53 protein-coding genes and 5 pseudogenes (1 of these 58 cut by a window edge) are annotated in these 56,239 nt (G+C 69.4%); 24 read left to right on the forward strand and 34 right to left on the reverse strand.

The features are described from left to right. A partial coding sequence (locus EFK10_RS48035; RefSeq protein ID WP_164836283.1) for a hypothetical protein occupies positions 1-537 on the forward strand: 537 nt, incomplete at its 5' end. 180 nt (positions 538-717) lie between these two features. Beyond that, positions 718-1,719: an NADP-dependent oxidoreductase gene (locus EFK10_RS35570; protein ID WP_127359776.1), complete on the forward strand. Its 1,002-nt coding sequence runs from the start codon at positions 718-720 to the stop codon at positions 1,717-1,719. A 78-nt stretch (positions 1,720-1,797) separates the two neighbouring features. Here the strand turns inward: EFK10_RS35570 and EFK10_RS35575 are convergent, their stop codons facing one another. Then, entirely contained in the window at positions 1,798-2,409 is a 612-nt protein-coding gene (locus tag EFK10_RS35575; RefSeq protein ID WP_127359777.1) for a TetR/AcrR family transcriptional regulator, read from the reverse strand. A 360-nt stretch (positions 2,410-2,769) separates the two neighbouring features. On the opposite strand from EFK10_RS35575, the gene EFK10_RS35580 reads away from it, so the two are divergent. Together EFK10_RS35580 and EFK10_RS35585 are read left to right on the forward strand one after the other, a co-directional pair. Beyond that, positions 2,770-5,226: a glycoside hydrolase family 3 protein gene (locus EFK10_RS35580; RefSeq protein WP_127359778.1), complete on the forward strand. Its 2,457-nt coding sequence runs from the start codon at positions 2,770-2,772 to the stop codon at positions 5,224-5,226. Between the two features lie 524 nt (positions 5,227-5,750). Further along, entirely contained in the window at positions 5,751-6,545 is a 795-nt protein-coding gene (locus tag EFK10_RS35585; RefSeq protein ID WP_127359779.1) for an EI24 domain-containing protein, read from the forward strand. Here EFK10_RS35585 and EFK10_RS52890 read toward each other — a convergent pair whose 3' ends face one another. After that, the gene (locus tag EFK10_RS52890; RefSeq protein ID WP_322973448.1) at positions 6,546-6,830 is read right to left on the reverse strand and encodes a VOC family protein; all 285 of its coding nucleotides are present in this window, start codon (positions 6,828-6,830) and stop codon (positions 6,546-6,548) included. 94 nt (positions 6,831-6,924) lie between these two features. Continuing rightward, entirely contained in the window at positions 6,925-8,205 is a 1,281-nt protein-coding gene (locus EFK10_RS35595) for an RNA-guided endonuclease InsQ/TnpB family protein (protein ID WP_127359780.1), read from the reverse strand. Positions 8,206-8,229: 24 nt separating this feature from the next. Between EFK10_RS35595 and tnpA the strand changes: the two are divergent. Beyond that, positions 8,230-8,687: pseudogene (gene tnpA / locus EFK10_RS35600) on the forward strand (IS200/IS605 family transposase). Between the two features lie 96 nt (positions 8,688-8,783). On the opposite strand, the gene EFK10_RS35605 reads toward tnpA, so the two are convergent. From EFK10_RS35605 to EFK10_RS35620, 4 genes are all read right to left on the reverse strand, one after another. Continuing rightward, positions 8,784-10,562 carry a pyridoxal phosphate-dependent aminotransferase gene (locus EFK10_RS35605; protein ID WP_240677671.1) on the reverse strand — a complete coding sequence of 593 codons (1,779 nt, stop codon included), beginning with the start codon at positions 10,560-10,562 and terminating at the stop codon, positions 8,784-8,786. 461 nt (positions 10,563-11,023) lie between these two features. Next, positions 11,024-11,404, reverse strand: a complete 381-nt coding sequence (locus EFK10_RS35610) for a hypothetical protein (RefSeq protein WP_127359781.1) — start codon at positions 11,402-11,404, stop codon at positions 11,024-11,026. 285 nt (positions 11,405-11,689) lie between these two features. After that, entirely contained in the window at positions 11,690-12,433 is a 744-nt protein-coding gene (locus EFK10_RS35615; RefSeq protein ID WP_164836284.1) for an MFS transporter, read from the reverse strand. Beyond that, positions 12,400-13,266 (reverse strand): MFS transporter, encoded by an 867-nt coding sequence (locus tag EFK10_RS35620; protein ID WP_127359783.1) that lies wholly within the window; start codon positions 13,264-13,266, stop codon positions 12,400-12,402. Before EFK10_RS35620 ends, EFK10_RS35615 begins: the two co-directional genes overlap by 34 nt. Before the next feature lie 30 nt (positions 13,267-13,296). On the opposite strand from EFK10_RS35620, the pseudogene EFK10_RS51255 reads away from it, so the two are divergent. Continuing rightward, positions 13,297-13,449, forward strand: a pseudogene (locus EFK10_RS51255) (NADPH:quinone oxidoreductase family protein); the annotation flags it as partial. A gap of 34 nt (positions 13,450-13,483) precedes the next feature. Here EFK10_RS51255 and hemC read toward each other — a convergent pair. The 10 genes and pseudogenes from hemC to EFK10_RS35675 all read right to left on the reverse strand — a co-directional run bounded on the left by hemC (position 13,484) and on the right by EFK10_RS35675 (position 24,053). Further along, positions 13,484-14,419, reverse strand: a complete 936-nt coding sequence (gene hemC / locus EFK10_RS35630) for a hydroxymethylbilane synthase (protein WP_127359784.1) — start codon at positions 14,417-14,419, stop codon at positions 13,484-13,486. A 53-nt stretch (positions 14,420-14,472) separates the two neighbouring features. After that, positions 14,473-15,065: pseudogene (locus tag EFK10_RS35635) on the reverse strand (dihydrofolate reductase family protein). Positions 15,066-15,234: 169 nt separating this feature from the next. Then, entirely contained in the window at positions 15,235-15,891 is a 657-nt protein-coding gene (locus tag EFK10_RS49015) for a hypothetical protein (RefSeq protein WP_240677673.1), read from the reverse strand. A 227-nt stretch (positions 15,892-16,118) separates the two neighbouring features. Beyond that, positions 16,119-16,708: pseudogene (locus EFK10_RS35645) on the reverse strand (aldose epimerase family protein). Continuing rightward, positions 16,627-17,865, reverse strand: a complete 1,239-nt coding sequence (gene mmsB / locus EFK10_RS35650; RefSeq protein ID WP_127359785.1) for a multiple monosaccharide ABC transporter permease — start codon at positions 17,863-17,865, stop codon at positions 16,627-16,629. The pseudogene EFK10_RS35645 and the gene mmsB overlap by 82 nt, the downstream one beginning before the upstream one ends. After that, positions 17,862-19,442: a multiple monosaccharide ABC transporter ATP-binding protein gene (gene mmsA, locus EFK10_RS35655; protein ID WP_127359786.1), complete on the reverse strand. Its 1,581-nt coding sequence runs from the start codon at positions 19,440-19,442 to the stop codon at positions 17,862-17,864. The genes mmsB and mmsA overlap by 4 nt, the downstream gene beginning before the upstream one ends. Before the next feature lie 88 nt (positions 19,443-19,530). Further along, entirely contained in the window at positions 19,531-20,637 is a 1,107-nt protein-coding gene (gene chvE / locus EFK10_RS35660; RefSeq protein WP_127359787.1) for a multiple monosaccharide ABC transporter substrate-binding protein, read from the reverse strand. 3 nt (positions 20,638-20,640) lie between these two features. After that, positions 20,641-21,699 (reverse strand): hypothetical protein, encoded by a 1,059-nt coding sequence (locus EFK10_RS35665; RefSeq protein ID WP_127359788.1) that lies wholly within the window; start codon positions 21,697-21,699, stop codon positions 20,641-20,643. 73 nt (positions 21,700-21,772) lie between these two features. Then, on the reverse strand, positions 21,773-22,795 hold the full coding sequence (locus EFK10_RS35670; RefSeq protein WP_127359789.1) for a zinc-dependent alcohol dehydrogenase: 1,023 nt from the start codon (positions 22,793-22,795) through the stop codon (positions 21,773-21,775). A gap of 100 nt (positions 22,796-22,895) precedes the next feature. Next, on the reverse strand, positions 22,896-24,053 hold the full coding sequence (locus tag EFK10_RS35675) for a mandelate racemase/muconate lactonizing enzyme family protein (protein ID WP_127359790.1): 1,158 nt from the start codon (positions 24,051-24,053) through the stop codon (positions 22,896-22,898). Between the two features lie 246 nt (positions 24,054-24,299). On the opposite strand from EFK10_RS35675, the gene EFK10_RS35680 reads away from it, so the two are divergent. Continuing rightward, entirely contained in the window at positions 24,300-24,656 is a 357-nt protein-coding gene (locus EFK10_RS35680; RefSeq protein WP_127359791.1) for an alpha-L-arabinofuranosidase C-terminal domain-containing protein, read from the forward strand. Here the strand turns inward: EFK10_RS35680 and EFK10_RS35685 are convergent. Next, the gene (locus EFK10_RS35685; RefSeq protein ID WP_127359792.1) at positions 24,620-25,483 is read right to left on the reverse strand and encodes an SGNH/GDSL hydrolase family protein; all 864 of its coding nucleotides are present in this window, start codon (positions 25,481-25,483) and stop codon (positions 24,620-24,622) included. The two genes, EFK10_RS35680 and EFK10_RS35685, sit on opposite strands and share 37 nt — an antisense overlap. 245 nt (positions 25,484-25,728) lie before the next feature. Here EFK10_RS35685 and EFK10_RS35690 point away from each other — a divergent pair, with 245 nt between their 5' ends. Further along, positions 25,729-26,223: a DUF3145 domain-containing protein gene (locus EFK10_RS35690; RefSeq protein ID WP_127359793.1), complete on the forward strand. Its 495-nt coding sequence runs from the start codon at positions 25,729-25,731 to the stop codon at positions 26,221-26,223. A gap of 25 nt (positions 26,224-26,248) precedes the next feature. Beyond that, the gene (locus EFK10_RS35695) at positions 26,249-27,121 is read left to right on the forward strand and encodes an NAD(P)-dependent oxidoreductase (protein ID WP_127359794.1); all 873 of its coding nucleotides are present in this window, start codon (positions 26,249-26,251) and stop codon (positions 27,119-27,121) included. Here the strand turns inward: EFK10_RS35695 and EFK10_RS35700 are convergent. Beyond that, positions 27,114-27,875, reverse strand: a complete 762-nt coding sequence (locus EFK10_RS35700; RefSeq protein ID WP_127359795.1) for a bestrophin-like domain — start codon at positions 27,873-27,875, stop codon at positions 27,114-27,116. The two genes, EFK10_RS35695 and EFK10_RS35700, sit on opposite strands and share 8 nt — an antisense overlap. A 14-nt stretch (positions 27,876-27,889) precedes the next feature. Here EFK10_RS35700 and EFK10_RS35705 point away from each other — a divergent pair, with 14 nt between their 5' ends. Continuing rightward, entirely contained in the window at positions 27,890-28,252 is a 363-nt protein-coding gene (locus EFK10_RS35705) for a hypothetical protein (protein ID WP_127359796.1), read from the forward strand. A 413-nt stretch (positions 28,253-28,665) separates the two neighbouring features. Here EFK10_RS35705 and EFK10_RS35710 read toward each other — a convergent pair whose 3' ends face one another. The 10 genes from EFK10_RS35710 to EFK10_RS35755 form a co-directional block, all read right to left on the reverse strand. Then, entirely contained in the window at positions 28,666-29,928 is a 1,263-nt protein-coding gene (locus tag EFK10_RS35710) for a beta-ketoacyl-[acyl-carrier-protein] synthase family protein (protein WP_127359797.1), read from the reverse strand. 75 nt (positions 29,929-30,003) lie between these two features. Further along, on the reverse strand, positions 30,004-30,249 hold the full coding sequence (locus EFK10_RS35715; RefSeq protein WP_127359798.1) for an acyl carrier protein: 246 nt from the start codon (positions 30,247-30,249) through the stop codon (positions 30,004-30,006). A 48-nt stretch (positions 30,250-30,297) separates the two neighbouring features. Continuing rightward, the gene (locus EFK10_RS35720; protein WP_127359799.1) at positions 30,298-31,347 is read right to left on the reverse strand and encodes a ketoacyl-ACP synthase III; all 1,050 of its coding nucleotides are present in this window, start codon (positions 31,345-31,347) and stop codon (positions 30,298-30,300) included. A gap of 14 nt (positions 31,348-31,361) precedes the next feature. Then, positions 31,362-32,297, reverse strand: coding sequence for an ACP S-malonyltransferase (locus EFK10_RS35725; protein WP_127359800.1), 936 nt, complete (start codon positions 32,295-32,297; stop codon positions 31,362-31,364). 99 nt (positions 32,298-32,396) lie between these two features. Then, the gene (locus EFK10_RS35730; protein WP_127359801.1) at positions 32,397-33,620 is read right to left on the reverse strand and encodes a PucR family transcriptional regulator; all 1,224 of its coding nucleotides are present in this window, start codon (positions 33,618-33,620) and stop codon (positions 32,397-32,399) included. A gap of 37 nt (positions 33,621-33,657) precedes the next feature. Further along, entirely contained in the window at positions 33,658-34,077 is a 420-nt protein-coding gene (locus EFK10_RS35735) for a hypothetical protein (protein WP_127359802.1), read from the reverse strand. A 136-nt stretch (positions 34,078-34,213) separates the two neighbouring features. Further along, a complete protein-coding gene (locus tag EFK10_RS35740) occupies positions 34,214-35,029 on the reverse strand; it encodes an ABC transporter permease (RefSeq protein ID WP_127359803.1) in 816 nt (271 codons plus the stop codon). Between the two features lie 13 nt (positions 35,030-35,042). After that, complete coding sequence (locus tag EFK10_RS35745) at positions 35,043-35,912, reverse strand: ABC transporter permease (protein ID WP_127359804.1); 870 nt, start codon at positions 35,910-35,912, stop codon at positions 35,043-35,045. 8 nt (positions 35,913-35,920) lie between these two features. Next, entirely contained in the window at positions 35,921-37,111 is a 1,191-nt protein-coding gene (locus EFK10_RS35750; protein ID WP_127359805.1) for an ABC transporter substrate-binding protein, read from the reverse strand. Further along, positions 37,102-38,154, reverse strand: coding sequence for an ABC transporter ATP-binding protein (locus EFK10_RS35755; protein ID WP_127359806.1), 1,053 nt, complete (start codon positions 38,152-38,154; stop codon positions 37,102-37,104). The genes EFK10_RS35750 and EFK10_RS35755 overlap by 10 nt, the downstream gene beginning before the upstream one ends. A gap of 118 nt (positions 38,155-38,272) precedes the next feature. Here EFK10_RS35755 and EFK10_RS35760 point away from each other — a divergent pair, with 118 nt between their 5' ends. Both EFK10_RS35760 and EFK10_RS35765 read left to right on the forward strand, forming a co-directional pair. After that, complete coding sequence (locus tag EFK10_RS35760) at positions 38,273-39,049, forward strand: FadR/GntR family transcriptional regulator (protein WP_407647221.1); 777 nt, start codon at positions 38,273-38,275, stop codon at positions 39,047-39,049. 34 nt (positions 39,050-39,083) lie between these two features. Next, positions 39,084-39,803: a cache domain-containing protein gene (locus tag EFK10_RS35765; RefSeq protein ID WP_127359808.1), complete on the forward strand. Its 720-nt coding sequence runs from the start codon at positions 39,084-39,086 to the stop codon at positions 39,801-39,803. 321 nt (positions 39,804-40,124) lie between these two features. Here the strand turns inward: EFK10_RS35765 and EFK10_RS35770 are convergent, their stop codons facing one another. Next, entirely contained in the window at positions 40,125-40,940 is an 816-nt protein-coding gene (locus EFK10_RS35770; protein WP_127359809.1) for a serine hydrolase domain-containing protein, read from the reverse strand. 271 nt (positions 40,941-41,211) lie between these two features. Between EFK10_RS35770 and EFK10_RS35775 the strand changes: the two genes are divergently transcribed. Together EFK10_RS35775 and EFK10_RS35780 are read left to right on the forward strand one after the other, a co-directional pair. Then, the gene (locus EFK10_RS35775; protein WP_127359810.1) at positions 41,212-41,655 is read left to right on the forward strand and encodes a MerR family transcriptional regulator; all 444 of its coding nucleotides are present in this window, start codon (positions 41,212-41,214) and stop codon (positions 41,653-41,655) included. A 5-nt stretch (positions 41,656-41,660) separates the two neighbouring features. Continuing rightward, entirely contained in the window at positions 41,661-42,677 is a 1,017-nt protein-coding gene (locus EFK10_RS35780; RefSeq protein WP_127359811.1) for an aldo/keto reductase, read from the forward strand. A gap of 19 nt (positions 42,678-42,696) precedes the next feature. Here EFK10_RS35780 and EFK10_RS35785 read toward each other — a convergent pair whose 3' ends face one another. Next, on the reverse strand, positions 42,697-43,905 hold the full coding sequence (locus EFK10_RS35785) for an alpha/beta hydrolase (protein ID WP_240677674.1): 1,209 nt from the start codon (positions 43,903-43,905) through the stop codon (positions 42,697-42,699). Positions 43,906-44,014: 109 nt separating this feature from the next. Further along, positions 44,015-44,692, reverse strand: coding sequence for a TetR family transcriptional regulator (locus tag EFK10_RS35790; protein WP_240677675.1), 678 nt, complete (start codon positions 44,690-44,692; stop codon positions 44,015-44,017). 174 nt (positions 44,693-44,866) lie between these two features. On the opposite strand from EFK10_RS35790, the gene EFK10_RS35795 reads away from it, so the two are divergent. Beyond that, on the forward strand, positions 44,867-45,229 hold the full coding sequence (locus tag EFK10_RS35795) for a peptidase inhibitor family I36 protein (RefSeq protein WP_127359814.1): 363 nt from the start codon (positions 44,867-44,869) through the stop codon (positions 45,227-45,229). A 65-nt stretch (positions 45,230-45,294) separates the two neighbouring features. Beyond that, positions 45,295-45,483 (forward strand): annotated as a pseudogene (locus tag EFK10_RS51260) (small hydrophobic protein); the annotation flags it as partial. A 421-nt stretch (positions 45,484-45,904) separates the two neighbouring features. Here EFK10_RS51260 and aceE read toward each other — a convergent pair. Further along, positions 45,905-48,637 (reverse strand): pyruvate dehydrogenase (acetyl-transferring), homodimeric type, encoded by a 2,733-nt coding sequence (gene aceE, locus EFK10_RS35805; protein ID WP_127359815.1) that lies wholly within the window; start codon positions 48,635-48,637, stop codon positions 45,905-45,907. A 401-nt stretch (positions 48,638-49,038) separates the two neighbouring features. Here aceE and EFK10_RS35810 point away from each other — a divergent pair, with 401 nt between their 5' ends. The 6 genes from EFK10_RS35810 (at position 49,039) to EFK10_RS35835 (ending at position 53,437) form a co-directional block, all read left to right on the forward strand. Further along, complete coding sequence (locus EFK10_RS35810) at positions 49,039-49,479, forward strand: DUF3052 domain-containing protein (protein WP_127359816.1); 441 nt, start codon at positions 49,039-49,041, stop codon at positions 49,477-49,479. 215 nt (positions 49,480-49,694) lie between these two features. Next, a complete protein-coding gene (locus tag EFK10_RS35815; RefSeq protein WP_127359817.1) occupies positions 49,695-50,153 on the forward strand; it encodes a peroxiredoxin in 459 nt (152 codons plus the stop codon). 70 nt (positions 50,154-50,223) lie between these two features. Next, positions 50,224-50,799, forward strand: coding sequence for a TerD family protein (locus tag EFK10_RS35820; protein ID WP_127359818.1), 576 nt, complete (start codon positions 50,224-50,226; stop codon positions 50,797-50,799). Between the two features lie 67 nt (positions 50,800-50,866). After that, positions 50,867-51,442: a TerD family protein gene (locus EFK10_RS35825; RefSeq protein ID WP_127359819.1), complete on the forward strand. Its 576-nt coding sequence runs from the start codon at positions 50,867-50,869 to the stop codon at positions 51,440-51,442. Positions 51,443-51,470: 28 nt separating this feature from the next. Continuing rightward, positions 51,471-52,616 (forward strand): DUF475 domain-containing protein, encoded by a 1,146-nt coding sequence (locus tag EFK10_RS35830; protein ID WP_127359820.1) that lies wholly within the window; start codon positions 51,471-51,473, stop codon positions 52,614-52,616. 77 nt (positions 52,617-52,693) lie between these two features. Next, a complete protein-coding gene (locus EFK10_RS35835) occupies positions 52,694-53,437 on the forward strand; it encodes a TerD family protein (RefSeq protein ID WP_127359821.1) in 744 nt (247 codons plus the stop codon). Between the two features lie 17 nt (positions 53,438-53,454). Here the strand turns inward: EFK10_RS35835 and EFK10_RS35840 are convergent, their stop codons facing one another. Beyond that, complete coding sequence (locus tag EFK10_RS35840; protein WP_206305725.1) at positions 53,455-54,369, reverse strand: TerD family protein; 915 nt, start codon at positions 54,367-54,369, stop codon at positions 53,455-53,457. Between the two features lie 207 nt (positions 54,370-54,576). Between EFK10_RS35840 and EFK10_RS35845 the strand changes: the two genes are divergently transcribed. Both EFK10_RS35845 and EFK10_RS35850 read left to right on the forward strand, forming a co-directional pair. Continuing rightward, positions 54,577-55,743, forward strand: coding sequence for an HpcH/HpaI aldolase/citrate lyase family protein (locus EFK10_RS35845; protein WP_127359823.1), 1,167 nt, complete (start codon positions 54,577-54,579; stop codon positions 55,741-55,743). Positions 55,744-55,778: 35 nt separating this feature from the next. After that, a protein-coding gene (locus EFK10_RS35850) for a phosphoribosyltransferase (RefSeq protein WP_127359832.1) crosses the window boundary here: on the forward strand, positions 55,779-56,239 show its 5' portion. The gene runs 2,002 nt beyond the window's last position; only the first 461 of its 2,463 coding nucleotides appear in the window; it begins with the start codon at positions 55,779-55,781; the stop codon falls past the right edge of the window.

A 56,239-nucleotide genomic window follows, 5' to 3' on the forward strand; every position in this document is an offset into this window, starting at 1 on the left:
CGCGCCGCACGGCGCCGTGCCGAGCAGCGCGGCGGCGGCAGACCGTCGCGCGGTTCCCGCCGGGCGCGGGGGCGCAGCAGGTCGCGGCTGGTCGTCGGCTCGGTGGTCGGCGCCGGGATCGCGCTCCTCGTCGGCGTGAGCGTCACCGAACTGCCCATCGTCAGCTACGTCAGCGGTGCCACCGGCACGAACTCCTCGGCGGACACCGGTGCCGCCAAGGGCAAGGACAGCGCCAGCGCTTCGCCGGGGGCCTCCGGCAGCGCGGGCAGCAAGACGTCGGCCGATCCCCTGTCCGACGTGTCGGCCTCCGCCTCCGCCAGTGCCAAGAAGAAGGCCAAGGCATCTGCCAGCGCCTCCGCGTCCGCCACCGGCACGGCCACCGCCTCCGGCGACATCACCACCGCCCCCGCGACGACCTCCTCCGCCACGTCCGGCCCCTCTGCCACGTCCGACCCCACTTCGGCGGATCCGTCGCCCACCACGGAGTCCCCGTCGCCCTCGGCGACGTGCAAGCGTGTGCTGTGGTGGTGCGGCTGAGGGGTGTCCCCTCAGCTGGGGGGCGTCCCCATCGATAGGTCCCGCAGGGCCGCTCCATCGTCCGCGCTCGACGCGCGATCCCGGGGCATGCACCGGTGGGTTCCGATTTATTTGACATCATGAAACATCAAGGGCACCGTTTGTTAAGAACCTCAACCTTTCGAAAGGCGTCATCCCCTCATGCCGAAGAGCCGTGAATGGCACCTGGTCTCCCGCCCCCACGGGTGGCCCAAGCCGGAGGACTTCGCCCTGCGCGAGACCGAGGTCGGCGAGCCCGGCCCGGGTCAGCTCCTGGTGCGCAACGAGTACGTCTCCGTTGACCCGTACATGCGCGGCCGGATGAATGCCGGCAAGTCCTACGCGGCGCCGTTCGAGCTGGACCGGCCCATGCAGGGCGGCGCGGTCGGCGAGATCGTCGCCTCGAACGCGGAGGGCTTCGCGCCCGGCGACCATGTGCTGCACTTCGACGGGTGGCGCGAGTACGCCCTCGTCAACGCGAAGTCCGCGGTCAAGGTCGACCCGTCGGTGGCGCCGCTCAGCACGTACCTCGGCGTACTCGGCATGACCGGCCTGACGGCGTACGCGGGTCTGCTGCGGGTCGCGGCCTTCAAGGAGGGCGACGCGGTCTTCGTCTCCGGCGCGGCCGGCGCGGTGGGCAGTCAGGTGGGCCAGATCGCCAAGCTCGAGGGCGCGTCGCGGGTCATCGGCAGCGCGGGCTCCGACGAGAAGGTCAAGCTGCTCGTCGAGGAGTACGGCTTCGACGCGGCCTTCAACTACAAGAACGGCCCCGTCGCCGAGCAGCTCGCGGCGGCCGCGCCCGACGGCATCGACGTCTACTTCGACAATGTCGGCGGCGAGCACCTCGAAGCGGCCATCGGCGCGCTCAACATGCGCGGCCGCATCGCCATCTGCGGCCTGATCGCCCAGTACAACGACACCGAGCCCAGCTGCGGCCCGCGCAACATGGCCAAGGTCCTCCAGAACCGGCTGCGCATCGAGGGCTTCCTGGTCGGCGACCACTACGACCTCCAGCCGCAGTTCGTCCAGGAGGTCGGCGGCTGGCTCGCCGAGGGCAAGCTGCACTACCGCGAGACGGTGGTCGAGGGCATCGAGAACAACCTGGAGGCCTTCTTCGGCCTGCTGCGTGGCGAGAACACCGGCAAGATGATCGTCAAGCTTTGACGTCCGTCTGACCAAGAGGTAAGGACCGCCCTCCCAAGAGGGCGGTCCTTACCTCCTTTTACGCCTTGTTACGCCTTGTTACGTCTTCGGCAGGTCATCCGGCGTCAGCAGCTTGACGAAGTCGCGGAAGGACGCCGGCATGTCCACCGCTTCCGGGTCGTGCAGCCACTGGACCTGGAGGCCGTCCATGATAGCGATCAGCAGGGGCGCGGCCTGCTCGGGGGTGAGGCCGCCGGGGAGTTCGTCGCCGTATTCGTTGCGGAGGGACTCGACCGCGTTGTGGCGGACCCAGCGGTAGCGGTCCTTGAAGTACTCGCGGGCTGGGTGGTCCTCGGTGACGCTGTCGCCGGCGAGGACGGTGAAGACCTGGACGATGCCGGGGCGGGTGGCGTTGTACTCGACGAGGCTGGCCATCATCTCCATCGGCCAGGCACTGCCGGCCAGGGCAGCGGAGGCCATGTCCCACTGGTCCCGGATCTCCAGCACGGCGATGAGCAGCGCTTCCTTGGTGGGGAAGTAGTGCAGCAGACCCTGCTGGGTGAGGCCCACGCGTTCGGCGACCGCCGCGAGGGAGGCCCCCCGGTAGCCGCGCTCGGCGATGACCTCCAGGGCGGCCTGGATGATCTCCGCCTTGCGGTCCTCGTTGCGCGTCGCGCGCCCGAGTCTGCGGCCGCTGTCGTGTGCTGTCACGTTCGTGAGCCTAGCTTGCGCGTTCGGGCTGCGGAGATTTAATTATAACGAAATTATAACAACCCCTACCGATCAATAGGTCGCCCGGTTCAGGATGTCCACCAAGTAAGAGGCCGCGCGAATAGGTGGGGCGGGTGAAGGAGCGGGGCGAGGGGCAAGTCTGGCAAGGCGGAGGAGGGAGGCGACGCGGTGGGGGCACCTCCCAGCCGCCAGGCTGGGGGACGTCATCGACCGACGACAACGCCGCCAGGCGCCGCTCATCGGCACGCGACGCCGCCCCACCTATTCGCGCGGCCTCTAACACGGGCGTTTCTCCGCTCGGCCCTGCTTTCGCCCACCCTCATATAGGGAGTTGGCTCCATGACCACCAGTCCTGACATCGAGCGCGCGAACGCCGTAGAGGCCGCGCTCGGCAAGCTCGACCTCGACACCAAGGCAGGACTGCTGGCCGGGCAGGACATGTGGTCGCTGCCCGCGGTGCCCGAGATCGGACTGGGCTCGCTGGTGATGTCGGACGGTCCGATCGGCGTGCGCGGTGTGCGCTGGACGGCGGACGACCCCTCGGTTGCGCTGCCCAGCCCCACCGCCCTCGCCGCCACCTGGGACCCCGAGCTGGCCCGCCGGGCCGGCCACCTGCTCGCCCAGGAGGCCCGCCGCAAGGGGGTCCACGTCCTGCTCGCGCCGACCGTCAACCTGCACCGGTCGCCGCTGGGCGGACGGCACTTCGAGGCGTACTCCGAGGACCCGTATCTCACCGGCGAGATCGGCGGCGGATATGTCGCCGGCGTCCAGGACGGCGGAGTCGGCACCACCGTCAAGCACTTCGTCGCCAACGACGCCGAGACCGACCGCTTCACGGTCGACAATGTCGTCGGCGCGCGGGCTCTGCGCGAGCTCTACCTCGCCCCCTTCGAGGCCATCGTCAAGAACGCCCACCCCTGGGGCATCATGGCCGCCTACAACTCGGTCAACGGCTACACCATGACCGAGCACCGCTACCTCCAGAACGAGGTCCTGCGCGGCGAATGGGGCTTCGACGGCTACATCGTCTCCGACTGGATGGCCGCGCGGGACACCGTCGGTGCCATCGTGGGTGGGCTCGACGTCGCCATGCCGGGCCCGATGACCGTCTATGGCGAGGCGCTCGCCGCGGCCGTACGGGACGGGCTGGTCGAGGAGGCGGTCGTCGACGACGCCGTGCGGAATGTGCTGCGGCTGGCGGCGAGGGTCGGGATCCTCGACAGCGCCCCTGCCGCCGTCGCCGAGGCCGACCGCCCCGCGGGCATCGACGGCGACGCCCTCGCCCGGGAGATCGCCCGCCGCTCCTTCGTCCTCGTACGCAACGAGGACGCGGCTCTGCCGCTGGACGCCGCCCGGACCCGCAAGGTCGCCCTCATCGGCGCGGCCGCGCGCGACGCCCGTGTGCTCGGCGGCGGCTCCGCGCAGGTCTTCCCCGATCACGTCGTGTCGCCGCTCGACGGCCTCACCGCGGCGCTGCCCGAGGGCGCGCTGACGTACGCCGTCGGCGCCGACCCCAGCGAGGAACTCGGCACGGCCGGGCAGGGCTTCGAGCTGCGGGCCGTCTGCCGGGACGCCGACGGCCAGGTCCTCGGCACGTCGAGCCTGCCGGGCGGCCAGGTGCAGTGGATGGGCAACGACCTGCCGGCTGGTGTGACGTACGAAGCGCTGTACAGCGTCGAGATCAGCGGCACCTTCACCCCGCGCGAGTCCGGCGCCCACCACTTCGGGACCCGGGGGCTGGGTGGGTTCAAGCTCGTTGTCGATGGTCAAGTCGTCTTTGACGGCGTCCAGGAACTCGGCCCTGAGACGGATCCTTTCGAGGCGTTCTTCGGTGCCCCGCTGGACCGGGGTGAGGTCACGCTCGAAGCCGGAAAGACGGTCGAGGTGTCGCTTCACTACGTCGTCTTCAAGATCGAGGACATGCCGATCCGCGCCGTCGCCTTCTCCCTCGTCCACGGCAATCCGCCGCGGGACGGGGACGAGCTGATCGCCGAGGCCGTGGAGGCCGCGCGCGCCGCGGACACCGCGATCGTCGTGGTCGCCACCACCGAGCGGGTCGAGTCCGAGGGGTTCGACCGCAAGGACCTGCGGCTGCCGGGCCGTCAGGACGAGCTGGTCGCGGCGGTCGCCGCGGTCAACCCGCGGACGGTGGTGATCGTCAACTCCGGCTCGCCGGTGGAGCTTCCGTGGCGGGAGGAGGTGGCGGCGGTGCTGCTCAGCTGGTTCGCCGGGCAGGAGGCGGGTGCGGCGCTGGCGGATGTGCTGCTGGGGGAGGAGGAGCCCGGGGGACGGCTGCCCAGTACGTGGCCGGTGCGGTTCGAGGACGTGCCGGTGAGTGAGGTCGTCCCGACGAAGGGTGAGCTGTCGTACGACGAGGGCGTCTTCATCGGCTACCGCGCGTGGGAGCGGGCCGGTGTCGTTCCTGCGTACGCCTTCGGGCATGGGCTCGGGTACACGGACTGGGCCTACGAGTCCATCGAGCTCACCGGGACCACGGTGCGGGTGCGGGTGCGCAACGCGGGGGCGCGGGCCGGTCGTGAGGTCGTCCAGATCTACGTCGCGCCGGCGGGTGCGTCTGCTGAAGCGGTGGAGCGGCCGGCCCGCTGGCTCGCCGGTTTCGCCTCCGTCCAGGCCGCGCCCGGCGAGACCGTCGAGGCGGAGGTCGTCCTCCCCGAGCGCGCCTTCCAGGTCTGGGACGAGGCCGCCTCCGCCTGGGCCACCGTCCTGGGTACGTACGCCGTCGAGGCCGGGCGCAGCGTCGCCGACCGGCGCGTCGGCGTTCCGCTGACCATCTGACACCCCGGGGTTCCGCCGGTCCGGGGCCTGCGGGGCTGGGGGTCCTGGACCGACATATTTACGTGCGTGACGGGCCGTCCGTTGCCTTGCCCGGCACGCCGCACACAAATATGCGGAGCGTCCAGAACCCCCACCCCTCCGACCCCGGACCTCCCAACGTCGTTGCCTGCCTGACTGCCTGACTGCCTGACTGCCTGACTGCCTGACTGCCTCCTGGAGTTGGGGTGGGGCAGGGGCGGTGCGGGTGCGGGTGCGGCATTGTCAGCCGTGATGACCTTGGTTTGATGTGTGCGCGACAACAAGACCTGAAGGGGAAAGCAAACCGCTGCTTAGCCGCGTCAAGACCCTTGCGAGGGGCTTCGATTGCCCCTCCGTGGCGCAACTCACAGAAATGTCAGAGGCCTTTGGATTCCCTTTGGGTGCCAATGCGACGCCCTGCGGCTGCCGCTGCGGCCGTCCTGCGGGTGCGACCAGTCCTGCCGGCTCGACGGGCCGCCGCTCGCCCGGCCGCTACGCTTCCGCCCATGCGAGATCTTGCGGCAGGCATACGACACCTGGCGGGCGGCCAGCGCTGGGTCCTCCGGCACGGCCGGTGGTTCGGCTTCGGACTGCTGCCCGCCCTGATCACCCTCGTCGGCTACGCGGCGGCTCTGGTCGCCCTCGCCTTCTGGGCCGACGACGCCACCATCTGGGCCACGCCCTTCGCCGACGGCTGGAGCTCACCCTGGCAGGGCCTCTTCCGCGGCCTGCTCACCGCCGTGGTCTTCGGCGGCGGGCTGCTGATCGCGGTGATCTCCTTCACCGCCGTGACCCTGCTGGTCGGCCAGCCCTTCTACGAGTCCCTCGCCGAGCGCGTCGACGAGACGGAGGGCAGGGCCCCGGACGTCCCCGAACTGCCGTGGTGGCGCGAGCTGTGGCTCTCCGCGCGCGACAGCGTCCGCGTACTGCTGCGCGTCGCCGCCTTCGGCATCGTCCTCTTCGCCCTGGGCTTCATCCCGTTCGTCGGCCAGACCGTCGTCCCCGTCGTCGGCTTCTGCGTCTCGGGCTTCTTCCTCGCCCTGGAGCTGACGGCGGTCGCCTTCCAGCGCCGGGCCGTGCCGCTGCGGGAGCGGCTGCGGCTGCTGCGCGGGCGGCTGATGCTGACGCTGGGCTTCGGCGTACCGCTGGTGCTGCTCTTCCTGGTGCCGCTGGTGGCCGTCTTCGCGATGCCGGGGGCGGTCGCGGGCGCCACGCTTCTCGTACGGGACCTGCTGCCGGAACCGCAGGTGGCCCCGGAGCCAGAACCGGCTCCGGGGCCACCCAGCCTGCGTAAGGACTGATCAGGCGTCGACGCCCAGGGTGAGCGTGCCGGTGTAGCCGACGGTGGCCGAGCCGCTGAGGGTCGGCAGTCCGTCCTGGGCGCTGCCGCCGCCGTAGATCGAGTCCTGGCTGAGGGTGGTGCGGGTGGCGGTGCTGGTCGGGTACGGCGAGACCTTCGTCGTGGCGGTCTCGTCGGTGGCCGCCACCTCCCAGGACAGCAGCCGTCGGTAGAAGTCCGCGAGGGCATGGGCGTCCGGGCCGTCCAGGACCACCGACGTGAGCGAGAACCGAGGAGCCCGGGCCACGCCGCTTCCAGGCGTGAGGGTGCCGGTTCAGCGTATGCGGCCTATGCGTCCTGCCATTGAAGTGCTCTCCCGGCTGAAGCCGGGAGATTCCTGCTTACCTTGCAGCAGCGGGCTTGACGCGCTTCGCGCGCCTGACGACTGCCCTCCCGGCAGCCGGGATGAGCGCGGGGCCCATCCGGTACAGGTGCAAGACGTTCCGGGCTGCGTTGTGGTCGGCATTGCCCGACCAGCCGCAGTCGGGGTTCTTGCACACGAACACGGCCTGGCTCTCCCGGTTGCCGGGCGTGGTGAAGCCGCACGCTGAGCAGCGCCTGGAGGTGCCGGGGGCGGGGACCTTGTGCAGGGCGCCGCCGAGCTGGGCGGTCTTGTACGTCAGCATGGTGACCGTCCGGCCCCATGCCTCCCCGCTGATGGAGCGGTTCAGCCCGGACTTCTGGGCAACGTTCTTCCCCGGCTCCTCGATGGTTCCCCTGGCCGACTTGACCATGTTCGTGATGGTGAGTGCTTCCACCACCACGACGCTGTACGTGCAGGCGATGTCGGTGGTGGTCTTGTGCTGCCAGTCCAAGGCCCGGCGCTTGGCTTTCGCGCGGAGTCCTGCGATCTGGTCGTAGGTGCGGTGCAGACGGCGGCTGGTGCGCTCGCCGGGCTTGCGGTGCTGCTTACGCTGCGCGGCGCGCTGCTCCAGGTGCCAAAGCCTGGCCTTCTCCTTGCCGGTCAGCCATTCGCCGTGCTCGTACGTTTCGCCGTCCGAGAGGGCGATGGGAACGGTGACGCCGACGTCGATGCCGACCTCAGGGCCGGTGTGCGGCTGCGGCGCGGGCTCCAGGCTCTGGACGCGGAATGCGATGTGCCAGCCGAGCGAGTCCTTGATCAGTCGTGCCCCGGTGATCCGGTTCTCCGCGCCTGCACGCTTGCCGACCGGAAGGTCTTTGGTCCACCGGAAGCGGACCCGGCCCACCTTGGGAATGTTGACCATGCCCCAGCGTCGGTGCACGCGGGTGATGTTCAGGTCGCGGCCCTGCGGGATGTCCACGGACATCACCGTGCGGAACCGGCCCTTGAAGTTCGGGGCGTCGGCGCGGCCCTCCCAGCAGTTCTTCCATGCCTGGAAGTACGTCTTGAGTACCGCTTGCGCGGCCTGGGCGGGGAGGACGGCCAGGAAGTCGATGTCCTGGCGGGCTTGCCGGATCGCGGCGTCCGCGTTCGGATGAGTCCGCATGTGCTTCGGCATCATCCGCCACCACGCGTGGAGAAGATTCCACATCGTGCGGGCCGCGTGCGCCTGATCATCCGCCGTGCGAACCCCGGCAGGAGACAGCGAAAGCCGGGCACGGTGCCCGAACTGCCGCTTGACCAGGGTGTCTTGACTCACAACCGAGAGCATAACAATTGGTTTATGTCACCGCGCTGGAATCCTGATCCCGACGTACGCACCGGACGTCACGTCGTCTGCAACCTGCATGTTCACTTGGTTTTTGTCACGAAGTACCGGCGGAAGGCGTTCACCGACGCCATGCTGACCCGCACCGAAGAGATCATGCGAGAGGTCTGCGCCGACTTCGAGGCCGAGCTGAAACAGTTCAACGGCGAACAGGACCACGTCCACCTGCTCGTGCACTACCCGCCCAAGGTCCAGCTCTCCAAGCTGGTCAACTCCCTCAAGGGCGTCAGCTCCCGCAGGCTCCGCCTGGGGGCACCTCCCGGCCGAAGGCTGGGGGAGAGTACGACAGCCACGTCCGCCGGTACCTGTGGGGCGGACACTTCTGGTCCGGCTCCTACTTCGCAGGATCATGCGGCGGGGCACCCCTGACCGTCGTCAAGCAGTACATCGAAAACCAGCCGCGTCCCGTCTGACCGTCACCCCGAAGACGCAGAGCACTCCGGCGCTTCGCGCCTCCGGGCCAAGGATGGCCTTCACCCCCGCCCTGAAGGGCGGAGCACTGGCCAAGATCAGAGGTAGAGGGCGGGCTTGACGCCGCTGGTGGTGCGCTGGGCTGGGAAGAAGGCCGGGGGCACGTCGGCGGCCTGGTCGGGATAGAAGACGGCGGTCTCCTGGACGGGCTGGGTGGCGGGCTGCGCCCGGGGCGGCTGCTCCATGCCCTGGGTCATGTACGCCGCCTGGGCCGGGTACGCCTGGGGCGGGGATTGGGGCTGCTGCGGCTGGGCTTGGGCCTGGGGCTGGTACTGCGGCTGCTCCGGTGGGGCCTGGAACTGCGGCTGCTGCTGGCGCTGTTGCTGCGGCTCGGGCTGGTACTGGGGTGGTTGCAGCTGTTGTTGCTGCTGCAGTTCCTCGGGGGCGGGCTGCTGCTGGGCGGCGTATGGCTGGGCGTACTGGACCTGGGGCTGCTGCTGCGCCGGCTGGGCGATGTAGATGGGCGCGGCGGGCTGTTCCTGCGCGGGCTGGGGTGCGTAGAGGGGGGCGGCGGGCTCCGGTTGGGCCGGCTGGGCGGCGTACAGGGCGGGAGGCTCGGGGGCAGGCGGGGCGGCTGGGTAGGCCGGGGACTCCTGGCCGACGACCTGGGCGTGGTACTGGGGGCCGACCGGCGGTGGCGGTGCGGCCGCGGCGGCGGGCGGGGCGGCGTACCAGGTGCTGCCGTAGATGACGGTGCTGAGGCCGGTGAGGAGGCGCTGGACGTCGGGCTGGGAGCGGACGACCAGCCGCATGAAGCGGCTGCTGCTGCCCAGTTTGTTGCCGCATTCGCGGACGAGGACGCCGTGTTCGGCCAGCAGGCGGTCGCGCAGGATGCCGCCTTCGACGCCGTCGGGCAGCTTGACGAAGACGAAGTTGCCCTGAGAGGGGAAGACGGTCATGCCCGGGAGGGCAGCGAGCTGCCAGGTCATCTCCTGGCGGTCGCGGCTGAGCATGCGCAGGCTCTGGGCGTACTCCTGGCGATACTCCTTGATCATGAAGACGACGACTTCGGCGAAGGAGTTGAGGTTCCACTTGGGGAGCGCTCTGCGGACCTTCCCGGCGATGGCGGGGTTGGCGACCATGTAGCCGAAGCGGATGCCGTGGAGGCCGAAGTTCTTGCCGAGGCTTCGCAGGACGACGACGTTGGGGCGCAGGGCGGCCTCGTCGGCGACGCTGGGGTTGGCCTCGGTGTCGACGAAGTCCATGAAGGACTCGTCAACGATCACGAGGTCCAGGTCGGAGAGGGCGTCGAGCATGCCGATGACAGCGTGCCGGGGGAGGTAGCCGCCGTCGGGGTTGTTGGGGTTGCAGATCACGGCCGTACGTGAGCCCCGGGCCCGTATGAAGGAGACGAAGGCGGCCGGGTCCAGGGCGAAGCCCCCGGCCTCCGGCAACAGGAACATGTCAACCCGCTTGCCGGTTTCCATGGGCTGGTCCGTCCAGCGGCCGAAGGTGGGGATCGGGACTGCCAGGCTGTCGCGGACCAGCAGGTGGTCGATCCAGGTGATGAGTTCGGTGGAACCGTTGCCCATCGCCACCGTCTGCGGATTGAGCCCGAGCGTGCTGCTGAGCTCGGCGATGACGGTCTCCGCGCTGCTCGGGTAGTACGTGAGGATGTCGCGGAGCATGCCCGTGAGGCGGTCGAACATCTCCGGGGTGGGGAAGTACGGGTTGCAGGGGATGCAGAAGTCCACGATGTCGCTGTTGCCGCCGCCCGCGCGGCCGAGCGCGAAGCAGGACGGGGTGTGCGCGGCGCTGGAGCGGAAGAGCTCCAGAGCACTCGCGGCACCAACGGCGTTGCCGACTGCGACAGTCACGGCGGGACCTCCTCGGTCACGTGGGCCGTGCTGCTGTGAACACACGACCCGTTGCTTCCCCCGCCCTCGAAAGAGGGTGCACCATGGTCACCCACACGTGGGGCCTAAGTTGCGTTTGGGAGACAGGGGAAGCACGGACCGGCTACAGTCCCGCCTCTAGATCTCCTCCTTATTCCATCTTTACGCGGAGGCGGAGGCGGAGTCCGATGCGGACGCGCTCGCGCTGGGTGTGTCGGTGGGGGCGCCGGACGGCGGCTCGCCGGTGGGCGCGACGACCTCGGACTGTGTGACCCACACCGCGCCGTTTCCATGGCAGGGCAGGCGACGAGGTCGACAAGATCGGCTTCATCTACACCCAGCGGTAGGAAACAACGCCCTGGGCCTGTTGGACCGTTGCGGCCGTTGGACCGGGCGGGCCGGTGAGGGGGGAATGTTCACCGGGCCGCCCGGGGTCAGGGCTCTTACTTCGCGTCCAGCGTGACCTTGGTGACCTGGCTCTTGGAGGCCGGGGCGACGACCTTCACATCGCCGGTGGGGAGGTTGTCGATGATCCAGGTCTTCGACTTGTCCTTGTCCGTGTAGGACTTGGCGGAGAACTTCTTGCCGTCCACATAGAGGGTCCAGGTGTGCTTGGCGGTGCTGGTGCCGGTGGCGTCGACGGTCACGGCCAGATCGCCGCGCTTGGAGTGGGTCAGCTGGGCCGAGACGCTCTGGCCCTTCTTCGAGGTCTCGGTGACGTGCGTGGCGCTGCGGGGGGTGGCCGACGCTGACGCGGCACCCGCCACGAGCGTGGAGGCGGCGACGGCGGCTATGGCAGCGGCTTTGAGTGAAACGGAACGCATTGTGAGCTCCCTTGGATGGGGAAGGATTCAAGGACGTTCACATATTAGGAGTCGGCAGGGGCTCCGTAAATGCGCGAAGGTTTTGACGGCGAGATATCAAGACGGTCTTCCTTGGAATTCTCAGTGGATCATTTGAATTTCTCAGAGGCGCCTCATCTGCGGTGAGGGAGGGCGAGAATCTCCCGGTCCAATTCGGACAGGCCGGAGCGGGCGGGAGGCCTGGATAAAATCCTCATGATTTTCTCTCAGCCTCCCGCCGGCATTCCGGATACTAGCGGCCCGCCGTCACGCGACAGCGGGTTCCGCTCCGCCGCCTCGGCCGAGGCTGAATTCCCCTACGGGCGGGCCGCATTGGGGAGCCAGAAGTTGATCAGGAAGGCCGCCGCGATCATCCCGACCGTGCACAAGGCGGTGATCCTCGCCCCATCGAGGGCGGCGGCGACATGGGTGGCCGTGCCGGGCGCCGCGTCGCCGAGGATGCCGAAGAAGAGGGTGCCGAAGAAGAGGGTGCCGAGGATGGCGATGCCCAGGGTGAAGCCGAGCTGCTGCAGGGCCGGCCTGGAGGGCGCCGGAGGCGGAGCCCATCTCGTGGCCGTCGACACCGCTGAGGATGATGTCGAAGAGCGGTACGAAGATCATGCCCATCCCGGCGCCGCCGACCAGCAGCGGCGCGGTGAAGTCCCACTGCGTGATCCCCGCGCCGGCCCACTGGAAGACCCCGTACAGGGCGAGCATGCCGCCGCCCATCAGCAGCAGGCCGAGGTGCAGGACGCGGCGGCCGAGCTGCTGCATCCGCATCCCGCCGAAGGCCGAGCCGAAGAGCGCGCCCAGCGCCCAGGGCGCGGTGGTGAGGCTGGAGTGCAGCGCCGAGTAGCCCAGGCCGACCTGCAGGAAGAGGCCGAGGGTGAGGATCGTGCCGCCCATCGCGGCGGCGAAGGCGATGGCGAAGACCACCCCGGAGACGTACGCCCGCTTGGTGAAGACGCTCGGCTCGATCAGCGGTGTACGCCCCGAGCGCTTGCGCAGCACCTGGTAACGGGCGAAGCCGGCCAGGACCGGTAGCGAGGCGCGAGCATCGCCTTGACCCACAGCGGCCAGCCCAGTTCACGCCCCTGCACCAGCGGGAAGACCAGCAGGAAGGCACCGACGGCCGCCAACAGCACGCCCGGCAGGTCGAGTCGGGTCGTGCGGGCGGAGGGTGCGACGTCGGGGAGGTAGCGGCGGCCCATGACGAAGGCGAAGATCCCGATCGGCAGATTGATACCGAAGATCATGCGCCAGCCGGTGCCGAAGACGTCCGCACTGATCAGCAGCCCCGCCACGATCGGCCCGAGCACCGCCGAAAGCCCCATCAGCGGCCCGAAGATGCCCCAGGCCTTCTTGATCTCCTCCCCGGGGAAGAGATCCTTGGTCAGCCCGAAGCCCTGCGGGATCATCACCGCGCCGGACGCGCCCTGCAGCAGCCGCGCCACGATCAGCATCTCCGGCGACACCGCCGTCGCGCAGGCCAACGAGGTCAGCGTGAAGCCCGCGATCCCGGCCAGCAGCACCCGCTTGCGGCCGAACATGTCGCCCAGCCGCCCACCGGTCAGCAGCGCGATCGCCATCGCGAGGGCCTTGCGGTCAGCTTCTGTCCGCTGTCGCGGGCGGGTTTCGCGGGCCGTCGCAGCAGGTCGGAGGGCCCTCAACTCCCCTACGAGATCCCGTACGGCGGTGCTCCGGGCCAGCCCCGCCGTGGTCACGTAGCCGACCGTGCGGGTCGGTGGCGGCTCGCTGCCGGTCAGGTCCGCGGCGACCTGGGGTGGGGCGTCGGCCGCTGTGAGGCGTGGGACGACGGCCATGCCCATGCCATGGGCGACCATCGACAGGACGACGCTGTCGTCAGCGAAGGCGAGGCGTTGGCCGTCCTCATCCAGCGGCTCACCGCCCGGCACCTGCTGCGGACGTCGGCCCGGCTGCGCGAGGGCGAGTCGGTGGTCGTCAACGCGGCTGCGGGCGGGGTGGGTTCGCTCGCGCTCCAGCTCGCCCGTGAGTTCGGCGTCGGTGGGCAAGGTCGTACTGCGGCCTTAGGCGCGGCGCTCAGTGCGGGATGCCATCGATCAGCTCGCGCGCGCCCTGCCGCAGCAGGGCCACCGCCACCGAGGTGCCGAGGGTCGCCGGGTCCAGGGGGCCGGCCCATTCGTGGGCGTCGAGGACGGTCTTGCCGTCGGGGGTGAAGACGCGGGCGCGTAGGGAGAGGCGGCCGTCGCGCTCGGCGCGGGCGTAGCCGGCGATGGGGGAGTTGCAGTGGCCCTGGAGGACGTGGAGGAGCATTCGCTCGGCGGTGATCTCGCGCCAGGTGTTCGGGTCGCCCAGCGCGGAGACAGTCTCGATGACGGCGTCGTCGTCCTCCCGGCACTGCAGTGCGAGCACACCGGCGCCGATGGGCGGGCACATCGTCTCCACCGAGAGGATCTCGGTGATCCGCCCGGCCTCCCCGATCCGCTCCAGGCCCGACGCGGCCAGCAGCAGCGCGTCGGCCTCGCCCGCCTCGAGCTTGGCCAGGCGGCGGTTGGCGTTGCCGCGCATCGGTACGCACTGCAGCTCCGGGTGCGAGATCGCCAGCTGGGCGACCCGCCGCACCGAGGACGTGCCGATCCGCGAACCCGCCGGCAGCTCGTCCAGGGTGAGGCCGCCGGGGTGGACCAGGGCGTCGCGGATGTCGTCGCGCCGCAGGAAGGCGGCGAAGACGGTGCCGGCCGGCAACGGGCGGTCGGCGGGCACGTCCTTGACGCAGTGCACGGCCAGGTCGGCCTCGCCGGCCAGCAGTGCCGCGTCGACCTCCTTGGTGAACGCGCCCTTGCCGCCGAGCCGGGCCAGGTCGCCCATCCAGCGGTCGCCGGAGGTGGTGACGGGCACGACCTCCGTACGGATCTCCGGCCGCAGCGCGGCCAGTTCGGCGCGAACCCGCTCCACCTGGGCCAGGGCCATGGGCGAGGAACGGGAGACGATACGGATCAGCTCAGGGGAAGCCATGCGTACACGATAGGGCCTCCAACTCGTGCGGTGCCGCAGCCCCGGCAGCGCACCTAGAAGCTCCCGTACGACGGCCGCCCGTCCGGCCGGTAGACGTGCACGGCGACCCCCGTGCTGGTGACCCGGTGGTCCACCAGTTTCAGCGCCGTCGGCACCGCGCCCTCGGCGAACAGCCGCCGGCCCTTGCCCAGCACGACCGGGTAGATCCACAGCCGGTACTCGTCGATCAGGTCGTGCGCCATCAGGCTCTGCGCCAGCCGCCCGCTGCCGTGGATCTGCAAGTCCCGGCCGGGCTGCTTCTTCAGCTCCGCCACCGCTGCGGGCACGTCCCCCTGGATCAGGGTGGAGTTGTTCCACTCCGCCTTGTCCAGCGTCGTGGACGCCACGTACTTCGGCAGCGAGTTCAACCCCGACGCCACCGGGTTGTCCTCGTCGGTGACCTTCGGCCAGTACGAAGATCTCGTACGTCCGCCGCCCCAACAGGAAGCCGTCACCATTCGGACACGTACCGCCCCATGTCCTCGTCGCTGTACGGCACCAGCCATCCGCCCAGGTCGAAGCCCCCGCTGGGGTCCTCCTCCGGGCCGCCGGGGGCCTGCATGACCCCGTCGAGGGTGAGGAATGTGGTGAGGGCGATCTCGGTCATGGTGTGCCTCCGGGGCGCTGGGTCCGTGTACTTGCCTTCACCACCTCAGACTGGCCGCCGGAGTTAAACTCATCGCCCCCGCGTGACCCCGTACGATGCGCGCGTGCCTCGCCAGAGGGACAGGGCCGCCGGCGGGTCGCCGGTGGCCCTGTCCGTGCGGAGCGGAGCGTTAGGGCAGCGGGGCCTGCAGCGCCACCCAGGGGCCGAGGCAGGTGAGAGTCGGCCCGGTGATGCCGCATCGCGTCTCGTACGCGACCCCACCTGGGGTGACCACCTTGAATGACAGGACACTTCCACGGGCGTTCACACTGCCGGCGCATGCGCCATCCGTCGGGTAACCCCTCAAGGTCGAGAGGGGCTGCCAGGTGTACGTGGGCGTGACCACATTGTTCGTCCGATGACCGCCAAACGTGAGGCCGTTCTTGACCGCGATGGCGAATTCTTCGTTGGCCCCAATAGAAAGGGCGTCGATCTCGACGCACGGTCCGGGTGGGCCCTGCTCTCCGGTGTCGCCCTTGTCGCCCTTGGGTCCCTGCTCTCCGGTGTCGCCCTTGTCGCCCTTGTCGCCCTTCGGGCCCTGAGGACCGGGAGGGCCCTGAGGGCCGGGCCTGCCGTCATGGCACGACTTCGGGTGCCGTCCGTCGGTGGTGCGGACGCAGTGGTTGTCGCCTCCGGACGGGGGCTGGACGGCGGCGGCCGGCCCGGCGAAGGCGATCATGGAAATGCCTGTGGCGACGACCATTGGCGCGAGAAAGCTGCTGGTCAGCCGCCCGTGCCGTATGAGGAACGGCTTGGGCGGCACCGGGGTCCTGTTGTCAGGACGCATGCGGTACTCCTCGTCGATTCGGGCCAGAGCTTGACGGAAAGGCATTCCGCCTTTACTCCAGCTTTATCGACGAATTCGTACCCGCGTCCGCACATGCTCCCCGCCGGTATCATCCCGGTGGCCCAGCATTTTCCCGGATGGCCCAAAGGGAACTACCCGTAATCGCCCAATGAATTCGACAGGCGGGGGTGTTCCGGGTGAGAATCCCGGTCACCCGCCCGCAGGGCTCAGCAGGTGCCGAAGGTGTGCACGGTCGTCGTACGGTACGTCTGCCCCGGCCGCAGCACCGTCGAGGGGAAGGACGGCTGGCTCGGGGAGTCCGGGAAGTGATGGGTCTCCAGGCAGAAGGCGTCGCCCCGGCGGTAGACGCGGCCCGAGGTGCCGGGGAAGGAGCCGTCGAGGAAGTTGGCGGTGTGGTACTGCACGCCGGGCTCAGTGGTGGCGACCCTCATTACCCGCCCGGAGGCGCAGTCGGTGACCCGCCTGCGATGCGGTTGCCGTACCGCCCGATCAGCGCGCCGAAGTACGGGCTGTGCGCGACGTAGTCCTCGAGGTTGCCGAAGCCGAGCGAGACGTTGGCGGTGCGGCCGTCCCGGTCTGGCACTTCGAGCGTCTGGACGACGCCGCCGTACGACAGGACCTTCAGCGTGATGCCGCCGTTCGACATCGTCCAGATGTCGGCCTTGGCCCCGTCGTCCAGCGTGCCGAAGTGTTCCTTGCTGATGACGCTGATGGCTACGAACCAACCTTGCGCTTGTTGTAGATGTCGAAGCCGACGGCGGCCAGCAGCACCAGGCCCTTGATGACCTGCTGCCAGTCGCTGCCGACGCTCAGGATCGACATGCCGTTGTTGAGCACGCCCAGCACCAGGCCACCGATGATGGCGCCCAGTACGGTGCCGACGCCGCCGCTGGAGGAGGCGCCGCCGATGAAGGCGGCGGAGATCGCCTCGAGTTCGTAGTTGGTGCCGGCGCCGGGGGTGGCGGAGGTCAGGTGGGCGGCGGTGACCAGACCGGCCAGGGCCGCCAGCACACCCATGTTGACGAAGATGAGGAAGACGACGCGCTTGTCCTTGACGCCCGAGAGCTTGGCCGCGGACTGGTTGCCGCCGAGGGCATAGACATGGCGGCCGATGACGGTGTTGCGCATCGCGAAGCCGAAGACGATCAGCAGTGCGGCCAGGATGAGCAGCACGATCGGGAAGCCCTGGTAGCTGGCCAGGATGAGGGTGAAGGCGATGACGGCGGCGGTGATCGCGACGCACTTCATGACGAACAGGCCGAAGGGCAGCACGTCGAGGTCGTACGCGATCTGCTGGCGACGGCCGCGCCACTCCTGGAACAGGGTCCAGGCCAGCAGGGCCAGGCCGAGGAGCAGGGTGAGGTTGTGGTAGTTGGTGTGCGGGCCGACCGCCGGGAGGAAGCCGCTGCTGATCTTGATGAAGCCGTCGGGGAACGGCGCCAGGGACTGGCCCTTCAGCAGGATCTCGGTGGCGCCGCGGAAGACCAGCATTCCGGCGAGGGTCACGATGAAGGACGGGACGCCGATGTACGCGATCCAGAAGCCCTGCCAGGCACCGGCGAGGGCGCCGATCAGCAGCGCGACCACGCAGGCCAGCGGCCATGACCAGTGATGGGTGATGATCAGTACGCCCGCGAGGGCACCGACGAAGGCGGCGAGCGAGCCGACCGAGAGGTCGATGTGCCCGGCGATGATGACGATCATCATGCCGATGGCCAGAATCAGCACATAGCCGTTCTGGGTGATGACGTTCGTGAGGTTGAGCGGGGTGACGGTCCGGCCGTTGGTCCAGATCGCGAACAGCACGATGATCAGCCCGAGGGCGACGATCATTCCGTACTGCCGCAGGTTGCTGCGCATCGCCTGGAGCAGGATCGGCGCCCAGCCGCCGGGCCCGTCCTTGGGGGAGGCGCCCGGCGCGTCCTGTATGTCGGTCTTCACCGGGCTGCTCATGATCCGGCCCCTACTCCGTTGCTGGTCTTGTCCATGGTCATGTGGCGCATCAGTAGTTCCTGTGTGGCGTCCTCCCGGGGGATCTCCCCCGTGAGCCGTCCGGCGGACATGGTGTAGATCCGGTCGCACATCCCGAGCAGTTCAGGCAGCTCGGAGGAGATGAAGACGACCGCCTTGCCCTCGGCGGCAAGCTGGTTGATGACCGTGTAGATCTCGAACTTCGCGCCGACGTCGATGCCTCGGGTCGGCTCGTCGAGGATCAGCACATCCGGCCCGGCGAAGATCCACTTGCTGAGGACGACCTTCTGCTGGTTGCCGCCGCTGAGCTTGCCGACGCCCTCGAAGACCGTCGGGGCTTTGATGTTCATGGTCTTGCGGAAGGACTCCGCGACCCGCGTCTCCTCGTGCTCGTTGATGACGCCGCGCCGGGCGACCTTCGGCAGAGCGGTGAGCGAGATGTTGCGGTTGATGTTGTCGATCAGGTTGAGGCCGTAGCGCTTGCGGTCCTCGGTGACGTACGCGATGCCGTGGCCGATCGCCTCGGGCACGGTGCGGGTACGGATCTCCTTGCCGTCCTTGTGGACGGTGCCGCTGATGTCGCGGCCGTAGGAGCGCCCGAAGACGCTCATCGCGAGCTCGGTGCGGCCGGCGCCCATCAGGCCGGCGATACCGACGATCTCGCCCCGGCGCACGTTGATCGAGACCCCGTCGACGATCTTGCGGTGCTGGTCGATGGGGTGGTGAACGGTCCAGTCCTCGACGGCGAAGGCGATCTCGCCGGAGTCCGGGCCGGTGTACTCCTCGCGGTCGGGGAAGCGGTTCTCGAGGTCGCGGCCGACCATGCCGCGGATGATGCGGTCCTCGCTGACCTCGCCGTCGCTGACGGAGAGGGTTTCGATGGTCCCGCCGTCGCGCAGGATGGTGATGGAGTCGGCGACCCGGGTGATCTCGTTGAGCTTGTGCGAAATGATGATGCAGGAGATCCCGGCGGCCTTGAACTCCAGGATGAGGTCGAGGAGTTTGCGGCTGTCCTCGTCGTTGAGCGCGGCTGTCGGCTCGTCGAGGATGAGCAGCTTGACCTCTTTGGACAGCGCCTTGGCGATCTCCACGAGCTGCTGCTTGCCCACGCCGATGTCGGCGACCCGGGTGGTGGGCCGGTCGGGCAGGCCGACCCGCTTGAGCAGCTGCTTGGCGTGCCGCAGGGTCTCGTTCCAGCTGATCACGCCACGGGTGGCGTGCTCGTTGCCGAGGAAGATGTTCTCGGCGATGGAGAGGTAGGGCACCAGGGCGAGTTCCTGGTGGATGATGACGATGCCGCGGCTCTCGCTCGCCCGGATGTCCTTGAACTCGCAGAGTTCGCCCTGGAAGTAGATCTCGCCGTCGTACGAGCCGTGCGGGTAGACGCCGCTGAGGACCTTCATCAGCGTCGACTTGCCGGCACCGTTCTCGCCGCAGATGGCGTGGATCTCGCCCTGCTTGACGGACAGGGTGACGTCGGACAGCGCCTTGACCCCGGGAAAGGTCTTGGTGATCGAGCGCATTTCGAGGACGGGCTTGTCGAGAGCCGGTTCGCCCATGGTGGTGCTTCCGTTCTGACGAGTTGGGTGGCGGGCCGGCGGCGGGCTCGTCAGGTGTCCCGCCGCCGGGCCGCCGGTAAGGGAGGGGTTACTTGAGGTCGGAGGCCTTGTAGTAGCCACCGCCGACCAGGACCGACTCGTAGTTGGACTTGTCGACGCTGACCGGCTGCAGCAGGTAGGTCGGCACGGTCTTCTTGCCGTTGTTGTACTGCTTGGTGTCGTTGACCTCGGGCTTGCCGCCGGTGAGTTCGGCGTTCACCATCTGGACCGCTACCTGAGCGAGCTTGCGGGTGTCCTTGTAGATCGTCGAGGTCTGCTCACCCGCGATGATCGACTTGACCGAGGCCAGCTCGGCGTCCTGGCCCGTGACGATCGGCAGCGGCTTGGACTTGGTGCCGTAACCGCCGTTCTTGAGCGAGGCGATGATGCCGATGGAGATGCCGTCGTACGGCGAGAGCACCGCGTCGACCTTGGCGGAGCCGTAGTTGGCGCTCAGGATGTCGTCCATGCGCTTCTGGGCGGTGGCACCGTCCCAGCGCATCGTGGTGACCTGGTCGAGCTGGGTCTGGCCCGACTTGATGACCAGCTTCTTGGAGTCGATGTACGGCTTCAGGGTGTCGTAGGCACCGTTGAAGAAGTACTTCGTGTTGTTGTCGTCGGAGGAACCGGCGAACAGCTCGATGTTGAACGGGCCCTTGCCGTTCTTGAGGCCGAGCTTGTCGACGATGTAGCCGCCCTGGAGCTGGCCGACCTTGTAGTTGTCGAACGTCGCGTAGTAGTCGACGTTCTTGGTGCCGAGGATCAGGCGGTCGTAGGAGATGACCGGGATCTTGGCGTCGGCGGCCTGCTGGAGCACCGAGCTGAGGGCGGTGCCGTCGATGGCGGCGATCACCAGGGCCTTGTCGCCATTGGTGATCATGTTCTGGATCTGGTTGACCTGCTGGCTGGTGTCGTTGTTCGCGTACTGCAGGTCGGCCTTGTAACCCAGCTTCTCGAACTGCTTCTTCATGTTGCTGCCGTCGGCGATCCAGCGCTCGGACGACTTCGTCGGCATCGCGATGCCGATGGTGCCGCCCTTGGAGCCAGTGCTTCCGGAGCTGGAGCTCTGCCCGCAGGCGGACACGCCGGCGCCGAGGGTGAGGGTAGCCGTCACTGCCGCGGCGGTACGCAGGAGAGCGGCCCTGGCTATGCGCATGGATCAGATCCTTTCAGGGGTGAAGCGTGGGTCGGTCTCGTCGCTGCCCGTGGGTGCGGCAGCGGACGGGGAACTGTCGGAAACGTCGAGGGGAAAGCGGTTCAGCGGCCCAGGAAGCCGGGTGCCGAGGGGCGACATGCCGCCGTCCGCGCCCAGCCGGGCCAGCAGGTCCAGCACGAGCCGGCCGCGCCGGACGCGCTCGCGGGCCGTCTCCAGGGCGACGTCGCGCAGATGCCGGCCGTAGGGGTAGATACCGGGGGCCTTGCTCAGCCCGAACTTGAGGTAGATCGGGGCGCCCCGCCGGATCAGCTCGGCGGTGTCGTACAGCCGGACGAAGCCGCCGAGGTCGTCGGGGGCCTCGACGTAGAAGTCCATCGGGGCGCGGCTGACCCGGCGGATCTCGGTGATCTGCTGGAGAGTCAGGTCGGACGGGATGTTGATCGAGTCGCCGCCGAGCCGCTCCCAGACGCTGTAAGCAGCCGGGTTCACCGGGCTGACCAGGGCTGACACCTTGAACGTGGTGTCGGCAGGGAGCACCCCCTGCTGCCGGAGCTGGTTGAGCAGCCACAAGACTCCCTCGTCGGCGACGAGTAGGCAGCGTACGCCAAGTGCCGTAGCCCGCAAGGCATCTTCTACGCAGCCCGCTACCTGATCGTGACCTCGGGCCCGTAGCCCGCCGCCGCCTGACTGGGTACGGGTCGCGGCGCCGATGTCCCAGGTGCCGCGCGGGCCGGTGAACAGGCAGAGTTCGATGTTCCGGTCTGCGGCGGCCTGGACCATTTCGGTGATCTCGGCGTCGGTGAGCATCCAGATGCCGCTGCCCTGGCTGATCCGGTGCACCGGTACGTCGAGGCGCTCGCTTTCCTCCAGGACGGTGAGCAGCGCCTCCGGGCCCTCCACTGAGGGGATCTCGGTGCGCCAGCCGCCGCCGTCGGGGAAAAAGTGCGGCGACGCGTCCGCCGGGTTGTTGGCCGGCGTCCCCTGACCGAGCAGCGTGAGGGCGTACTCGCCGGGGCGGCGGGGGCCGCGAGTCTCCGGGCTCTGGGTGCCTGCGTCGGTCACGGTGCTCCTTGGTTCGAGATTCCGGACACTGTCCGGAAAAGTACCCATGCCTTACGGCTCGTGGACTTGGCGCTCATGAGGCCGGCGTCAACAGCACCTTGCCGACCTTCGGGTCGCCGCTGCCGACCAGGTCGATCGCGGCGGCGAAATCGGCGAGCGGGAGCTGGTGCGTGATCAGTGGACCGGGGGCCAGCAGTCCCGCGCCGAAGACCCGTACCGCGTGCGCCCAGGCGGCGGGCGCCGCGCCGAACACCGTGTGCACGGTGAGCTGCCGGACCACCAGGTCCGTCGGGTCCAGGCCCAGCGCTCCGGGCGCCGGAATGCCGGTGAGGACGAGCCGTCCGCCCCTGCGCAGCAGCGCGGCCGAGGCACGGGCGGCCGAGGCCGAGCCGGCGGTCTCGATGACCACGTCGTAGCCGGCGGTCGTGGCGTCGAGCCGGTCGCGGGTACGGAAGCCGGTGGCCCCGAACTCCAGGCTGAGCCGCTCCCGGTCCGGCCGGGTGCCCACCACGAGCAGCTCGGCGGGGGAGGCGGCCGCCAGGAACTGCACCGCCAGCATCCCGAGCGTGCCCGTGCCGACGACGGCGACGCGCTCGCCGGGCTGGGCGTTCGCCTTGAGCGCGGCGGCGGCGATGCAGGCCGCGGGCTCCAGGAGCGCGGCCTCGGTCAGGTCCGCGTCGTCCGGCAGCGGGTGCAGCAGCCTGGCGGGCAGCGTGAGCGTGTCCGCCATCGCCCCGGGCTGTGTGAACCCCGTTTCCTCGTACCCGGCGCCGCACAGCGTGGTGTCCCCGGCGTGACACCGGTCGCAGACCTGGCAGTTGCGGAACCCCTCGCCCACGACCTTCCGGCCCACCAGACTCCCGGGCACGCCCGCGCCGACCGCCTCCACGGTCCCGGACCACTCGTGGCCGGGCGTGACGGGGTAACGGACGTACCCCTCGGGGCGGTTGCCCTGGTAGATCTCGCGGTCGCTCCCGCAGATCCCGCTCGCATGCACGCGGACCCGGGCATCGCCGGGTCCCGGTGCGGCTTGCTCGCGCTCGACCAGGCGATGGGCGCCCGGCGCGTCGAGGACGAGGGCCTGCTCGGTGCTCACGTCTGGCTTCCGTTCACTAGTGTCTGTCCGGGCCGGGAGGTGCCCCCATCTCGCTCCGCTCGCCTTGCGGAACGTACTCCCACAACCCGGCTGACGCCGCTCACCGGGCGCCCTTCGGGCGGCGCTGTTCCCAGCCGTCGGCCCAGAGGTCGAAGCGGGCCTGTTGTTGGGGGAATTCGGCGGCTGCGTCGACGTCGAACTCGACGCCGAGGCCGGGGGCGTCGGAGATCTCGAAGTAGCCGTCGACGACTTTGGGGGCGCCCTTGACGACCTTCTTGATGTCGGAGTCCGCGAAGTCGTTGAAGTGCTCGAGGATCTTGAAGTTCGGGGTGCAGAAGCCGACTTGGAGCGAGGCCGCGGTGAGGACGGAGCCACCCACGTTGTGCGGGGCGACCAGGACGTAGTGGGTCTCGGCGGTGGCGGCGAGCTTGCGGGTCTCCAGGATGCCGCCGATGTGGCCGACGTCGGGCTGGATGATGTCGGCGGCCTGGGACTCGAAGAGCTCGCGGAACTCGATCCGGTCGTGGATGCGTTCGCCGGTCGCGACGGGCAGGTCCACCTTCTCGGCGACCTTCGACAGGGCCTTCAGATTCTCCGGCGGGACCGGCTCCTCCAGCCAGGCCGGGTGGAAGGGTGCCATCTCCTTGGCGAGCCGTACGGCGGTCGGGGGGCTGAAGCGGCCGTGCATCTCCAGCATCAGCTCGGTCTCCGGGCCGATCGCGTCCCGTACGGCCTCGATGAGCGAGACGGCGTAGTTCGTGGCGGCGTGGTCCAGTTCGAAGTGGCCGGTGCCGAAAGGGTCGATCTTCAGGGCGCGGTAGCCGCGCTCGACGACCGTGGTGGCGGCCTTGTGGTAGGCCTCGGGGGTGCGTTCGGTGGTGTACCAGCCGTTGGCGTACGCCTTGATCCGGTCGTGGACCTTGCCGCCGAGCAGTTGCCAGACGGGGACGCCCAGCGCCTTGCCCTTGATGTCCCAGCAGGCCATCTCGACAACGGCGATGCCGGACATGACGATCTCTCCGGCGCGCCCGTAGTCGCCGTACTTCATTCGCCTGACGAGGTCCTCCACCGCGAACGGATCGGAACCGCTGATGTGGTTGGCCTCGGCCTCGCGGAGATAGCCGATCAGCGCGTCGGTGTGCCCGAGCATGCGGGTCTCGCCAACGCCGGTGATGCCCTCATCGGTATGCACCAGTACGTAGGTGAGATTGCGCCACGGGGTGCCGACCACGTGGGTGCTGATGCCGGTGATGCGCACGGAAACTGCCCCTTACGATCTCGTTCGAGATTTCGTAACGCGTTCGAAATGCAGAAGGGAACGTAATGACGCGCTCCCGGTGGTGTCAACGGTTGTGGGGATAACGGATCTAGCGGCGTGTCCGCGCTGCGAGCCAGGCTGGTTCCCGGTGTTGACGGGGTGATGGAAGTGGCCCCATACTCCTTCGGACGAAATTCCGAACAGCGTCCGATATCTCGAACATGACTTCGAGTTGGGGAGCACATCATGGCGAATTCCGGCACGAACCCATCCACCAAAGGCATGGTCGGCCGTCGCGCCGTCATAGCCGCACTCGGTGCCGTACCCCTGGTCGAAGGCCTGAGAATCGGCACCGGCCGGCCGGCTCTGTGCGGCCGTGGTCAACGTCGGCAGCGTCGCCCGCACCGCCGCCGTGAGGATGAACGGCGTGTCGAAGGTCGGGCCAAGGCCGTCATCACCGGGCCGGGCGTCAAGGCCACCAACACCCTCGCCGACCCGACCGCAGTCGTCCCGGTGACCACCGCCCTTACCGGCCTCGGCACGTCCTTCTCGTACACCTTCCCGCCCTACTCGGTGACCCTGCTGGAGGTGAACGCCTCGTAGGCGATCCGGGCCAGCCGGCTCTGCCCCTGGGTGCTCGGGTGGAAGTAGTCCCAGGGGCTCAACTCGGCCGCCGTGAAGCGGTAGCCGAAGACCGCGCCGCCGTCGTCGCGGCAGCGGTCGTACGTCCCGCACACCTGCGCCAGCACCTTGTTGTACGCGACCACCCGGTCCCGTACGGTCGTACGCCGCTGCTGTGAGGCGAGGGTCATCGAACTCGCGTCGCGCAGCATCGACGGGCAGATCCCGAGGTTCCAGACGTCCCGGGTCAGTGAGTTGTCCTTGCCGACCTCCCACAGCCGCTGGAGGTCGGGCACGCTCAGCACGAACACCTGTGCCTTGGGCAGCAGCTGGTGCAGCGTCCGCATGGCGGCGGTGAACTCACGGCGGTATTCGGCCACCGAGGTCATGTCGGTGGTGCCGGTCCGGCAGGCGTCGTTGGCGCCCATCAGTATGGTGACCTGGTCCGGCTTGTGGGCCGCGGCCTGCCGCGCCTGGCCCTCCAGGTCGGCCATGGTCGCGCCGCTGCGGGCCAGATTCCAGTTCTTGGCCTTGAGCTGGGTGGCGAGGTCCTTCGTCCAGGACACGTCCGGGCAGTCCTTGAGGATCCCGCAGGCGTCGAAGCCGCGCGTGATGGAGTCACCCAGAGCGGCGAGCGATGCCGGTGTCGTGTCCCACGTTGGAGTGGTGGCCTTGGGGGCGGCCTGCCGGGTGGCCCGCTGAGTGGCCGTCGAAGCGGCCGGCGAACTGCTGTGCGAGGGCGAGCCGCCGGAACAGCCCGCCAGCAGGGCCAGGGCGGCGGTGACCACGATGGCCGGGCCGTGTCGCATCGGGCAACTCCCGCCTTCCGGCTCTCGGACGAGTGGGTGACATATCGGTGAGCCCGACAGTACGTCACTCCTCCGATGACGCGGCGCGGTAGCTTTTTCCCAGACAGTGCGCCGGCAGAAGGAGCGTTTGGAGTTTGGCTCATATGTGGTGACTGGTACAGAATGACCAACGATGTCCCGGATCGCTTCGGTACGGGCGTGAGGCCGCTGGGGAAGGCGAACCTCGTCCCACACTGGAGGTCCCGGTGACGACACGTGGAGTTCTGTACGTGCACTCCGCACCGCGCGCGCTGTGCCCGCACGTCGAATGGGCCGTCGCGGGCGTCCTCGGCGTGCGCGTCAACCTCGACTGGATCCGCCAGCCCGCCTCACCGGGCACCTGGCGCGCCGAGTTCTCCTGGCAGGGCCAGGTCGGCACCGCGTCCAGACTGGCGTCCGCGCTGCGCGGCTGGCACCTGCTGCGCTTCGAGGTCACGGCCGAGCCCTGCGCCACGGCCGAGGGCGAGCGCTACAGCAGCACGCCCGAGCTCGGCATCTTCCATGCCGTCACCGGAATGCACGGCGACATCCTCATCCCCGAGGACCGCCTCCGCGCCGCCCTGGCCCGGGCCCGCAAGGGCGAGGCGGACCTGGAGGCCGAGGTCGCCAAACTGCTCGGCAAGCCCTGGGACGACGAGCTCGAACCCTTCCGCTACGCGGGCGAGGGCGCGCCCGTACGGTGGCTCCACCAGGTCGTTTGACCGCCGGACGTCGTAGCCTGAGGCTATGGCAGACAACATCAGCGTGAGTGTGCTTGGCACCGGCATCATGGGCGCGGCGATGGCCCGGAACCTCGCCAGGGCCGGCCTGGACGTCCGGGTCTGGAACCGTACGAAGTCCAAGGCGGAGCCCCTCGCCGCGGACGGCATCACCGTCGCCGACACCCCCGCCGAGGCGGTGGCAGGCGCCTCCGTCGTCCTCACCATGGTCTACGACGGGTCCGCCGCCCTCGACGCGATCCGCCAGGCGGCACCGGGGCTCGGGGCCGGCACCGTATGGGTGCAGTCCACCACCGTCGGGGTCGACTCGGTCGCGGAACTCGCCGCGCTCGCCGACCACCTGGGCCTGCGAATGGTCGACGCCCCCGTCCTGGGCACCAAGCAGCCCGCCGAGAACGGCCAGTTGATCATCCTCGCGGCCGGCCCGGCCGAGCTGCGCGACGCCGCGGCACCCGTCCTCGACGCGATCGGCCGCCGCACACTCTGGGTCGGCGACGACGCCGCGTCGGGCGCCGCCACCCGCCTCAAGCTCGTCGCCAACAGTTGGGTCATCGCCGCCACCAACGGCACGGCCGAGGCCCTGGCCCTGGCGAACGGACTCGGTGTCGACTTCCAGCACTTCCTCGACGCCATCGAGGGCGGCCCCCTCGACATGCCCTACCTCCGGACGAAGGCCTCGGCCGTGCTCTCCGGCAACCTGGAGCCCAACTTCGCCGTGAAGACGGCCGCGAAGGACGCCCGCCTCATCGTCGAGGCCGGCCAGCGGGCCGGCGTCCGACTCGACGTCGCCGCGGCCGGCGCCGAGCGCCTCCGCCGCGCGGCGGACCTCGGCCACGGCGACGAGGACATGGCGGCCTCCTACTTCGCCAGCTTCAGCTGACGCCGGGGAACAGGGCCAGGAAGGCTGAGGTGGAGTCCGACGGCGAGTGGCCGAAGGGCGCGTCGAGGTCCCAGATGAGGAAGAGGAGGAAGGCGATCAGCGCACTGTAGAGCCCGGCCAGCAGCAACTCGCGCGGCGACCGGCGGATCTGCAGCGTGAAGATGAGGCCGATCGACACCAGCGCCCCCACGATCAGGCCGAACCAGACGACCCCCGGCATGGTCGGCCCCGCGTTCTGCCCGCGCGCGTTGCGGGCGTCGTCGGCGACGGCCACCTGGTCGACGACGGGCTGGTACGCCTGGCTCTCCAGGTTCGTGCGCGGTGTGAAGTCCGTGACGTCGCGCCGGACCTTCTCCAGCAGCGCCCCGCCCTGCGGCCTGAGTTCGGCCTCGTCGAGCATCACCGGCCACTCCTTGTGGATGACGTAGGTGACGTACGAGTCGATGTCGGCGCGGGTGCGCTGCCGTACCGCCGCTGGATACACCTGCACGCGCTCACTGACCTCGTGCAGGGCCTGAGCCTCGTGCCGGACGTCGTCCTGGGCGGCGCCGCGCGCCTCCCAGACGCCGGCGATGGCGAGGCCGAGGACGATGGCGTAGATCACGCCGAACATCATGGTCATGTACTCGATGACGTCCGGCGTCTCCGACGGGTCGTCATCCTCTCCGATACGGCGGTGGTTGAGCAGGACGATGGTGAGGACGACCGCGCACGCGGCGGCCATTCCGAGCGCCAGGACGAGCCATTGCGACATGCAACCTCCGAAGGATGGATCAGCGGGAGCGCCGCCGGCTGCCGCCCTGCGGCCGCAGCGTGGCTGCCGCCAGGACGGCGGGCGCGGTGATCAGCAGCGTCAGAGTGACCAGCGACGGCCCCCCGGCGACCGGGGTGCTCGGCGGCCCTGCGTACGCCTGGATCCGCGTGCGCGCGGCTGGGCTGGGCGAGGGAGTGGGGGTCGGCGTCGGGGACGCCTTGGGGGTCGGCCTCGCGGCCTGCGCTACGGGACGCTGCCGTACCGGAGGCGGATCGGGCCTGGGCGCCGGCTTCGGCCGCGCCCCGCAGGGGCTCCGCCAGGACACCGACCCCCGCGCCCCGGACCCGGTCACCGAGCCGCTGACGCTCGACGAGTAGCGCGGACAGTGCCGCGTCTCCACCCTCGCCGAGGCTCCGCCCGGCCCCCGCCGGGCCGTGACAGTCGTCCCCCTGGTCCTCACCCGCGCCCTGACGCCCCCGCCCCCGTCAGGGTCCGTCTCCACCCGGATCGCACCACCCCCCACCTCGATCCGCACCCGGCCGCTGTGCGGATCCACCCGCACCACCGGCCGGTGACCGTCCGCCACCGCCACCGCCGCCCCCGCCGGGCACAGAAACAGCGCCACGGCGGCGACTCCTCCCCAGAGCCATCGATTCACGTTCGGAGCCTGCGCCGACACGCCCGACGAAATGCGCGGGAGGGGCAAAACCTACCGTTCGGGTGAAATGCGAAGGGCCGGACACCGCGTGAAGCGGTGTCCGGCCCTCAGCCGGGTTCGTGCGTCGGTGCGTCAGACCGTGCGGAACGCCAGGACCACGTTGTGGCCACCGAAGCCGAACGAGTTGTTCAGCGCCACGACCGGCCCCTCGGGGAGGGGACGGGCCTCGGGGGAGACCAGGCCGGGCTCGACCTCGTCATCGAGGTCGGTGAGGTTGATGGTGGGCGGGGCGAGGCGGCGGTGGAGCGCGAGAACGGTGGAGACGGTCTCGATGCCGCCGGCGCCGCCGAGGAGGTGACCGGTCATCGACTTGGTGGCGGAGATGGCCACATGGTCGAGGTCGTCGCCGAGCACCTTGCGGAGCGCCTTGACCTCGGCGACGTCACCCTGAGGGGTGGAGGTCGCATGGGCGTTGAGGTGGACGATCTCGGCCGGCTTGATGTCGGTGAAGGACAGCAGCTGCTCCAGCGCGGCGGCGATACCGCGGCCTGTCGGCTCGGGCTGGGCGATGTGGTGGCTGTCGGCGGACAGACCCTGGCCGATGGCCTCGCAGTAGACCCTGGCGCCGCGCTTGGCGGCGTGCTCGGCCGACTCCAGGACGATGACGCCGGCGCCCTCGCCGAGGACGAAGCCGTCGCGGGCCTTGTCGTACGGACGGGAGGCGCCCTGCGGGTCGTCGTTGTGCTTGGACATCGCCATCATGTTGGCGAAGGCGACGATCGGCAGCGGGTGGATGGCCGCCTCGGTGCCACCGGCGACGACCACGTCGGCGCGGCCGGAGCGGATCATCTCGATGGCGTAGCCGACCGCCTCGGCGCCGGAGGCGCAGGCGCTGACCAGGGAGTGCACACCGGCGCGGGCGTTGATCTCCAGGCCGACGTTGGCGGACGGGCTGTTGGGCATGAGCATCGGCACGGTGTGCGGGGAGACCCGGCGTACGCCCTGCTCCTTGAGCACGTCGTACTGGTTGAGCAGCGTCGTGACACCGCCGATGCCGGAGGCGACGACCGCGCCCAGGCGGTCGGCGTCGACCGAGTTGTCCTCGCCGGCGCGGGCGGTGAAGCCGGCGTCGGCCCATGCCTCGCGGGTGGCGATCAGCGCGAACTGCGCCGAGCGGTCCAGCTTGCGGGCGAGCGGGCGGGGCAGGACCTCGGTCGGCTCGACAGCGATCTGGCCGGCGATACGGACCGGCAGCTCGGCTGCCCAGTCCTGCTCCAGGGTGCTGATACCGGAACGTCCGGCGATCAGGCCGTCCCAGGTCGACGCGCTGTCCCCACCCAGCGGAGTGGTTGCGCCGATACCGGTGACGACCACGGTGCGATTGGTCGGGCTCACAGGGATTGTCTCTCCACGTCTAGAAGGGCGGGCGACAGACGCGTCGTCCCACGGGGTGCCCTCAGGGGCTCAGGCTCAGGCCTGGGCCTTGAGGATGTAGTCGACGGCGTCGCCGACGGTCTTGAGGTTCTTCACGTCGTCGTCCGGGATCTTGACGTCGAACTGCTCTTCGGCGGCCACGACGACCTCGACCATGGACAGCGAGTCGACGTCCAGGTCGTCGGTGAAGGACTTGTCGAGTTCGACGTCCTCCACCGGGATTCCGGCGATCTCGTTCACGATGTTCGCGAGACCCTCGACGATCTCTTCCTGGGTGGCCATTCGGCGCTCCTTGTGTGCGATGTGTTGCTGGGGACTGAACGGGTGTGACTAGGGGAGGGTAACGACAGTGGCGGCGTAGACGAGACCCGCCCCGAAGCCGATGACCAGGGCAGTGTCACCGCTCTTGGCCTGACCGGTGGCGAGCAGCCGCTCCATGGCGAGCGGAATGGAGGCGGCCGAGGTGTTGCCGGTGGTCTCGATGTCGCGGGCGACCGCGACATGCTCCGGCAGCTTGAGGGCCTTGATCATCGAGTCGATGATCCGCATGTTGGCCTGGTGCGGGATGAAGGCGTCGAGCTGGTCGGCGGTGATCCCGGAGGCGTCCAGCGCCTGCTGGGCCACCTTGGCCATCTCGAAGACCGCCCAGCGGAAGACTGCCTGGCCCTCCTGCGTCAGGGCCGGGAACTTCACCTCGCCGCGCGAGTCGACCGGCAGCTGCGACACGTCGCCGATCCGGAAGCGGTCCCAGTTGACGGTCTGCTTGATGGTCTCGGACTTGTCGCCCTCCGACCCCCAGACGGTGGGCCCTATAGCCGGTACGTCGGACGGGCCGACGACGACCGCGCCCGCGCCGTCACCGAACAGGAAGGCCGTCGCACGGTCCTCCTTGTCGGTGAGGTCACTCAGCCGCTCCACGCCGATCACGAGGACGTACTTGGCGCTGCCCTCGACGACCATGCCCTTGGCGAGGGTCAGCCCGTAGCCGAATCCCGCGCAGCCCGCCGACACGTTGAACGCGGCGGGCTTGCCGGCCCCGATCCGGTAGGCGATCTCGGTCGCCACCGCGGGGGTCTGCTTTAGGTCCGAGACGGTGGCGACGATCACGCCCTCGATGTCCTCGGCGGCGATCCCGGCGTCAGCCAGCGCCTTTCCGGCCGCCGCGATCGACATCTCGGCGACGGTCTCTTCCGGGCCCGCCCAGTGCCGGGACGCGATGCCCGAACGGGAACGGATCCATTCGTCGCTGGAGTCGATGTGCTCAAGGATCACCTCGTTGGGCACCACCCGGACCGGACGGTAGCCGCCCACGCCCATGATGCGTGCGTACGGGGCGCCCTTGCTGGGCTGGATCTTCGCTGGCTGACGCTGCGCGGTCATGTCTGCGGGGGCTCCTATTCGTGGGTGCCGTGCTCGGCGATGATCGCGCGGGCCGCTTCGAGGTCGTCCGGGGTCTTCACTGCGAGCGTCTTGACGCCCGGCAGCGCGCGCTTGGCCAGTCCCGTGAGGGTGCCACCGGGGACCACCTCGATGATCGCGGTGACGCCCAGCTGCGTAAAGGTCTCCATGCACAGGTCCCAGCGGACGGGGTTGGACACCTGGGCCACCAGCCGCCGGACGATCTCGGCGCCGCTGTCGACGACCTGGCCGTCGGTGTTCGATACATACCGCGTACCCGGGTCGTTGATCGTCAACTCCGGTACGAGGGCGTCGAGCTCGGCAACCGCCGGGGCCATGTGCTCGGTGTGGAAGGCGCCCGCCACCTTCAGCGGGATGACCCGGGCCTTCTCGGGCTTGTTCTCGGTGAGCGCGGCGAGCTGCTCCGACGTACCGGCCGCGACGATCTGGCCGGCGCCGTTGATGTTCGCCGGGGTCAGGCCGAGGCCGGTGAGGTGGGCGACGACGCCTTCGGGGTCGCCGCCGAGCACGGCGGACATGCCGGTCTCGGTGACGGCGGCTGCCTTGGCCATGGCGCGGCCGCGGGCGGAGACGAAGCGCAGCGCCGTACGGGCGTCGAAAACACCCGCGGCAGCGGATGCCGTGATCTCGCCGACGCTGTGGCCGGCGACGGCGGAAACGACGCCGCGCGCCGCCACCTCGTCGGGGAACAGCTCACGCGCCGACAGCAGGCCCGCGGCCACCAGCAGCGGCTGGGCCACGGCGGTGTCGCGGATCTCGTCCGCGTCGGCCTTCGTGCCGTAACGGGCAAGGTCGAGGTCGGCGGCGTCGGACCAGCCTGCGAGGCGGTCCGCGACACCGGGGAGTTCGAGCCAGGGAGTCAGGAAGCCGGGGGCCTGGGCGCCCTGGCCGGGAGCGACGATTACGAGCACCTTTTCACTCTCTCGTGTGCAAGGTGGTCCACGCCCGTGGGGACAGGGACCAAGAACCGACGGGTGATTTGTTGGTGTCCCACAAACGACTGGATTTACTCAGGGTGTCTGACCGGCGTCGGAGAGTCGTCCCAGGATAAGCGCGATGCGCAGCGTGAACGCAGAGCGTACATCCGAGGGCGACCATCCGGTGACGTCCGTCACACGTCGGAGCCGGTAGCGAACGGTGTTGGGGTGAACGAACAACATCCGCGCGGCTCCCTCCAAGGACGAAGCCTGCTCCAGGTAGACGGAGAGCGTCTCGAGCAGCGCTGAGCCCGCTTCCTCCAGCGGGCTGTAGATCTCCTCCACCAACTGCTCCCGGGCGGCCCGGTCCCCGGCCATCGCCCGCTCGGGCAGAAGATCGTCCGCCAGTACCGGGCGCGGCGCGTCCGGCCACGCGGCGCACGCCCGCAGCCCGGCCGCCGCCGCCTGTGCCGACTTGGTGGCCGAGAGCAGGTCCCCGACCACCGGCCCGGCCACCACCGGGCCGGCGGCGAACGGCCCGATCAGGGACTTGGCTACCCTCATCGGATCCCCGTCGCCGCCCGCGACCACGATCAGCTTGTCGCCCAGCACCCCGGTGAGGACCTGAAGCTTCGCGTGCCGCGAGGCCCGCCGGATCGCCTCGACGGTCAACTCGCTGTCCCCGTTGGGCGCGGTCCCGAGTACGACGACGATCTTGTCCGGCGAGCCCCAGCCGAGCGCCGCCGCCCGGGACAGCACGCCCTCGTCGGCCTCGCCGGACAGCACCGAGTTGACGACCAGCGACTCCAGCCGCGCGTCCCACGCGCCCCGGGCCTCCGCCGCCTGCGCGTACACCTGGGCCGTCGCGAAGGCGATCTCCCGTGCGTAGACGAGCAGCGCCTCGCGCAGCACCGCCTCGTCGCCCGGGGCCGCGACCTCGTCTATCGCGGCCTCCATCACCTGCATGGTGACCCGGACCATCTCCACGGTCTGGCGCAGGGAGATCGCCCGGGTCAGTTCGCGCGGGGCCGTCCCGAAGACGTCGGTGCTGATCGCCTGAGGCGTCTCGGGGTGCCGGAACCACTCGGTGAACGCCGCTATGCCGGCCTGGGCCACCAGTCCGATCCACGACCGGTTCTCCGGTGGCATCGCCCGGTACCAAGGCAGTTGCTCGTCCATCCGCGCGATCGCGTTCTGGGCCAGCCGCCCGGACGACTTCTCCAGTCGCCGGAGCGTCGCCGCGTGCGGATGCGACGGTGCGGCGGACGTGACTGTCGGTCCGGGGTCGCCGTGATCGTTTCGAGAGGATTCGGGCACGGCCCAAGCCTCTCAGATGCCAGGACGCGACTTGCGCCTACCCCGCGACGGCAGCCGACACGGGCGCCCGGTCGGCCTCGGTGACGTGTTCTTTCGGCCGCATGACGAGCAGGTGGAGCACCCCGACCGCGGCGACGATGCCGACCGACAGCGGCACCATCCACCGGTCGAAGAAGGAGGTCCCGTTGACCGGGGTCTTGACCGACAGCACAACGATCGCGGTGACGCCGTAGACCAGTGCGGCGACGTTGACAGCCCAGCCGAAGCGCCCGAGGCGGAAGCTCCCGGCGGGCTGCCAGCCCCTGGCGCGGCCGATGACGGAGGCCAGCACGACCGACTGGAAGCCGACGTAGATGCCGACCACGGCGAAGGTGATGATCCGGGTCACCGTCGCCGAGGGCAGGAAGGCGATGCCGGCGGGGACGACAGCGGTGACCGCGAGAGCGGCCGGCGGCATGTGGGTGGTGGCCCTGGCTGGACAGCCGCTTGGCGCCGACGATGGCCCCGTCGCGGCCGAAGGAGTGGACGAGCCGGGCGGCCGCGGCCTGGATGGCGAGGACGGGGTGTCGACCTGGGCCATGGGGACGGCCCTTTCAGATCCGGCCGCCGGACGCGGTGTCCGCCGATAGCCGTTGAGCGAGGTAGATGGGGATCACAGACAGCAGGATCAGAACGGCGGCCACCACATTGACCACCGGGGCCTGTTGGGGGCGGGCCATGTTGCTGAAGATCCAGATGGGGAGGGTCTGCACGCCCGGACCCGCGGTGAAGGTCGTCACGACGATCTCGTCGAAGGACAGCGCGAACGCGAGCAGACCGCCCGCCAGCAGTGCGGAGCGCACCAGCGGGAAGGTGATGTCCCGGAAGACCTGGAAGGTGTCGGCGCCCAGGTCCATGGCCGCTTCCTCGTACGAGCCCGAGGTCCGTCGTAGCCGGGCGATGACGTTGTTGAAGACGACGACGATGCAGAAGGTGGCGTGTCCGACGATGACCGTGAAGAGTCCCAGCCCGACGCCGAGCGGCTGAAGAACCGTACGGAAGGCGGTGTTGAGGGCGATGCCGGTGATGATGCCGGGCAGCGCGATCGGCAGGACGACCACGAAGGACAGGGCCTCGCGGCCGAAGAACCGGTAGCGCTGCACGGCGAAGGCGATCAGCGTCCCGAGGACCAGCGAGATCGCCGTGGCGCCGAGGCCGGCCTTGACCGAGGTCCACAGGGCGTCGCGGGCGCCGGAGCTGTGCCAGGCGTCCGTCCACCAGTGGAAGGTGAGGCTGGAGGGTGGCCAGCCGAAACCGCGGTCGGCGTTGAGGGAGTTGACCAGGACCAGCAGCAGCGGCACGTAGATGACGGCGAAGCCGAGGGCGGCGGCGGTCCGTAGGGCTATGCGTGCGGGACGGGAGAGGTGCATGGACCCGGGCCTCTCAGATGGCGGCGAGCGCGCCGCTGCGGCGGACGGCGAGCAGATAGAGGACGATGATCGCCACCGGCACGGTGCCCAGGGCCGCGGCCAGCGGCAGGTCGAGGGTGATGTTGGAGTAGACGAGGTTGCCGATGAGCTGGGTCTTGCCGCCGACGATCTGGACGGCGATGTAGTCGCCCAGGCTCAGCGAGAAGGTGAAGACCGATCCCGCCGCGATCGACGGGAAGACCATCGGCAGCACCACGGACCGGAAGGTCCGCCAGGTGCGGGCACCCAGATCGGCCGACGCGTCAAGGAGGTTGGCGGGCAACTGCTCCAGGCCCGCGTGGATCGGCAGGATCATGTACGGCAGCCACAGATACGCCAGCACCATGATGACGGCCGGCAGTCCGTAGCCGGGGCCGTGCAGCCCGAGCGGCTTCAACAGCCAGTCGAGCGGGCCGCCTTCGGAGAGCATGATCCGCCAGGCGTACGCCTTGACCAGATAACTCGCCCACAGCGGGGTGAGGATGGCCACCACCAGCAGATGGCGGTACCTGGGACTGGCCACCCGGGCCGTGTAGAAGGCGATGGGGAAGGCGATGACGGCGTCGATCACGGTCACCGCGACGGCGACGGCGAGACTGCGCAGGGCGACGTCCCGGTATACCGAAGTGGTGAGGAGCGTACGGAAGTTGTCCGGGCTCCAGGACTTCACCACATCGGAGGTGAAGGGGTCGGTCGTCCAGAAGGCGGAGAGGAAGAGCGCGGCCAGCGAGCCCAGATAGGCCAGCACCAGCCACAGCAGCGGGGCGGAGAGCAGCAGGGAGAGCCGGAGCCGCGGGCGGCGGTGCAGCATGCCTGCGATCCGCCGCCCGAAGGTGTCGTTCATGGTCGTGTTCAGCCCTTGATCTCGGTCCAGGCCTGGACCCACTTGGCGTACGGCACGCACGTCACGTTCGTACGGCCGTCCAGGCACTGCGGGATGGGCGTGTTCCAGAAGTGGACCTTCTTCCAGTACGGCTCGTCGGCCGCGTGGTACGTGGCGCAGAAGGTCTTGTCGGCGGTGTAGTCGCAGGACTTGGAGTCGGACGGGGCCTCACCGAACCACTCGGCGACCTGGGCGTTGACCTTGGGGGAGACGATCCAGTCCAGCCACTTGTAGGCGCAGTTGGGGTGCTTGGCCTTGGCCGAGATCATCCAGGTGTCGGACCAGCCGGTGGAGCCCTCGCTCGGCAGGATCGCCTTGACCTTGGCCTTCTCGGACTGCGCGAGGTTGGCGATGACCTGCCAGGTGGTGCCGATGACGGAGTCGCCGCTCTTGAAGGCGGAGATCTCCTTCAGGTAGTCGCTCCAGTACTCACCGACGTTGGCGTTCTGCTCCTTGAGCAGGGCCACGGCCGCGTCGAACTGCTTCTGGTCGAGGGCGTACGGGTTCTTGATGCCCAGCGACGGCTTGCTCTTCATCAGGTAGAGCGCGGCGTCCGCGATGTAGATGGCGGAGTCGTAGGCGGTGACATGGCCCTTGTACGCGGACGACTTGTCGAAGACCGCCGACCAGGACGTCGGGGCGGGGGAGACCTTGTCGGTGCGGTACATCAGGAGGTTGGCGCCGCGGCCGTGCGGGATGCCGTAGGCGACCCCGTTGACGGAGTTCCACTTCTGCAGCTTGAGGCTGGAGAAGATGTTCTTGTAGTTGGGGACGAGATCGGTGTTGACCGGGGTGGCGTCGCCGGAGGCGATGAGGCGCAGCGAGGCGTCGCCGGAGGCGGAGACGGCGTCGTACTGGCCGGTCTTCATCAGGCTGACCATCTCGTCCGAGGTCCCGGCGACCTTGGTGTTGACCTTGCAGCCGGTCTGCTTCTCGAAGGGGGTCACCCAGTCGACGGACTTGTCGTTGGAGCCGTCCTCGGCGTAGCCGGCCCAGGCGATCAGGTTGACCGTGCCCTCGGTCTTGCCGAGGGTCTTCTGAGCGCTGAGCTTGGGCGGGGTGAAGGCGCCGTTGGAGCTGTCGGTACTGCTGCCGGACGATCCGCAGGCGGTGGCGAGGGCCAGCACCGTACAGGCTACGAGGGTACGGGTCAGACGCACGTGGACTCCGTTTCCGGGGCTTCGGGGGCTTCGGGGGATTCCGGGGTGGTGACGATGACGTTGTGGCGGCGGTGCCACTGGAGGCGGATGCGGGTGCCGCGGTAGGCGGCGACCTCTTCGGAGGAGGTCTCGTGGTTCTGCTGGAGGGCGGTGAGCCGGCCGCCCTCGTCGAGGGCGACCAGGAAGCGGGTGGAGTCGCCGCGGTAGACGACCTCGGCGACGGTGCCGGTGACGGTGCGCAGGTCGTCGCCGGTGCCGGCCGGTGCTTCCTCGTCGAGCAGGCGGATCTTCTCGGGCCGGATGCTGTACGTACCGCCCTCGTCGGTCAGCAGATTGGACGTACCGACGAAGCCGGCGACGAAAGGCGTGGCGGGCCGTTCGTACACCTCGGCGGGTGTGCCGACCTGCTCGATCCGGCCGCGGTTGAACACCGCGATCCGGTCGCTCATGGTCAGCGCCTCCACCTGGTCGTGGGTGACGAAGACGAAGGTGATGCCGACCTCGCGCTGCAGGGCCTTCAGCTCGACCTGCATCTGCTCGCGCAGCTTCAGGTCCAGGGCGCCCAGCGGCTCGTCGAGCAGCAGCACCTTCGGCCGGTTGACCAGGGCGCGGGCGAGCGCGACGCGCTGCCGCTGGCCGCCGGAGAGCTGGGCGGGGCGGCGCTTGCCGAAGTCGGCCAGCTGGACGGAGGCGAGCGCCTCGCGGGCGCGCTCGGCGCGCTCGGCCTTGGGGACCCGGCGGATCTTCAGTCCGTACGCGACGTTCTGCTCGACCGACATGTGCGGGAAGAGGGCGTAGTCCTGGAACACGGTGTTGACGTCCCGCTCGAAGGGCGCGAGCCGGGTCACGTCCTGGCCCGCCAGCTCTACGGTGCCTGCGGTCGGGGCCTCGAACCCGGCGATCATGCGCAGCACGGTGGTCTTGCCGGAGCCGGACGGGCCCAGCATCGAGAAGAACTCGCCGTCGCCGATCTCCAGGTCGACCCCGGCGACCGCCTCGACCTGGCCGAAGGACTTGCTCAGGCCGCGCAGGCGTATGGCCATGGGCGGGGAACCTTTCTGTTCGGTCGAGCGTTGACCGCAAACATATGAAGTTATATTTCAAAGGACAAGATCCGGCTGGGGTAAAGCTTTTGTCAAGTGAGAAGGTGTGCTTGTGCTCGTGAACAAGCTTTCGGGTGGCGCCCTGCATGCGGTCTTCGCTCCGGTCGGCAACCTGGCCAGGGTCGACGCCGTCGTACGGCGGCTCGCCGACGCCATCGACCTCGGCCTGCTCGCCGACGGGGAGCAACTCCCCGGCGAGAGCGAGCTCTCCGCCCGCCTCGGCGTCTCCACCGTGACCTTGCGCGAGGCGCTCATGGCACTGCGCCAGCAGGGCCTGGTCACCACCCGGCGCGGCCGCGGCGGCGGCAGCTTCGTCACCGTCCCCGACCAGCCACCCGCGGCCCGGCTCGGGCACCGCCTCGCCGACTGGAGCACGGAGGAACTGCGCGACCTCGGCGACCACTGGGCCGCCATCTCCGGCACCGCCGCCCGGCTCGCCGCCGAACGCACCGAACCCGGCGACCTCGCGGCGCTGCTGCGCTCCCTGGACGAGTTCGAGGCAGCGGAGGATCTGGCCGCCCGGGGGCGGATATACGGGCGCTTCCATGTCGAACTGGCCGCCGCCGCGCAGTCCGCCCGCCTCACCAAGGAAGAGATCCGTATCCAGGCGGAGATCGGGGCGCTAATCTGTCTCGCACTCGGGGAGGACGACGGCCTCGCGTCCGTGGCCCGGCTGCAGCGCGCTCTGATACGCGCCGTACGGGACGGCGACGCGGAGCAGGCCGGATCACTGGCCGAGCGGCGCGTAAGGGACGCGATGGCGCGTCTGATCGAACTGCGCCTTGCCGACTCCGGCCAGGGCCTGTCCGGCCCTGATCCGCCGGGCAGGCCCTAGGAGGCAACCACCGTGGCGCTAGGAGGCAACCACTGTGGCGCTCACCACTTCCGTTGACGTGGCCGATGTCGTCGACCGGGTGCGCGACACCCTGGAGGACGTCTTCGAGGCCGTCGCCCGGGTCCGCGAGCGGACGGTCGCCATCGCTGCCGTGCGGGCCGCCGGCCGGCCTCTCACCACGGTCGACCTGGCCGGCCTGCGGCCGCTGCTCCACGACCGCCTGCGGCGGCACCGGGACCTCATCTCCGGCATCGGCTTCATCGCCGAGCCGGGACTGCTGGGCGACGCGCCGGCCTGGCTGGAGTGGTGGCAGACCAGCCGGGACGGCGAACTGCGGCCGCTGCTGCTCGATCTGGACCCGCATACGTCGGCGTACTCCGACTACACGCACTGGGACTGGTTCGCGCTGCCGAGGGAGACCGGGCAGCGGGCGTGCGCCGGCCCGTACGTCGACTACCTCTGCTCCGACGAGTACAGCCTCACCCTGTCCGTGCCCGTCCACCACGGCGACCGCTTCCTGGGTGTCGCCGCCGCCGACGTCTACCTCCGGCACTTCGAGGCCGCCGTCATCCCGCTCCTGCGGGTCCTGCCGGGCCCCGCGTGCCTGGTGAACGCCCGGGGCCGGGTCGCCGCGTCCACCGACGCCCGGCACCTCGCGGGGTCGCTGCTCAAGAGGCCCGACGCCGCGGATGAGGTCAGGCGGTGGCCCTGCGGCGACATCCCGCTGGTGCTGGCGCAGATGCGGTCGGCCTAGTAGTGCTTGGTCAGGTCGGCCTGACCTGCGGCGATTGCCTCTCGATGTGCCCGGTCGGCAAAGATCGTCAGAATCGTCCGCCCTGGTCAATGACGCCTGTCCGGCGAGGACATCTCCCGAGCGCGCCGAGTCCAACCGGACCTGACCAAGCGCTACTAGGAGCGCACCGAAGATCTATGCCGGGCTCGCGACGCCCCGCACGCACATCTGCCGCGTTGGCCGGATTCCCGGATAGAACACCACTATCCGGGAATCCGTCCGCCTTGCAGCTGCACGCACCGGACGCCGCTCGCTGATCCGGCCCAGATCTTCCGCACACTCCTAGGTGCGCAGTTCCGCCAGGACCGCGTCCGTTAGCGCCGGCCACAACGGCAGGGCCCAGGGCCCGAAGTCACGGTCCGTCAGGACGACGCAGGCCGCGCCGGCGTCCGGGTCGGCCCACAGGAAGGTGCCGGACTGGCCGAAGTGGCCGTACGTACGGGGCGAGGACGAAGCGCCGGTCCAGTGCGGGGACTTGCCGTCCCGCAGCTCGAAGCCGAGCCCCCAGTCGTTGGGGTTCTGGTTGCCGTAGCCGGGCAGGACGCCCCTCAGCCCGGGGAAGACGACCGAGGTCGCCTGCGCCAGCGTCGAGGGATGCAGCAGGCGCGGCGCCTGGACCTCCGCTGCGAAGAGGGCGAGGTCGGCGGCGGTGGAGATGCCGTCGGCGGCGGGGGAGCCGGGCAGGGAGGTCGCGGTCATGCCCAGCGGCTCCAGGACGGCCTGGCGCAGGTACTCGGGGAAGGGGATCTCGGCGGCCTTGGCGATGTGGTCGCCGAGCGCCTCGAAGCCGGCGTTGGAGTAGAGCCGCCGGGTGCCCGGTGCGGCCATGGCGCGGGGCTCGTCGAAGGCCAGCCCAGAGGCGTGCGCGAGCAGGTGCCGCACGGTCGAGCCCTCCGGCCCTGCGGGGTCGTCCAGCTCGAAGACACCCTCCTCGTACGCGACGAGCGCCGCGTACGCCGTGAGGAGCTTGGTGACCGAGGCGAGCCGGAAGGGCCGCGCCTGGGGTCCGTACGTGCCGGCCACCGTGCCGTCGCGGCGGATGACGGCCGCCGCCGCATCGGTAACGGGCCAGGTCTCGATCAGGCTGAGGCTCTCCATGGCAGCGAGCCTAGCGGTGGCGGTGCCGCCATCCCCAAAAGCAATGACTTCCTGATGCTCGGCACCCAGTTCCAGACCAGCCCCGGCGGGACTCGCGGGTGACATGTTCAAGGCGCTGCGCGCCGCTGGCGTGAAGAAGCTGCCGGACGCCGCCGAGATTGTGGACCACGACGTCCTCGACGCCTTCTTCGGCGGTAAGGCAGTGATCTGAGAGCCCACGGATTGAAATGTGGTTGCTTGGAGTGTGCTCTAAGGTTCTAGCGTTGAAGACATGACCGTGACGCAGGTGGCGAAGAGCAGGCCCGGCAGCGTACGAAGCTGCGAGGACGGTACGGCACGCCCGCTCCCGGACGGCAGAGACCAGTACACGATCAGTGAGGTCGTCGCCTGCACCGGGCTCAGCGCGCACACCCTGCGCTGGTACGAGCGGATCGGGCTGATGCCGCACATCGACCGCTCCCACACCGGCCAGCGCCGCTTCACCAACAAGGACCTCGACTGGCTGGCCTTCGTCGGCAAGCTGCGGCTGACCGGGATGCCGGTCGCGGACATGGTCCGTTACGCCGAGCTGGTGCGCCTCGGCGACCACACCCGGGCAGACCGGCGCGAGCTGCTGGAGGGCACCCGCGTGGACGTGCTGCGCCGGATCGCCGAGCTCCAGGACACCCTCGCGGTCCTTGACTACAAGATCGACATGTACGCGGAAAGGGCTTGACCCCCATGGCTGACGCAAAGATCGAAAAGACCGTACTCGGCACCGGCGGACCCCTCGTCGGAATCCAGGGCCTGGGCTGCATGGGCATGAGCGAGTTCTACGGAGACACCGACGAGGCCGCCGCCCGAGCCGCCCTCGACGCCGCGCTCGACGCGGGCGTCACCCTCTTCGACACCGCCGATGCGTACGGCTCGGGTGCCAACGAGGAGTTCATCTCGCCCTTCGTCCGCGCTCACCGCGACGAGATCACCCTGGCGACCAAGTTCGCGCTCGTGCGGAAGGCCGACGACCCGCACTACCGGGGCATCCGCAACGACCGCGCGTACGTCCGCGAGGCCGTGGAGGGCAGCCTGCGGCGGCTCGGCGTCGATGTGATCGACCTGTACTACATGCACCGGCGCGACCCGTCCGTGCCCTTCGAGGAGTCCGTCGGCGCGATGGCCGAGCTGGTCGAGGAGGGCAAGGTCCGCCACCTCGGCCTGTCCGAGGTCACCGGCGCGGAGCTGCGCGAGGCGCATGCCGTCCACCCGATAGCGGCCGTCCAGTCCGAGTGGTCGCTGTTCAGCCGGGACGTCGAGATCTCCCTGGTCGGCGCCGCCGCCGAGCTGGGCGTCGCCGTCGTCCCGTACTCGCCCCTCGGCCGCGGCTTCCTCACCGGCGCCTTCCAGGACGCGGCCGCCGACCTCCCCGGCGGCGACTTCCGCCAGTTCCAGCCCCGCTTCACCGGCGAGAACGCCAAGCGCAACGCCGACCTCCTCGACCCGGTGCGCAATGCCGCCAAGGCCCACAACGCCACCCTCGGCCAGATCGCCCTCGCCTGGGTCCACCAGCGCGCCCAGGTCCACGGCCTCACCGTCGTCCCCATCCCCGGCACCCGCAAGGCCGACCGCGTCCGCGAGAACACCGCCGCCACCCGCATCACCCTCAACGACGTCGAACTCGAGTGGCTGGAGCCCATCGCCGGCCAGGTCGCCGGCGACCGCTATCCGGACATGTCCTCCACGTCGGCCGCGCGGGAGTAGCGGGCGCGGCTGCTGCGAGTCAGGAAGAGGTGACGCCTGCCGTGCAGGCCGCGCCCGTGGCGCAGCGGATGGAGCTGTAGGTGCCGAGCGCTATGCGGGTGAAGTTGGCGAGGCTGCCGGTGCCTTCGCGGAAGTAGCCGGTGTGGCCCTGGGCGCCGGTGGCGTCGATGACGCGGGCGCCGAAGGCGTGGGAGACGGGGTCGGCGCCGTGGCCCAGGCCGGCGAACTCCAGGTGGGGGACGTCGCTGATCCAGTCGGTGGCGTCCCGGGTGGCCCAGACGTGGGCGGTGGTGTGCAGGTCGGATGCCCGCTGGACGCGCATGCCGGGGCTGCCGAAGACCGCGATGTCGGAGACGGTGGCCCCGGTGCCGGGCAGCGAGGGCGCGGCCACGCCGCACAGCACGGAGCCGTACGAGTGGCAGAAGAGCGAGACCTGGGAGCCGGCCGGAAGCGAGGACAGCAGGGAGTTGAGCCGCTTCGCGCCGAGCTCGGCCAGCTCACCGGTGGAGGCGTCCAGGCCGACGCCCGAGGGCGTGGTGTAGTCGGCCCAGGCGATGACGGCGGTGTGGGCGGACGGCTGGGCGGCCTGCTCGGCGGCGTAGAGGGAGCGGGCCATGCCCACCGGGGACGAATAGGCCTTGACGGTGCGTTCGAACGTCAGGATGTCGGTGTCGACTCCGGGGACGACCACCGAGATCCGCTTGGCGGTGCTCAGGTTCCCGAAGACCTCGGCGGCCCGGCCGCGCCCGGTGGGGTCGAAGGCGAGGATCTGCCGGCCGTCGCTGAGCAGCGAGGCGTAGCGGTTGGCCAGGTGCCCCGCCTCCTGGCGGCCATCGGCGGTGAGCAGGGTGCTGTGCGAGCGTTCGGCCTGTGCGGCCTCCTCGGCGGCCAGCGCGATGCGGTTGGCCTGATAGCGCAGCGATACCGGCGCGCCGTTGAGGTTGCCCACGACGAGCGGGTAGCGGGCCGCGAGGCCTTGTCGCTGGGCGAGGGTCAGCGTGGCGAAGAAGTGCGCTACGGCGTCAGCTCCGGCCTCGGGGCTCGGCAGGTGTCTGCCGCCCACCGACCCCTTGAGCCAGGAGGCTGCGGCGGCGGTCCTCGGGTCGGTGTAGCCCTTGGAGTGGTGCAGGGCCGTCCAGCCGGTGGTCGCCAGCATCACAAAGACCACGGCCAGGGCCAGCAGGGCCCGTAGGGAGGGCGAACTGAAGCGCTCGTCGACAAAGCCCAAGGATTTCGCCTCGCGGTGTACGTGGGGAATAAAGGGGTAGCCCCGGGGAAACGCGGTACGGGCAACCATAGGAGACGCGGAGCCTCTCCCGAGCCTGTGGTGACTCAAGTCACGTTTGGGACGGGGGGATTCCCGCGTTTCGCGTACGGTGACCCCAGTCCTGTGTAAGTACCGGTGCGAGCAAGGCCAGATGCTCCTCGACGGTGCGGCGCAGCGACTCCACGCTCGTCTCCTCGCCGTGACTCCATTCACACCGCGCCGACCGCACTACGCCGACGAACGCGGCGACCAGCACCCGGGCTCGCGGATCGGTACTCGGGTCCAGGCCCTCGCGACGGGCGATCACCTGGGCGAGGCGTTCCTCCATCGCGGCCGAGCGCCGCATCTGCGCGGCGAGCAGCGCGGGCGTCGACTCCATCAGTCGATACATCCGCATATGCACCGGTATTGGGACAATCTCACCGATCGCGGCACTGATGTGGCCCCATGACTCGACCAGCGCCCCGCGCAGTGCCTCGAAGGGCGCCTCGCCGGCCGGCCGGGTGGTCACGGCGGTCACGAACTGCTCCTCCGAGGTCTCCTCCAGGGCGAGCGCGACTTCCTCCTTGTTGGCGAAGTACCGGAAGAAGGTGCGCTGGGAGACATCGACCGCCGCCGCGATCTCGTCGACGGTGGTGCGCTCGTAGCCCTTTCGGACGAACAGCTCGACCGCGGCGCGGACCAGGGCATCGCGGGTGCGCTGCTTCTTGCGCTCGCGCAGACCGACCGAAGATGGCGTCTCGATCACTGGAATCCCTGGGTCCGGATTGCACATTGGAGGCCACACGATACCGCCGCGTAACGCGAGCGTTGTCAACTCCCTATCAGGGTGAAATAGCACTCATCCCCTTTTACCGGTTGCGTGACCCGACGAAGCTGATCAACGCCTCTTACGGCTCATACGACACGGGGAGTGATCCACATGCGCAAGATCCTGACCGCCGCCGCCCTCACCGCGGCCGCCGCCATCGTCCCGGCCACCGCAGCGCCCGCCACCGCCGCCCCCGCGGGCGACTGCTCGCCGGGCGAGCTGTGCCTGTGGGTCAAGCCCGGCTATCAGGGAGCCCGTACGGTCCACGAGCTGGCCGACACCGACGTGAACTCGTGCGTGCCGCTGCCGGAGGGGGTGAGCGCGAAGTCCTTCGTCAACCGCACGGGACGGCTGGTGACGACCTATCAGAGCCGGGAGTGCGCCACCGAGGGCGACTTCGTGACCTTCCCGTCCGGGAGTTGGGTGCCGGAGTCCCGCCACACCGTCAGGGCGTTCCAGATCGTCGACCAATAATCCGTGCGACACGGGGCAGGCGGACAGACGACACCGAGGGAGGTGCCATGCCGGTCCGAAAGTCTACCCGTACCGATACCGGAACCCTGGCCATCATCGGCGTGATCTGCGCCATCGCGAGCTGCTTCGTCCTGGGCATCGTGCTCGGCCCGGTCGCCGTCATCTGCGGCTGGCTCGCCATGGGCCGCACCTGGGGCGGCAGCAAGTCCATCCCGGCGGTCGTCGCTCTAGGGCCTGTCCGGCGGATCATGGCCGGGGCCACGACGCTCCCCCAGTTGGACGCTGGGTGGGGGTCCTCCCCAGCCTGGCGGCTGGGTGGGGGTCCCCCCGGCCGAAGGCTGGGGGAGTGCCCCCAGACGGAGTCTGGGGGAGAGTGCCCCCATGTACGGCACCTCGCTGCGTTGCCGAAACGCCCGGATAGCTCCGCAATCAGGACGCTCTCCCCCAGCGCCTTGCGATGCACCGCACCTCGGGGTCCCCCCGGCCGAAGGCTGAGGGAGCCGCGGCCTATCCGACCCTGATCCGCCGGACAGGCCCTGGTCCTGGGCGCCATCGACACGATCGTCGCCCTGCTGTGGCTCACCGGCGCGGGCTGGGGCAGCGGCCTCTGAACGCCCCGGGCCCCCGCCGCGCCTGCGCGAGGGGGCCCGGCTTGGCAGTACGGCGACGTAGCCGTTACGCGTCGCCCCCGGCAGCGCCGGGGTCGGCGGCGGCGACGTCGAGGAGCTGGTAGCGGTCGATGGCCTGCTTCAGCACCGAGCGGTCGATCTTGCCCTCCTTGGCGAGCTCGGTGAGCACGCCGAGGACGACCGACTGGGCGTCGATGTGGAAGAAGCGACGAGCCGCACCCCGGGTGTCGGCGAAGCCGAAACCGTCGGCGCCCAGCGACTGGTACGTGCCGGGGACCCAGCGCGAGATCTGGTCCGGGACGGCCCGCATCCAGTCCGAGACCGCGACGAACGGGCCCTCGGAGCCGGCGAGCTTGCGCGTCACGTACGGCACGCGCTGCTCCTCCTCCGGGTGGAGGAGGTTGTGCTCCTCGGCCGCGACCGCGTCGCGCCGCAGCTCGTTCCACGAGGTCGCGGACCACACGTCGGCGCGTACGTTCCACTCCTCGGCGAGGATCTTCTGCGCCTCGATGGCCCACGGCACCGCGACACCGGACGCGAGGATCTGCGCCGGGATCGCGCCGGAGTCACCGGCCTTGTACTTGTAGATGCCCTTGAGGATGCCCTCGACGTCCACGTCGGCCGGCTCGGCGGGGTGCACGATCGGCTCGTTGTAGACGGTGAGGTAGTAGAAGACGTCCTCGCTGTTCTCGCCGTACATCCGGCGCAGACCGTCCTTGACGATGTGCGCGATCTCGAAGCCGTACGCGGGGTCGTACGCGACGACCGCCGGGTTGGTCGAGGCCAGCAGGTGCGAGTGGCCGTCGGCGTGCTGCAGGCCCTCGCCGGTCAGCGTCGTACGACCGGCCGTGGCGCCCAGCACGAAGCCGCGGGCGAGCTGGTCGCCCATCTGCCAGAACTGGTCACCGGTGCGCTGGAAGCCGAACATCGAGTAGAAGACGTAGATCGGGATCAGCGGCTCGCCGTGCGTGGCGTAGGCCGAGCCGGCCGCGATCAGCGAGGCCGTGCAGCCCGCCTCGGAGATGCCGTCGTGCAGCATCTGGCCGGTCGGGGACTCCTTGTACGCAAGGAGCAGCTCGCGGTCCACGGACTCGTACTGCTGGCCGAGCGGGTTGTAGATCTTCGCGGACGGGAAGAGCGAGTCCATGCCGAAGGTGCGGTACTCGTCCGGGGCGATCGGCACGAAGCGCTTGCCGATCTCCTTGTCCCGCATGAGGTCCTTGAGCAGCCGGACGAACGCCATGGTGGTGGCGATCGCCTGCGTGCCGGAACCCTTCTTGGTGACCGCGTAGGCCTTGTCGTCCGGAAGCTGCAGCGGCTTCGCGCGCACGACGCGGGTCGGGACGTAGCCACCGAGGCCGGCCCGGCGGTCGTGCATGTACTGGAGCTCCTCGGACTTCGCGCCCGGGTGGTAGTAGGGCGGGTAGCCCTCCTCGAGCTGCTTGTCCGTGATGGGGATGTGCAGCCGGTCCCGGAAGCGCTTGAGGTCGTCGGTCGTCAGCTTCTTCATCTGGTGGGTCGCATTGCGGCCCTCGAAGTTCGGACCGAGCGTCCAGCCCTTGACGGTCTGGGCGAGGATGACGGTCGGCTGGCCCTGGTGCTCCTTGGCCGCCTTGTACGCCGCGTAGATCTTCTTGTGGTCGTGGCCACCGCGGCCCAGGTGCAGGATCTGGTCGTCGGTGAGGCCGTCGACCATCTGGCGCAGCCGGTGGTCGTCGCCGAAGAAGTGCTGGCGGATGTACGCGCCGGACTCGGTGGCGTACGTCTGGAACTGGCCGTCGGGCGTGGTGTTGAGCTTGTTGACCAGCACGCCGTCGCGGTCCTGGGCGAGCAGCGGGTCCCAGCTGCGGTCCCAGACCAGCTTGATCACGTTCCAGCCGGCGCCGCGGAACTGCGACTCCAGCTCCTGGATGATCTTGCCGTTGCCGCGCACCGGGCCGTCGAGGCGCTGCAGGTTGCAGTTGACCACGAAGGTGAGGTTGTCCAGGCCCTCGCGGGCGGCCAGGGAGAGCTGACCGAGGGACTCGGGCTCGTCCATCTCGCCGTCGCCGAGGAAGGCCCACACGTGCGAGGCGGAGGTGTCGGCGATGCCGCGCGCCTGCATATAGCGGTTCATCCGGGCCTGGTAGATCGCGCCGAGGGGGCCGAGGCCCATCGAGACGGTCGGGAACTCCCAGAAGTCCGGCATCAGCCGCGGGTGCGGGTAGCTGGAAAGGCCGTAGGGAGCCTTGGACTTCTCCTGCCGGAAGGCGTCGAGCTGCTGCTCGGAGAGCCGGTCCAGAAGGAACGCCCGGGCGTAGACGCCGGGGGAGGCGTGACCCTGGAAGAAGATCTGGTCGCCGCCGTCACCGCCGTCCTTGCCCCGGAAGAAGTGGTTGAAGCCCACGTCGTACAGGGAGGCGGAGGAGGCGAAGGTGGCGATGTGGCCGCCGACGCCGATGCCGGGCCGCTGGGCACGGGACACCATGACCGCCGCGTTCCAGCGGGTCGCGTTCAGGATCTTGCGCTCGATCTCCTCGTTGCCGGGGAAGAACGGCTCGTCCTTGGTCGCGATGGTGTTCACGTAGTCCGTGCTGCGCATCTCGGGTACGGCCACGCGCTTCTCGCGGGCATGCTCGATGAGGCGAAGCATCAGGTAGCGGGCGCGCTCACGTCCGCGCTCGTCGATAGCGGCGTCAAGCGAGTCGAGCCATTCCGCCGTCTCCTCGGGATCAAAGTCCGGGACCTGGCTGGGAAGGCCGCCAATGATGATCGGGTTGCGATCGGATCCGGAAGCCACGCTGTTCCTTCGCTACTAGGGTCTTGCTCTGCTGGGTCGCGCCGCCTCCATCGTGTACCGCGTCACTCGAAATCGTCATCTCTACTGAGCGGTAACCGCCACGGAGTGAGACAGACCCCTTACAGGTTCGTACATGTCCCTTGCGCGACGCCGGTGGCCCGACGGCCAAATCTGAACTCTACGCCCACTCGGTCGTACGACCGACCGGGGCACCGATTAGGGTGGAACCCTCGCAAAGTGGCGTGATCTGCGTCACGATTTGACGTGCGGGTTGCGGTGACACGTCAACGTATGGGCGTGATGGGCGGCTGGGTACTTGCGCGATCCGCCGCGCCCGTGTGGACTACCGCCAATAACCCGCGCAGTGGCGGGAAGGTATCCCCCATGACAGGAGGCAAAACGTGAGCGCGACCGCGGACCACGCGGAGGAGCGGACCAACCCGGCTGGCCGGCTTGGTTTCGAGCCCGGACAGGTGGTCCAGGAGCTGGGTTACGACGATGACGTCGACCAGGAGCTCCGCGAGGGTATCGAGGAGATCACGGGCGAGGAGCTCGCCGACGAGGACTACGACGACGTCGCGGACGCCGTCATTCTGTGGTTCCGCGATGACGACGGCGACCTGACCGACGCCCTGGTCGACGCCACGTCCGCCGTCGACGACGGTGCCCAGATCTGGCTCATGACCCCGAAGACCGGCCGCGACGGACACGTCGAGCCGAGTGACATCGGAGAGGCCGCGCAGACCGCCGGCCTGGCTCAGACGAGCAGCGTCAATGTGACCAAGGACTGGACCGCCAGCCGACTGGTCACCCCCAAGACCGCTCGGGCGGGCAAGAAGTAGGTTTGGACCGCACTTCACGGCGCCCCCGCAGACCCCTGGTCTGCGGGGGCGTGCTGCGTTCATCTGCGGTGGGCGTCGCGAGGCCACCTCGTGCCGCGTGCGTCTGCCGCCGTCGCGGAGGTCGCCGTGTCTTCGGGGCGGCTGGGTGCGGCGAAGTCGCGGGTGACAGACTTGGGCTGCGCGACAGGCTTCCGTGACCAGAGAGGTGTGTTTCCATGGCGATCGCCGCAGGCGAAAACGCTCCGGACTTCGAGCTCAAGAACCAGCACGGCCAGACCGTCCGGCTCTCCGACTTCCGCGGTGAGAAGAACGTCGTACTGCTGTTCTACCCCTTCGCTTTCACCGGTGTCTGCACGGGCGAGCTGTGCGCGCTGCGCGACGAACTGCCCACTTTCCAGAACGACGACGTCCAGCTGCTCGCGGTCTCCAACGACTCGCCGTTCACGCTGCGCGTCTTCGCCGAGCAGGAGGGCCTGGACTACCCGCTGCTCTCCGACTTCTGGCCGCACGGCGAGGCCTCGCGGGCGTACGGCGTCTTCGCCGAGGACAAGGGCTGCGCGGTGCGCGGCACCTTCGTCATCGACAAGGAGGGCGTGGTCCGCTGGACCATCGTCAACGGCCTCCCGGACGCCCGCGACCTCAAGGAGTACGCAAAGGCGCTCGAAGCGCTGTAGCGATCGGGAACCGCTCACTAAGCTCGGTGCGTTGTCCTGGAACAAGGCAAGTGACCATTTGGGAGGACTCGTGGGAGTCAGCCTCAGCAAGGGTGGCAACGTATCGCTGACGAAGGAGGCCCCTAACCTCACGGCCGTCGTCGTCGGCCTCGGTTGGGATGCCCGCACAACCACGGGCGCGGACTTCGACCTCGATGCCAGCGCTCTCCTGACGGGCGCGGAGGGCAAGGTCCTCTCCGACCAGCACTTCGTGTTCTTCAACAACCTCAAGAGCCCCGACGGCTCCGTCGAGCACACCGGTGACAACATCACCGGTGAGGGCGAGGGCGACGACGAGCAGATCAAGGTGAACCTGGCCGGGGTCCCGTCCGAGGTCGCCAAGATCGTCTTCCCGGTGTCGATCTACGACGCCGAGACCCGGCAGCAGTCCTTCGGCCAGGTCCGCAACGCGTTCATCCGCGTCGTGAACCAGGCCGACGACCGGGAGCTGGCGCGCTACGACCTGACCGAGGACGCCTCCACCGAGACCGCCATGGTCTTCGGCGAGCTGTACCGGCACGGCGCGGAGTGGAAGTTCCGCGCCATCGGCCAGGGCTACGCGTCGGGGCTGCGCGGCATCGCGCAGGACTTCGGCGTCAACGTCTGATTCATCAGTACGGCACCGCGCCCCTGTCGGCGCGGTGCCGTACGTCTGTCGGGGAGGAACGGAAGACATGGGCGTCACGCTCGCCAAGGGGGGCAACGTCTCCCTCACCAAGGCCGCGCCGAATCTCACCCAGGTGATGATCGGACTCGGCTGGGACGCGCGCTCCACCACCGGAGCGCCCTTCGACCTCGACGCCAGCGCCCTGCTGTGCGCCTCGGGACGGGTGCTCGGCGACGAGTACTTCGTCTTCTACAACAACCTCAAGAGCCCGGAGGGCTCGGTCGAGCACACCGGCGACAATCTGACCGGTGAGGGCGAGGGCGACGACGAGTCGATCCTGGTCGACCTCACCAAGGTCCCGGAGCACGTCGACAAGATCGTCTTTCCGGTCTCGATCTATGACGCCGACACCCGAGGCCAGACCTTCGGCCAGGTCAGCAACGCCTTCATCCGCGTCATCAACCAATCCGACCAGGCCGAGCTGGCCCGCTACGACCTGTCCGAGGACGCTTCCAGCGAGACCGCGATGATCTTCGGCGAGCTCTACCGCTACAGCGGGGAATGGAAGTTCCGTGCAGTGGGACAGGGGTACGCGTCCGGTCTGCGGGGCATCGCCCTAGACTTCGGGGTCAACGTTTCGTAAAGCGCGCCTATAGGGATTGGGTTTACCAGTGCTCCTGAGAACATTCGGCTGGTCGTTCGGCATCACCGCCGCCGGCCTGGCCTTGGCCGGCGTCCTCTGGGGCGTGCAGGGGCTCGCGATCGTCGCGATCCTCTCCGTTCTGGAGATCTCGCTATCCTTCGACAACGCGGTGATCAACGCCGGCATCCTCCGGAAGATGAACACCTTCTGGCAGAAGATCTTCCTGACCGTCGGCGTCCTGATCGCCGTCTTCGGCATGCGACTGGTCTTCCCGGTCGTGATCGTCGCCATCACGGCGAAGATCGGCCCCATCGAGGCCGTCAAGGTCGCGATCCAGGATCCGACCCGCTACGAGCACCTGGTCACCGCCGCCCACCCGGCGATCGCCGCCTTCGGTGGCGTCTTCCTGCTGATGATCTTCCTCGACTTCATCTTCGAGGCGCGCGAGCACCAGTGGCTGGCCTGGTTGGAGAGGCCGCTGGCCAAGCTGGGCAAGCTCGACATGCTGTCGGTCGTCATCGCGCTGGTCGCGCTGCTGGTCACCTCCATGACCCTCGCCACCGACGTCGCCCACGGCGGCGGCGACAAGAGCGCCACCGTGCTGCTGTCCGGCGTCGCCGGCCTGATCACCTACCTGGTCGTCGGCGGCATCTCCGGCTACTTCGAGGACCGCCTGGACGAGGACGAGGAGGACGCCTCCGACGAGGCGGGAGCGGCCGAGAAGGCCTCCCGGAGAGGCAACGGCGGGGCAGTGTCCGCCGTCGGCCTGGCCGGCAAGGCCGCGTTCTTCATGTTCCTCTACCTTGAGGTCATCGACGCGTCCTTCTCCTTCGACGGGGTCATCGGCGCCTTCGCCATCACCAACGACATCTTCGAGATGGCGCTCGGCCTCGGCATCGGCGCGATGTACATCCGGTCGCTGACCGTCTACCTGGTCCGCAAGGGCACCCTGGACGACTACGTCTACCTCGAGCACGGCGCGCACTACGCGATCGGTGCCCTGGCCGTCATCCTGCTCGTCACCATCAAGTTCCAGATCAACGAGGTCATCACGGGCCTCGTCGGCGTCGTCCTGATCGCCGCCTCCTACTGGTCGTCGGTGGTGCGAAACCGCCGCGAAGGGGAAAGCTCAGGAGAGTCGAACGACAAGGCGGAAGTCACCTCCGGGGTCTGACCCCGGTCGACGGCAGAGCCCAGCTGCCCCCCGCCGACCGGCGGGGGGCGGTTCGCGTCCAGGGGAGGGGTAGCGGTATGTGGCAGTTCCCGAGTTTCCTGCGGCCCAGTGGTGCCGCGCAGTTCGACGTCGCGAACGCGCACACCGTCGAACTGACCCGGCGGCATCCGGTGGTGTCCCTGACCAAGCAGGGCGCCGCGTCGGGCAATCTGCGGATCAACCTGTCGTGGTCCATGCGCACCTCCGACACCGGCGCCTTCGGCAAGCGCGGCGGCACCTGGCTCGGCCGCCAGCTCTCCCTCTTCAAGCCAGAGCCCGTCCAGGCCGCCGGCCCCGCCATGGTCAACGTCGACCTCGACCTGGCCTGCATGTACGAGCTCACCGACGGCACCAAGGGCGTCGTCCAGCCGCTCGGCAACTTCCTCGGCGACCTCGACGCGCCCCCCTGGATCCAGATGAGCGGCGACGACCGCTTCGGCGGCTCGTCGGGCGAGACGCTCTACATCAACTTCGACAAGCGCGACGAGTTCAAGCGCCTGCTCGTCTTCGTCTACATCTACGACGGAACGCCTGCGTTCGACCGCACCCACGCCAAGGTCGAGATCTTCCCGACCTCCGGCCCCCGGATCGAGATCCCCCTCAGCGAGCGCGAGCCGCAGGCCCGTTCCTGCGCGGTCGTCCTCATCGAGAACAAGAAGGGTGAGCTGCTCGTCCGCCGCGAGGTCAAGTACGTGTACGGCTTCCAGGCCGAGCTCGACCGGCTCTACGGCTGGGGCCTGCACTGGGGCCGGGGCTACAAGGCGAACAACGCCGTGCGCTAGCTGCCGGCGGCCGGCAGCTAGCGGCGCTCCTGGAACTGCGGGCCCTGCGGCGGAAGCGCGAACGCGGTCGGTGAGGCGAGCGGCTGCGAGGGCGGCGGAGGGGCCTGCGGGTAGCCGTACGCCGGGACGGTGAGCGGCGCCTGCTGGGTCTGCGGATAGCCGTAGGCCGGGGCCGGCGCGGGAGCCGGGACGGTCGGGGGCTCGGCGGGCGGGTAGCCGTAGGCGGGCGGGGCGAGCGGGCGCGCGGGCACCTGCGTGGGCGCGGGCAGCGGGTAGCCGTCGGGCGCGGCCGTGGGTGCAGGCACCGACACCGACTGCGGGACGGACGTGGGCTCCCCGGCGGTCTGCCGGGCGTGCGACGCCACCGGATCCGGGCCGGGGGCGTCGGGCGCGGGCCCGTCCTCGTCCACCGAGATGCCGAATTCCGTGGCGAGGCCGATCAGCCCGTTCACGTACCCCTGGCCCAGGGCGCGGAACTTCCACCCCTCGCCCCGCCGGTACAGCTCGCCGCAGATCAACGCCGACTCGCTGCCGGTGTCCGGAACCACGTCGAACACCGCCAGGGGCTCGCCGCCGGCGTCGTGCAGCGTCAGCCGCAGGTCCGAGACCAGCCCGAAGGGGCTCTCGTCGGCGGACGCGCAGATGGCCACCCGGTCCACGCCGGCGTCCAGCGCCGCGAGGTCCACCTCGACGCTGTCGGCCAGGCCCTCGGCGACACGCTGCTTGGGCAGATGGCGCACCAGCCCCGAGGGATGCCTCGGCTGGTTGTAGAAGACGAAGTCCGCGTCCGAGCGGACCCGCCCGTCAGGCCCGAGCAGCAGTGCCGACGCGTCGACGTCCGGCACGCCTGCGACGGGGCTCCAGCGCAACACCGCGCGGACCCCGGAGGCGTTCAGGGGGATGTTCGAGCCCTTCACCATCGCGTGCGTCATGTCCGTCATCCTGCCCGTTCGGGCGCCGCGGCCACAACGCGGGCGCGAACGCGGTCGAGACGACACGCCGAGGACTTGAGGGGGTTACCTGATTTTCACGCACGGCGGGAACGCAGGTTGTATACCCACACGTACGATAATCGGCCAATGGTGTACGTCGGGGGACGATGCTCGCCACACTTTCCATCACAGACCACGGGGATACGCATGCGCCACTTCGGGCACCTCCCACCAGACGTACGCAGTGAGCTGTTCCACTGCGAGCCGCAGGAGTTCACCTCCAACTCGCCGACGCGCACGCTCTCCGTGGCCCTGGGCGCCACGCTCTACAGCCCGGCCACCCGGGCGAGCCTCGCCGACGACGTCATCAAGCAGGCCGGGCGCGGCGTCGTCTCCATGGTGCTCTGCCTCGAGGACTCCATAGACGACCGCGAGGTCGAGGGCGCCGAGCAGAACCTCGTCCGCCAGTTCGCCGACCTCGCCGCCCGAACCGACCGAAACGAACCGCCGCTGCTCTTCATCCGGGTCCGCACCCCCGGCCAGATCACCGACCTCGTGCGGCGCCTCGGCGAGGACATACGGCTGCTGTCGGGCTTTGTCCTCCCCAAGTTCACCGAGGAGACCGGCGTCCCCTTCCTCGAGGCCCTCACCGCCGCCGAGGCCGCCTGCGGGCGGCGGCTCTTCGCCATGCCGGTCCTCGAGTCCCCGCAGCTCCTGCACCTGGAGACGCGCACCGAGACCCTGTACGGGATCGCCCGCACCGTCGACAAGTACCGCGAGCGGGTCCTCGCCCTCCGGCTCGGCGTCACCGACTTCTGCTCCGCCTACGGGCTGCGCCGCTCGCCAGACATGACCGCGTACGACGTCCGCATCGTCGCCTCGGTCATCGCGGACGTCATCAACGTGCTCGGTCGGGCCGACGGCACCGGCTTCACCGTCACCGGGCCCGTGTGGGAGTACTTCAGGCACTCCGAGCGGATGTTCAAGCCGCTGCTGCGGCAGAGCCCCTTCGTCCCCGAGGCGGTCGACCTGCGCCAGTCCCTCATCCAGCACGACATGGACGGGCTGCTGCGGGAGATCGAGCTCGACCGCACGAACGGACTGCAGGGCAAGACCTGCATCCACCCATCGCACGTCCTGCCGGTGCACGCGCTCAACGTCGTGTCCCACGAGGAGTGGAGTGACGCCGTCGACATCCTCCACGAGGACCGCAGCGGCGGCGGTGTCCTGCGCTCCGCGTACACCAACAAGATGAACGAGGTGAAGCCCCACCGCGCCTGGGCCGAGCGCACCCTCCGGCGGGCCGAGGTCTTCGGCGTCGCCCGCGAGGAAACCGGCTTCGTGGAGCTTCTCGCGGCATGCGTGCCGGCGTGACCGACAGCGTGACGACAGAACGGAACACCCACCGCATGACGCACACCTGGACCGGCCAGTGGGTTGCCGACCGGCTCGGCATCGAGCTGCACGGGGACGGCCTCACCGACGTCCTCGGCCTCGCCGTACGCCGCAACAAGAAGCGTGCGCACCTCCTGGTCTCCAACGTCCTGGGCAAGCACGTCCCCCAGCGCCCTGCGGTCGTCTACGACGCCGGCCACAGCCTCGGCCTGCGCGTACGCGCCCTCCTCGGCGACGCGGCCGCCGCGCGCTCCGTCGTCCTCGGCTACGCAGAAACCGCCACCGGCCTCGGCCACGCCGTCGCCGACGGCCTCGGCCTCGCCCCCTACCTGCACTCCACCCGCCGCCCCGTGGCGACCGTCACCGCCGTCGGCGGCTTCGAGGAGGAGCACAGCCACGCCACCTCTCACCTCCTCCTCCCCGAAAACCCGGCCCTCCTCGCCGGTGACGGCCCCCTGGTCCTCGTAGACGACGA

It is taken from the genome of Streptomyces soli (genome assembly GCF_003999195.1).
Lineage (GTDB): Bacteria > Actinomycetota > Actinomycetes > Streptomycetales > Streptomycetaceae > Actinacidiphila > Actinacidiphila soli.

Bases quoted from the DNA above. Each gene is read 5' to 3' on its own strand.
- EFK10_RS35745 (WP_127359804.1), bottom strand. From the start codon at position 35,912: ATGAACGACACCTTCGGGCGGCGGATCGCAGGCATGCTGCACCGCCGC.
- mmsB (WP_127359785.1), bottom strand. From the start codon at position 17,865: ATGAGCAGCCCGGTGAAGACCGACATACAGGACGCGCCGGGCGCCTCC.
- EFK10_RS35795 (WP_127359814.1), top strand. From the start codon at position 44,867: ATGCGCAAGATCCTGACCGCCGCCGCCCTCACCGCGGCCGCCGCCATC.
- EFK10_RS35735 (WP_127359802.1), bottom strand. From the start codon at position 34,077: ATGCCGCCGGCCGCTCTCGCGGTCACCGCTGTCGTCCCCGCCGGCATC.
- EFK10_RS35835 (WP_127359821.1), top strand. From the start codon at position 52,694: ATGTGGCAGTTCCCGAGTTTCCTGCGGCCCAGTGGTGCCGCGCAGTTC.
- EFK10_RS35720 (WP_127359799.1), bottom strand. From the start codon at position 31,347: ATGACCGCGCAGCGTCAGCCAGCGAAGATCCAGCCCAGCAAGGGCGCC.
- EFK10_RS35755 (WP_127359806.1), bottom strand. From the start codon at position 38,154: ATGGCCATACGCCTGCGCGGCCTGAGCAAGTCCTTCGGCCAGGTCGAG.
- EFK10_RS35780 (WP_127359811.1), top strand. From the start codon at position 41,661: ATGGCTGACGCAAAGATCGAAAAGACCGTACTCGGCACCGGCGGACCC.
- EFK10_RS35740 (WP_127359803.1), bottom strand. From the start codon at position 35,029: ATGCACCTCTCCCGTCCCGCACGCATAGCCCTACGGACCGCCGCCGCC.
- EFK10_RS35840 (WP_206305725.1), bottom strand. From the start codon at position 54,369: ATGACGCACGCGATGGTGAAGGGCTCGAACATCCCCCTGAACGCCTCC.
- EFK10_RS35610 (WP_127359781.1), bottom strand. From the start codon at position 11,404: ATGCGTTCCGTTTCACTCAAAGCCGCTGCCATAGCCGCCGTCGCCGCC.
- EFK10_RS49015 (WP_240677673.1), bottom strand. From the start codon at position 15,891: ATGCGTCCTGACAACAGGACCCCGGTGCCGCCCAAGCCGTTCCTCATA.
- hemC (WP_127359784.1), bottom strand. From the start codon at position 14,419: ATGGCTTCCCCTGAGCTGATCCGTATCGTCTCCCGTTCCTCGCCCATG.
- chvE (WP_127359787.1), bottom strand. From the start codon at position 20,637: ATGCGCATAGCCAGGGCCGCTCTCCTGCGTACCGCCGCGGCAGTGACG.
- EFK10_RS35580 (WP_127359778.1), top strand. From the start codon at position 2,770: ATGACCACCAGTCCTGACATCGAGCGCGCGAACGCCGTAGAGGCCGCG.
- EFK10_RS35770 (WP_127359809.1), bottom strand. From the start codon at position 40,940: ATGGAGAGCCTCAGCCTGATCGAGACCTGGCCCGTTACCGATGCGGCG.
- EFK10_RS35715 (WP_127359798.1), bottom strand. From the start codon at position 30,249: ATGGCCACCCAGGAAGAGATCGTCGAGGGTCTCGCGAACATCGTGAAC.
- EFK10_RS35585 (WP_127359779.1), top strand. From the start codon at position 5,751: ATGCGAGATCTTGCGGCAGGCATACGACACCTGGCGGGCGGCCAGCGC.
- EFK10_RS35695 (WP_127359794.1), top strand. From the start codon at position 26,249: ATGGCAGACAACATCAGCGTGAGTGTGCTTGGCACCGGCATCATGGGC.
- EFK10_RS35700 (WP_127359795.1), bottom strand. From the start codon at position 27,875: ATGTCGCAATGGCTCGTCCTGGCGCTCGGAATGGCCGCCGCGTGCGCG.
- EFK10_RS35815 (WP_127359817.1), top strand. From the start codon at position 49,695: ATGGCGATCGCCGCAGGCGAAAACGCTCCGGACTTCGAGCTCAAGAAC.
- EFK10_RS35705 (WP_127359796.1), top strand. From the start codon at position 27,890: ATGGATCAGCGGGAGCGCCGCCGGCTGCCGCCCTGCGGCCGCAGCGTG.
- EFK10_RS35775 (WP_127359810.1), top strand. From the start codon at position 41,212: ATGACCGTGACGCAGGTGGCGAAGAGCAGGCCCGGCAGCGTACGAAGC.
- EFK10_RS35620 (WP_127359783.1), bottom strand. From the start codon at position 13,266: ATGGTCGCCCATGGCATGGGCATGGCCGTCGTCCCACGCCTCACAGCG.
- mmsA (WP_127359786.1), bottom strand. From the start codon at position 19,442: ATGGGCGAACCGGCTCTCGACAAGCCCGTCCTCGAAATGCGCTCGATC.
- EFK10_RS35825 (WP_127359819.1), top strand. From the start codon at position 50,867: ATGGGCGTCACGCTCGCCAAGGGGGGCAACGTCTCCCTCACCAAGGCC.
- EFK10_RS35680 (WP_127359791.1), top strand. From the start codon at position 24,300: ATGGCGAATTCCGGCACGAACCCATCCACCAAAGGCATGGTCGGCCGT.
- EFK10_RS35685 (WP_127359792.1), bottom strand. From the start codon at position 25,483: ATGCGACACGGCCCGGCCATCGTGGTCACCGCCGCCCTGGCCCTGCTG.
- EFK10_RS35845 (WP_127359823.1), top strand. From the start codon at position 54,577: ATGCGCCACTTCGGGCACCTCCCACCAGACGTACGCAGTGAGCTGTTC.
- EFK10_RS35570 (WP_127359776.1), top strand. From the start codon at position 718: ATGCCGAAGAGCCGTGAATGGCACCTGGTCTCCCGCCCCCACGGGTGG.